Source organism: Pseudomonas sp. BIGb0164 (assembly GCF_024810135.1).
Lineage (GTDB): Bacteria > Pseudomonadota > Gammaproteobacteria > Pseudomonadales > Pseudomonadaceae > Aquipseudomonas.
On sequence record NZ_JANUEA010000004.1, the window covers coordinates 461,048 to 517,686 of the forward strand.

At 61.0% G+C, this 56,639-nt stretch carries 51 protein-coding genes and 1 pseudogene (1 of these 52 cut by a window edge); 31 read left to right on the forward strand and 21 right to left on the reverse strand.

Features of this window, described 5'->3' with window-relative positions; genetic code table 11:
• Window positions 1-211: 211 nt before the first annotated feature.
• Window positions 212-697, reverse strand: coding sequence for a hypothetical protein (locus tag M2394_RS13410; RefSeq protein WP_259172790.1), 486 nt, complete (start codon window positions 695-697; stop codon window positions 212-214).
• Window positions 698-818: 121 nt separating this feature from the next.
• On the opposite strand from M2394_RS13410, the gene M2394_RS13415 reads away from it, so the two are divergent.
• Window positions 819-1,727: an AraC family transcriptional regulator gene (locus M2394_RS13415; protein ID WP_259172791.1), complete on the forward strand. Its 909-nt coding sequence runs from the start codon at window positions 819-821 to the stop codon at window positions 1,725-1,727.
• On the opposite strand, the gene M2394_RS13420 is transcribed toward M2394_RS13415, so the two are convergent.
• Together M2394_RS13420 and M2394_RS13425 are read right to left on the reverse strand one after the other, a co-directional pair.
• Window positions 1,721-2,422, reverse strand: coding sequence for an SDR family NAD(P)-dependent oxidoreductase (locus tag M2394_RS13420; RefSeq protein ID WP_259172792.1), 702 nt, complete (start codon window positions 2,420-2,422; stop codon window positions 1,721-1,723). The genes M2394_RS13415 and M2394_RS13420 overlap by 7 nt on opposite strands.
• The gene (locus M2394_RS13425; protein WP_176997326.1) at window positions 2,419-2,640 is read right to left on the reverse strand and encodes a 4-oxalocrotonate tautomerase family protein; all 222 of its coding nucleotides are present in this window, start codon (window positions 2,638-2,640) and stop codon (window positions 2,419-2,421) included. The genes M2394_RS13420 and M2394_RS13425 overlap by 4 nt, the downstream gene beginning before the upstream one ends.
• Before the next feature lie 233 nt (window positions 2,641-2,873).
• Here M2394_RS13425 and M2394_RS13430 point away from each other — a divergent pair, with 233 nt between their 5' ends.
• Entirely contained in the window at window positions 2,874-3,077 is a 204-nt protein-coding gene (locus tag M2394_RS13430) for a hypothetical protein (RefSeq protein ID WP_176997040.1), read from the forward strand.
• Between the two features lie 164 nt (window positions 3,078-3,241).
• Here the strand turns inward: M2394_RS13430 and M2394_RS13435 are convergent, their stop codons facing one another.
• Window positions 3,242-4,537 (reverse strand): OprD family porin, encoded by a 1,296-nt coding sequence (locus M2394_RS13435; protein ID WP_259172793.1) that lies wholly within the window; start codon window positions 4,535-4,537, stop codon window positions 3,242-3,244.
• A 412-nt stretch (window positions 4,538-4,949) separates the two neighbouring features.
• Between M2394_RS13435 and M2394_RS13440 the strand changes: the two are divergent.
• A pseudogene (locus M2394_RS13440) lies at window positions 4,950-7,037 on the forward strand (TonB-dependent receptor).
• A gap of 62 nt (window positions 7,038-7,099) precedes the next feature.
• Here the strand turns inward: M2394_RS13440 and M2394_RS13445 are convergent.
• The 3 genes from M2394_RS13445 to M2394_RS13455 all read right to left on the reverse strand — a co-directional run bounded on the left by M2394_RS13445 (window position 7,100) and on the right by M2394_RS13455 (window position 11,681).
• On the reverse strand, window positions 7,100-7,315 hold the full coding sequence (locus tag M2394_RS13445; RefSeq protein ID WP_259172794.1) for a hypothetical protein: 216 nt from the start codon (window positions 7,313-7,315) through the stop codon (window positions 7,100-7,102).
• Between the two features lie 234 nt (window positions 7,316-7,549).
• Complete coding sequence (aguA, locus tag M2394_RS13450) at window positions 7,550-8,656, reverse strand: agmatine deiminase (RefSeq protein ID WP_178918512.1); 1,107 nt, start codon at window positions 8,654-8,656, stop codon at window positions 7,550-7,552.
• Between the two features lie 121 nt (window positions 8,657-8,777).
• Complete coding sequence (locus M2394_RS13455; protein WP_259172795.1) at window positions 8,778-11,681, reverse strand: aminotransferase; 2,904 nt, start codon at window positions 11,679-11,681, stop codon at window positions 8,778-8,780.
• A 152-nt stretch (window positions 11,682-11,833) separates the two neighbouring features.
• On the opposite strand from M2394_RS13455, the gene rfbB reads away from it, so the two are divergent.
• The 7 genes from rfbB to M2394_RS13490 are packed head-to-tail and all read left to right on the forward strand — an operon-like array spanning window position 11,834 to window position 18,903.
• The gene (rfbB, locus tag M2394_RS13460) at window positions 11,834-12,916 is read left to right on the forward strand and encodes a dTDP-glucose 4,6-dehydratase (protein ID WP_259172796.1); all 1,083 of its coding nucleotides are present in this window, start codon (window positions 11,834-11,836) and stop codon (window positions 12,914-12,916) included.
• The gene (gene rfbA / locus M2394_RS13465; RefSeq protein WP_259172798.1) at window positions 12,913-13,788 is read left to right on the forward strand and encodes a glucose-1-phosphate thymidylyltransferase RfbA; all 876 of its coding nucleotides are present in this window, start codon (window positions 12,913-12,915) and stop codon (window positions 13,786-13,788) included. The genes rfbB and rfbA overlap by 4 nt, the downstream gene beginning before the upstream one ends.
• The gene (rfbC, locus tag M2394_RS13470; protein WP_259172799.1) at window positions 13,785-14,330 is read left to right on the forward strand and encodes a dTDP-4-dehydrorhamnose 3,5-epimerase; all 546 of its coding nucleotides are present in this window, start codon (window positions 13,785-13,787) and stop codon (window positions 14,328-14,330) included. The genes rfbA and rfbC overlap by 4 nt, the downstream gene beginning before the upstream one ends.
• On the forward strand, window positions 14,327-15,196 hold the full coding sequence (rfbD, locus tag M2394_RS13475) for a dTDP-4-dehydrorhamnose reductase (RefSeq protein ID WP_259172800.1): 870 nt from the start codon (window positions 14,327-14,329) through the stop codon (window positions 15,194-15,196). The genes rfbC and rfbD overlap by 4 nt, the downstream gene beginning before the upstream one ends.
• Window positions 15,197-15,230: 34 nt before the next feature.
• A complete protein-coding gene (locus M2394_RS13480) occupies window positions 15,231-17,039 on the forward strand; it encodes an ATP-binding protein (protein ID WP_176997336.1) in 1,809 nt (602 codons plus the stop codon).
• Complete coding sequence (locus tag M2394_RS13485) at window positions 17,036-18,421, forward strand: sigma-54 dependent transcriptional regulator (RefSeq protein ID WP_178918506.1); 1,386 nt, start codon at window positions 17,036-17,038, stop codon at window positions 18,419-18,421. Before M2394_RS13480 ends, M2394_RS13485 begins: the two co-directional genes overlap by 4 nt.
• Window positions 18,422-18,447: 26 nt before the next feature.
• On the forward strand, window positions 18,448-18,903 hold the full coding sequence (locus M2394_RS13490; protein WP_259172801.1) for a thioesterase domain-containing protein: 456 nt from the start codon (window positions 18,448-18,450) through the stop codon (window positions 18,901-18,903).
• 144 nt (window positions 18,904-19,047) lie between these two features.
• Here the strand turns inward: M2394_RS13490 and cysQ are convergent, their stop codons facing one another.
• Window positions 19,048-19,884 carry a 3'(2'),5'-bisphosphate nucleotidase CysQ gene (cysQ, locus tag M2394_RS13495; protein WP_178918504.1) on the reverse strand — a complete coding sequence of 279 codons (837 nt, stop codon included), beginning with the start codon at window positions 19,882-19,884 and terminating at the stop codon, window positions 19,048-19,050.
• Window positions 19,881-20,447: an ADP compounds hydrolase NudE gene (gene nudE, locus M2394_RS13500; RefSeq protein ID WP_176997340.1), complete on the reverse strand. Its 567-nt coding sequence runs from the start codon at window positions 20,445-20,447 to the stop codon at window positions 19,881-19,883. The genes cysQ and nudE overlap by 4 nt, the downstream gene beginning before the upstream one ends.
• Before the next feature lie 87 nt (window positions 20,448-20,534).
• On the opposite strand from nudE, the gene yrfG reads away from it, so the two are divergent.
• Entirely contained in the window at window positions 20,535-21,197 is a 663-nt protein-coding gene (gene yrfG / locus M2394_RS13505; protein ID WP_259172802.1) for a GMP/IMP nucleotidase, read from the forward strand.
• A gap of 141 nt (window positions 21,198-21,338) precedes the next feature.
• Here yrfG and lysM read toward each other — a convergent pair whose 3' ends face one another.
• The gene (gene lysM, locus M2394_RS13510; RefSeq protein WP_176997342.1) at window positions 21,339-21,779 is read right to left on the reverse strand and encodes a peptidoglycan-binding protein LysM; all 441 of its coding nucleotides are present in this window, start codon (window positions 21,777-21,779) and stop codon (window positions 21,339-21,341) included.
• Between the two features lie 142 nt (window positions 21,780-21,921).
• On the opposite strand from lysM, the gene M2394_RS13515 reads away from it, so the two are divergent.
• From M2394_RS13515 to M2394_RS13530, 4 genes are all read left to right on the forward strand, one after another.
• The gene (locus tag M2394_RS13515; RefSeq protein WP_178918502.1) at window positions 21,922-22,809 is read left to right on the forward strand and encodes a LysR family transcriptional regulator; all 888 of its coding nucleotides are present in this window, start codon (window positions 21,922-21,924) and stop codon (window positions 22,807-22,809) included.
• Between the two features lie 97 nt (window positions 22,810-22,906).
• Complete coding sequence (gene fdhD, locus M2394_RS13520; protein WP_178918501.1) at window positions 22,907-23,746, forward strand: formate dehydrogenase accessory sulfurtransferase FdhD; 840 nt, start codon at window positions 22,907-22,909, stop codon at window positions 23,744-23,746.
• Window positions 23,743-26,091, forward strand: coding sequence for an FdhF/YdeP family oxidoreductase (locus M2394_RS13525; protein WP_259172803.1), 2,349 nt, complete (start codon window positions 23,743-23,745; stop codon window positions 26,089-26,091). Before fdhD ends, M2394_RS13525 begins: the two co-directional genes overlap by 4 nt.
• A gap of 338 nt (window positions 26,092-26,429) precedes the next feature.
• Window positions 26,430-26,909, forward strand: a complete 480-nt coding sequence (locus M2394_RS13530) for a YMGG-like glycine zipper-containing protein (RefSeq protein ID WP_178918499.1) — start codon at window positions 26,430-26,432, stop codon at window positions 26,907-26,909.
• Window positions 26,910-27,040: 131 nt separating this feature from the next.
• Here M2394_RS13530 and M2394_RS13535 read toward each other — a convergent pair whose 3' ends face one another.
• Window positions 27,041-27,475, reverse strand: coding sequence for a thioesterase family protein (locus M2394_RS13535; protein WP_259172804.1), 435 nt, complete (start codon window positions 27,473-27,475; stop codon window positions 27,041-27,043).
• A 24-nt stretch (window positions 27,476-27,499) separates the two neighbouring features.
• Window positions 27,500-29,437, reverse strand: coding sequence for an ATP-dependent DNA helicase RecQ (locus M2394_RS13540; protein WP_259172805.1), 1,938 nt, complete (start codon window positions 29,435-29,437; stop codon window positions 27,500-27,502).
• A gap of 164 nt (window positions 29,438-29,601) precedes the next feature.
• Between M2394_RS13540 and M2394_RS13545 the strand changes: the two genes are divergently transcribed.
• The gene (locus M2394_RS13545) at window positions 29,602-30,651 is read left to right on the forward strand and encodes a S8 family peptidase (protein WP_178918496.1); all 1,050 of its coding nucleotides are present in this window, start codon (window positions 29,602-29,604) and stop codon (window positions 30,649-30,651) included.
• A gap of 62 nt (window positions 30,652-30,713) precedes the next feature.
• Here M2394_RS13545 and M2394_RS13550 read toward each other — a convergent pair whose 3' ends face one another.
• Window positions 30,714-31,889, reverse strand: coding sequence for a tetratricopeptide repeat protein (locus M2394_RS13550; RefSeq protein WP_259172806.1), 1,176 nt, complete (start codon window positions 31,887-31,889; stop codon window positions 30,714-30,716).
• A gap of 747 nt (window positions 31,890-32,636) precedes the next feature.
• On the opposite strand from M2394_RS13550, the gene M2394_RS13555 reads away from it, so the two are divergent.
• Window positions 32,637-32,993, forward strand: coding sequence for a DUF1493 family protein (locus M2394_RS13555; protein ID WP_259172807.1), 357 nt, complete (start codon window positions 32,637-32,639; stop codon window positions 32,991-32,993).
• 88 nt (window positions 32,994-33,081) lie between these two features.
• Window positions 33,082-33,945, forward strand: a complete 864-nt coding sequence (locus M2394_RS13560; RefSeq protein WP_259172808.1) for a DMT family transporter — start codon at window positions 33,082-33,084, stop codon at window positions 33,943-33,945.
• A 56-nt stretch (window positions 33,946-34,001) separates the two neighbouring features.
• Here the strand turns inward: M2394_RS13560 and M2394_RS13565 are convergent, their stop codons facing one another.
• On the reverse strand, window positions 34,002-35,543 hold the full coding sequence (locus tag M2394_RS13565; RefSeq protein WP_259172809.1) for a phosphoenolpyruvate carboxykinase: 1,542 nt from the start codon (window positions 35,541-35,543) through the stop codon (window positions 34,002-34,004).
• Between the two features lie 179 nt (window positions 35,544-35,722).
• Entirely contained in the window at window positions 35,723-36,625 is a 903-nt protein-coding gene (gene hslO, locus M2394_RS13570; protein ID WP_178918911.1) for an Hsp33 family molecular chaperone HslO, read from the reverse strand.
• A gap of 105 nt (window positions 36,626-36,730) precedes the next feature.
• On the opposite strand from hslO, the gene M2394_RS13575 reads away from it, so the two are divergent.
• Entirely contained in the window at window positions 36,731-37,534 is an 804-nt protein-coding gene (locus tag M2394_RS13575) for a phosphatase PAP2 family protein (protein WP_259172810.1), read from the forward strand.
• Window positions 37,535-37,668: 134 nt separating this feature from the next.
• Here M2394_RS13575 and M2394_RS13580 read toward each other — a convergent pair whose 3' ends face one another.
• On the reverse strand, window positions 37,669-38,076 hold the full coding sequence (locus M2394_RS13580; RefSeq protein ID WP_178918914.1) for an RNA-binding S4 domain-containing protein: 408 nt from the start codon (window positions 38,074-38,076) through the stop codon (window positions 37,669-37,671).
• A 116-nt stretch (window positions 38,077-38,192) separates the two neighbouring features.
• Here M2394_RS13580 and M2394_RS13585 point away from each other — a divergent pair, with 116 nt between their 5' ends.
• From M2394_RS13585 to rimK, 3 genes are read left to right on the forward strand one after another with little or no spacing between them, the layout of a single operon-like run.
• Window positions 38,193-38,972 (forward strand): EAL domain-containing protein, encoded by a 780-nt coding sequence (locus M2394_RS13585; RefSeq protein WP_259172812.1) that lies wholly within the window; start codon window positions 38,193-38,195, stop codon window positions 38,970-38,972.
• Window positions 38,973-38,985: 13 nt separating this feature from the next.
• The gene (locus M2394_RS13590; protein ID WP_256732803.1) at window positions 38,986-39,468 is read left to right on the forward strand and encodes an ATP-dependent zinc protease; all 483 of its coding nucleotides are present in this window, start codon (window positions 38,986-38,988) and stop codon (window positions 39,466-39,468) included.
• A complete protein-coding gene (rimK, locus tag M2394_RS13595; RefSeq protein ID WP_003187674.1) occupies window positions 39,465-40,370 on the forward strand; it encodes a 30S ribosomal protein S6--L-glutamate ligase in 906 nt (301 codons plus the stop codon). The genes M2394_RS13590 and rimK overlap by 4 nt, the downstream gene beginning before the upstream one ends.
• 139 nt (window positions 40,371-40,509) lie before the next feature.
• Here rimK and M2394_RS13600 read toward each other — a convergent pair whose 3' ends face one another.
• Window positions 40,510-41,823: an ATP-binding protein gene (locus M2394_RS13600; protein WP_176997353.1), complete on the reverse strand. Its 1,314-nt coding sequence runs from the start codon at window positions 41,821-41,823 to the stop codon at window positions 40,510-40,512.
• A gap of 95 nt (window positions 41,824-41,918) precedes the next feature.
• The gene (gene ompR / locus M2394_RS13605) at window positions 41,919-42,659 is read right to left on the reverse strand and encodes a two-component system response regulator OmpR (RefSeq protein WP_015373500.1); all 741 of its coding nucleotides are present in this window, start codon (window positions 42,657-42,659) and stop codon (window positions 41,919-41,921) included.
• Between the two features lie 357 nt (window positions 42,660-43,016).
• Between ompR and M2394_RS13610 the strand changes: the two genes are divergently transcribed.
• From M2394_RS13610 to tauD, 7 genes are all read left to right on the forward strand, one after another.
• Window positions 43,017-45,341, forward strand: a complete 2,325-nt coding sequence (locus M2394_RS13610) for a Tex family protein (protein WP_178918917.1) — start codon at window positions 43,017-43,019, stop codon at window positions 45,339-45,341.
• Window positions 45,341-45,724: a PaaI family thioesterase gene (locus tag M2394_RS13615; RefSeq protein WP_178918919.1), complete on the forward strand. Its 384-nt coding sequence runs from the start codon at window positions 45,341-45,343 to the stop codon at window positions 45,722-45,724. The genes M2394_RS13610 and M2394_RS13615 overlap by 1 nt, the downstream gene beginning before the upstream one ends.
• A gap of 215 nt (window positions 45,725-45,939) precedes the next feature.
• Window positions 45,940-47,523: a glutamate--cysteine ligase gene (gene gshA, locus M2394_RS13620; protein WP_259172814.1), complete on the forward strand. Its 1,584-nt coding sequence runs from the start codon at window positions 45,940-45,942 to the stop codon at window positions 47,521-47,523.
• Window positions 47,524-47,797: 274 nt separating this feature from the next.
• Window positions 47,798-48,775 (forward strand): taurine ABC transporter substrate-binding protein, encoded by a 978-nt coding sequence (gene tauA / locus M2394_RS13625; RefSeq protein ID WP_176997357.1) that lies wholly within the window; start codon window positions 47,798-47,800, stop codon window positions 48,773-48,775.
• Window positions 48,776-48,791: 16 nt separating this feature from the next.
• Window positions 48,792-49,571, forward strand: coding sequence for a taurine ABC transporter ATP-binding subunit (tauB, locus tag M2394_RS13630; protein WP_259172815.1), 780 nt, complete (start codon window positions 48,792-48,794; stop codon window positions 49,569-49,571).
• A complete protein-coding gene (tauC, locus tag M2394_RS13635) occupies window positions 49,568-50,404 on the forward strand; it encodes a taurine ABC transporter permease TauC (protein WP_178918925.1) in 837 nt (278 codons plus the stop codon). Before tauB ends, tauC begins: the two co-directional genes overlap by 4 nt.
• An 11-nt stretch (window positions 50,405-50,415) precedes the next feature.
• On the forward strand, window positions 50,416-51,252 hold the full coding sequence (gene tauD, locus M2394_RS13640) for a taurine dioxygenase (protein WP_178918927.1): 837 nt from the start codon (window positions 50,416-50,418) through the stop codon (window positions 51,250-51,252).
• A gap of 129 nt (window positions 51,253-51,381) precedes the next feature.
• Here tauD and mgrA read toward each other — a convergent pair whose 3' ends face one another.
• From mgrA to M2394_RS13655, 3 genes are all read right to left on the reverse strand, one after another.
• Window positions 51,382-52,419 carry an L-glyceraldehyde 3-phosphate reductase gene (gene mgrA, locus M2394_RS13645; protein WP_178918929.1) on the reverse strand — a complete coding sequence of 346 codons (1,038 nt, stop codon included), beginning with the start codon at window positions 52,417-52,419 and terminating at the stop codon, window positions 51,382-51,384.
• Between the two features lie 109 nt (window positions 52,420-52,528).
• On the reverse strand, window positions 52,529-53,857 hold the full coding sequence (locus M2394_RS13650) for an OprD family outer membrane porin (RefSeq protein WP_178918946.1): 1,329 nt from the start codon (window positions 53,855-53,857) through the stop codon (window positions 52,529-52,531).
• A gap of 161 nt (window positions 53,858-54,018) precedes the next feature.
• Window positions 54,019-54,909, reverse strand: coding sequence for a LysR family transcriptional regulator (locus M2394_RS13655; protein WP_178918930.1), 891 nt, complete (start codon window positions 54,907-54,909; stop codon window positions 54,019-54,021).
• 120 nt (window positions 54,910-55,029) lie between these two features.
• On the opposite strand from M2394_RS13655, the gene M2394_RS13660 reads away from it, so the two are divergent.
• Together M2394_RS13660 and M2394_RS13665 are read left to right on the forward strand one after the other, a co-directional pair.
• Window positions 55,030-55,761, forward strand: coding sequence for an SDR family oxidoreductase (locus M2394_RS13660; RefSeq protein ID WP_178918932.1), 732 nt, complete (start codon window positions 55,030-55,032; stop codon window positions 55,759-55,761).
• Between the two features lie 20 nt (window positions 55,762-55,781).
• Window positions 55,782-56,639, forward strand: partial view of an SDR family oxidoreductase gene (locus M2394_RS13665; protein WP_259172817.1) — the 5' portion only. Its footprint extends 45 nt past the window's final position; only the first 858 of its 903 coding nucleotides appear in the window; the start codon lies at window positions 55,782-55,784; its stop codon lies off the right edge, out of view.

The following is a 56,639-nucleotide window of genomic DNA, read 5'->3' on the forward strand; positions in this document are numbered from 1 at the left end:
ACGGTCACGCATTTTATGGCGCTACACGCTTGGATTATTGGCAGGAGTTGGGCAGGGCCGTGCTTGACGATGTGGTGAAGGTATTGGAGTCGCCTGACATCGCCCTGTAATAGGCTGTTGATGCAGTGACTGAGCTGGCGCCATCGCGGGCAAGCCCGGCTCCCACAAAAAAGCGCCCCAGCCTGTGAAGGCTGGGGCGCTTTTTTGGGTATCAGGCAAACCGCCCACCTCGCCTGCGCAGGTAAACCATCTGCGTAGCCACCCCAACCACCAGCGCCAACGCAATCCCCCCCTGCGCCCCTATCAACACCGGCGACTGCAGATCCGTCACAAACGGATGCCCATCCGGCACTCTGCGCAACGTCTCCGAAACGGTCGGCACCATGAGGAAAAACGCGGTCAGGCTCAGGAAGATCGTTTCCAGATACGCCCGCGCCTTACCCAACCAGCTGACATATCCCACGCCATACCCCGCCAGCAGCAGCGCAATCGTGATGACGCCAATCGCGTTGCTGACCGGTTGCTTCGCGACCAAAAACACCGTGAAACCACCGATCAGCATGGATGCCAGGTAAAGCACGCCCGGTGTCGAGCGGGGGACGATGCGGCCGTGGCGGATGAACATGTAGGCGGCCAGTGGAATGGCCGGCAGGCTGCCGAGGGTGTGTAGCCAGCCGAGGGCGGAGATTCCGAACATGGTGGGGTTCTCGTTTAATTGGACGATAGGCATAAACGGCTGATGTTTGGCGGTTGCGTTTTGCTTGGCCCAGCGCGCTATGATCTTGGGTTCAGCTTAGTGAAGGCGCGGTGGAACCAACATGACGAATCCCCTCGAAAACTTGATCATTCATCCGGAAATGCAGTTAGAGGGGCTGGCCAAAGGGGATTTGCTGTCCCAAGTGCTGGCGCAGATTCGTCTGACGGGCGATCGGGTGTATTCCGCGGCACTAGTGGAAGCGCAGTACCTTGAACTGGATGAGAAGAGCGCGCACATCGGCGTGCTTCAGCAAGGTCGGTTGCTTCTGGAGGGCGCCGGTCAGCAGACAACGATGCTTGAGCAGGGCGATATCATTCTGCTGCCCCATGACCCCACGGGTATCACGATCACGGCGGTCGACGGGCCGGCGACGGTGGTGATCTGTCGGTTCTGGTTCGACGCGAGCAGTTTCCAGGCGATGCTGTTCGCCCTGCCCCGGCTGATCCTTCTTCGTCACGCCGACGCCGCGCCGTGGTCGGAAGGGATTTTGCATTTCATGTTGCTCGAAGCCCATGACACGCAGCCGGGCGGTGCGTTGATGATTTCGCGCCTGATCGATCTGGTGGTGATCCGCATTTTGCGCACCTGGGTGCATCAGGGCGCCGCGTCGGGATGGCTGGGTGGGTTGTCGGATGCGCGTATCGCCCGCGCACTGAGGGCTATTCATGCGACACCGGGGCAGCAGTGGCGTATTGATGCGCTGGCTGATCTGGCAGGCATGTCGCGCTCCAATTTCTGTGAGCGCTTCAGTTCATTGATCGGGCGTTCGCCGTTGCGCTATCAGAATGAGTGGCGGCTGACCCTGGCGAAAACCCTGTTGTCGCAGCACGACAGTCGAATCGGCGAGGTGGGTTTCGCGGTGGGCTATGAGTCGGAAGCGGCTTTCAGTCGGGCCTACAAAGCCTTCTTTGGCCGCTCGCCACGGGAGGACAACGCCCGGCCGAACCAGGCCGGGCGTGTGGATCAGTGACCGGCGCTTTGCCCGCCGTCCACGTGGAGGATCTCGCCGGTAACAAACGCTGCGTTCTCCAGGTAGAGGATGGCCTGGGCGATATCACTCACTTCACCCATATGCCCCACCGGGTGCAATTGCCCCAGCGCGGCGTGGGTTTCCTCGCCATGCATAGGCGTCTTGATGATGCCCGGGCTTACGGCATTCACGCGGATGCCGCGCTTGGCGTATTCAATCGCCAGTGATTTGGTTGCCGAGTTCAACCCGCCTTTGGTGAGGTTGGCGAGTACCGAAGGCACGCCGTCGATGGCGTGGTCGGCAAGGCTGGTGGTGACGTTGACCACATGGCCGGCGCGGTTCTTTTCCATCTCAGCGATGGCGAGCTGGGTGATATAGAAGAAGCCGTTGAGGTTCACCGCGAGGACGTTGGCGTAGTCCTCCGGGGTGTAGGCGGTAAACGGCTTGGCGATGAAGATGCCGGCGTTGTTGATCAGGCTGTCGATACGCCCGAAGGTGGCCAGGGCTTCGCGGACCACGCGCTGGGCGGTGGCGGGGTCAGCGATATCGCCGGCCACGGTAAGAATGTTCGGATCGGTGGACGGCTGGATCGACCGCGAGGTGGCGACCACCCGGTAATCGAGGGCGCGGTAGGCCTGGACCACAGCGGCGCCGATGCCTTGGGAGGCGCCGGTAATGATGACGACTTTGCTCATGATGCTTCTCCAGAAGAGGCTTGGGATTTGCGGTATTCGGTGGTGGTGATGCCGGCGTAGCCCCAGTTATCGGTGTCGACTTCTTCGATGACGATGTGAGTCAGGTCCGGGCGTTTGTGCAGGACGCGTTCGAGGGTTTCGGTGAACTCGGCGATGACCTGGGCTTTTTGCTCCGGGGTGACGCCATCACGGGTAATGCGCAGGCTGACAAAGGGCATGGCAGAGGCTCCAGTGGCCGGGCATCGGGATGATGGGCCGGCAGTGGGGCCAATTTAGGCTTGCGCCATTGAGGGATAAAGGTGGCGCGGAGTACTTCATTAGTGATGCGGTGTAACAAGTGTTCACGCCAGTTCCACAAGATTTCACACCCGCCCGCGATACTGGCTAAGTAGCATCGCCTAGTGTTCCCCTCAAACCCTCAACGCGCATCCTGACGATGCAAGGAGCTCCAATGTCGTGCGTTCCTCCTTCCTGCGGCGGCGGCAGCAAGCCACCGGCCACCAGCGGGACCGGCAGCACCAACAACGCCGATTCGGCGATTGCCAAGATGGAAGCCACGTTCAACATGGCGATCGAGAAGTCGGCAAAGATCACCGAAATCAGCACGGCCAAAAAAGCCGAGCTGGACGCCACCAAACAGCGTCCGCAAAACTGATGTGACGGGCGGGCAGCGCCTGGGCGCTGCTTGCTTCGCCTGCAGGTTCCCGCCTTTTTTGCGCCCTCGCCTGGCTGTTTTTCTGTGCAAAACCGCCAGGCATAAAAAAACCCCGAACCAGTCGGGGTTTTTATCGCCTTGAATCAGGCGTAACGCGCGATCAATCAGAACACGTTGATCGGGTAGTCGGCGAACAGACGCAGTTCGTTACCACCTACGTTGTAGTTGCTGGCGTTGTTGGAGACGCGCAACCACGACGCACGAGCACGCAGGCTCAGGTCTTTGGCCGGGCCGCTCTGAACGACGTATTTGAACTGGTTGAAGATTTCACGCTCGGTGCCACTGCCGCGGTTGGAACCGTCGTCAATGTTGGTGCCGCGCACGTAGGCGATGTTGTAGGTCAGGCCAGGCACGCCGAAGGCGCTGAAGTCCAGGCCGTAGCCGGCTTGCCAGGAGCGCTCGTCCTTGCCGTTGAAGTCAGACCAGTAGGAGTTGGCCAGCAGGATGGTGTTGCCACCGTCGCCGATGCCGCTGTCCCTGGTGTTGTTGCGGTAACCGCCGTACAGGTAACCGGTGTCACCGGTGCTGCGCTGGTGGGCCACGGTGAAGCTGTGCGGGCCGACAGCCCAGGTAGCGCCCAGGCTCCAGATCTTGTTGTCGCGGGCGTCAGCGTCACCTTGGGTCAGCTGGGCGAAGCTCTTGTCCAGCTTGGTTTTGTAGCCGTTGAAGTCAAAGGTCAACGATTGCTTCTCTGGCAGGGCCAGCACGTAGTTGACGTTGACGTATTGCTTCTTCAGCACGTCTTCCATGTCGGAAGCGTACAGGGCAGCCGACAGGCTTTCGGTGAATTTGTAGCTACCACCGATGTAGTCGATGCTTTTCAGGCGGCCGCTGTCGGTGCCTTCAGCCGCTTTCTGAGCTTCCTTGGTGAAGTGACCGGCGTCCAGCTGCAGGCCAGCGATCTCTTTGGAAACGATCGAAGTACCGGTGTAGGTTTCGGACAGCAGGCGGGAGTTGTCGTATTCCAGCACCGGCACGGCCGGGAACTGATCACCGTACTTGAGCACAGTGTTGGAGACGCGGAACTTCACGGCAGCGCCGCCTTTGGACAGGTCACGGGCGGCTTCGCCGCTGTCGCCCTGCTTGAAGAAGTTGATGCCGCCCGCGCCGCTGCGACCTTTGCCACCGTCCAGACGGATAGCGTATTGGCCGATGGCGTCCACACCCACACCAACGGTGCCTTGGGTGAAGCCGGACTCGAACTTGCCGATGAAACCCTGGCCCCATTCGGCTTTGTCTTGCTTGCCGTTCTTGTAGTCACGGCTGATGTAGGCATTGCGTGCTGCGATGTTCAGGTGGCTGTCTTCAACAAAACCCTTGGATTGCTCCTGGTCGTTGGCCATTGCCTGAGTAGCGCTCAAAATCCCCAGAGCGATCAGACCCATCCGTTGCTTCAACATTTTCTTGTATTCCTTATTACTGGTTGAGTACGCGCTGTGACACCAGGCTCCGTGTTGCTTTTCTGGTGTCGACTTTTTCCAGAAAAAAGAAGGCCCGCGGACGACTGAACTGCCGCGGGCCTTTTTTTATTGGATGAGTCATGGCGGTTAGCCACAGGCGTTGGGCGCAATCCTATGCGCGCGTTGAACTATGTGTCAATTTCGTGAATCGTCTGTATTTAGGCGAAATAATTCTAAGCAACGTCCTACGGCACTTCGCTGAAAGTCTGAAAATCCCTTCAATACCCCTAAAAAACACATGAAGTAACATATTTTCCAGGCGATACGTTTGGCAATGGATAACGCGCGCAAATGCAAAGCATTACCATTCGCGCGCATTTTTCCCTCCCAAACTTTCTGGATACATGCCTTCATGCCTGCCTATCGCCTGACGCCCATCACCCTGGGGCTTTCTGTTTTGCTGTCTGCCGGTTTTGCCTGTGCGACCACGGTCTTGCCTGAAACTTCAGTCAGCGCAGAAGCTGACGAAGACGACCCACGCGTCAGGGAAACCAGCACCGCCACCCGCACCGCCACTTCGGTACGGTATGTGCCCCAGGCGATCGATTCGGTGAAAACCGAAAGCCTGCGCTCCTACGGCACCAATGACCTGGGCCAGGCGTTGAGCGGCATCCCCAACGTGAGCAGCGGTGCCGACACCCGTTTCGACAGCCTGCGCATCCGCGGTTTTGACGCCAGCAATGACTTCTACCTCGACGGCATTCGTGACGACAGCCAGTACGTGCGCGACCTGCATAACATAGAGCGCATCGAAGTGCTCAAGGGGCCTGCCGCGGTGCTTTACGGGCGAGGCGGCCAGGGAGGGATCGTCAACCGCGTGAGCAAGCTGCCCCAGGCCGGGCACAAATCGAGTATTGAAGCCCAGGGCGGCAGCGATGATTTGCGCAGCCTGTACGCCGACCTCAGCACCGACCCCACCGAAACCATCAGCCTGCGCCTGAACATGGGCAACCAGGACAACAACAGCTTCCGCGATGGCGTCAGTGGTAACCGCCAGTTGTTCGCGCCGTCCATGAGTTGGCAGCTCACGCCCGACCTGAACTGGCTGGTGCAATACGAATACAGCCGCTACAACCGTACGCCCGACCGTGGCATTCCCGGGGTCAACGGCCGGCCGGCGGATGTGAGCCGCAGCACCACCTACTTCGACAACCACGACTACATCGACGACAAATCCCAGTCCCTACGCTCCAAGCTCGCCTACGAGCTGAACAGCAACTGGCAACTGCGCCATACCCTGGGCGTGTTCAAACTCAACAGCGACTTCGACAACACCTACCAGACCGGCTACACCGCCGCGACCAACCAGGTTACCCGCCAACACTGGCAGCAGGACCTGAACACCCGCAACGTGTTCAACAACCTTGAACTGGAAGGCGGCTTCGACACCTAGGGCCTGGAGCATCGCCTGCTCACCGGCCTTGAGCTGGGCAGCCAGCGCCGCGACCCGAAACTGTATACCGCCGCTACCAGCGGACCCGGTCGGCAGGCCGTGCCGAGCCTGGACCTCAACAACCCCAACCGCAACCTGCGCCATACCGGGCGCATGAGTGTTTCCAGCAACAACCACACCGAAGTCGAAAGCCGTGCGCTGTATGTGCAGGACCAGCTGCGCCTCAATGACCAATGGCAATTGCTGGGTGGCCTGCGTTACGACCACTTCGAAGTGGACACCACCAACAAGATTCTCAACACCCGGCAAGCTGTCGAAAGCCACAGCACCAGCCCGCGCGTCGGGGTGGTGTGGACGCCGGTAGAGCATCACTCGTTCTATGCCTCGTGGAGCAAGACCTTCTCGCCAGCAGGCGGCGGCTTGATCGGCATCACGCCGAACGCCGCCGGCAGCGTCAACGACCTGAGCCCCGAACTGACCAAGCAAAAGGAAATCGGGGTCAAGAGCGACTGGCTCGACGATCGCCTGAGCACCACCCTGGCGGTGTACGAACTGGAACTCTACAACCGTCGCACCAGTGACCCGCTGGACCGCACCATCACCCTGCTCAGCGGCCTGCAGCGCTCACGCGGCGTGGAGCTGACGGCCACCGGAAAGATCGTCGGCAACTGGTACATGCGCGGCGGCATCGGCCTGCAGGACGCCAAGGTCGAGAAGGACAACAACGGCTTTGAAGGCAAGCGCGTCAGCGATGTGGCCAAGCGCAATGGCAGCCTGTTCCTCACCTGGAAACCGGAGATGGGCTGGTACGCCGAAACCGGCCTGACCCTGGTGGGCGACCGTTATGCCGACAACCTCAACACTGTGGTGTTGCCGGGTTATGGCCGTTGGGATGCGTTGGTCGGCTTGCGCCAGAAGGAATGGGACGTGCGTGCGGCGCTCAACAACATTGCCGACAAAAACTACTACGCCTCGGCGACCAGCGTGGCGCAGATCCAGCCGGGTGAACCGCGCAGCCTAGTGGTGACAGGCACCTACAGCTTCTAAGCCGATAACAAAACGAAATGTGGGAGCAAGCCCGCTCCCACATTTTCAGATATCAGTGTTCTTCAGTCGTGCATCAATTCGCACAAGGCATGCACTTCATCTTCGCTGAACAACCCCGCCGGGTAACGTTCACTCATCACACTGCGCAGGTCGGGCTGCTGCCTGACCTGACGCGAACCATTTGCCTTCAACCAGAGCGCCAGCGCGTGGATAGCGTCACCGTTGACCCGCAGAGGGTGGAAGGTGCGCGTGTACATCAGGTTGATATCGGCATTCATTTCAGCGCTCTCTCCTACTGCGTGAGCGGCTAACTTACTCAAGGTTTGTGACAGAACTGCGCAGTCATCACCTTGGGTCACTGTCGCAACACCGATACAAGAGCTATGCCAATGTCCCGTGTTTATGGACATCCGGACACAAAAAAGCCCGCGACCTTGCTAGACCGCGGGCTTGCTGTGGGCGCTGAAACCGAGTAGCACCCGATCGTCGGCCAGACGTTGTTACAACTGCACTCAGTTTTTGTGCGGAGCTGGCTGCTGTTGGGTCAGGCAATGGATATTGCCGCCCCCCAGTAACAGTTCACGACCCGGCACCATCACCACCTCATGCTGGGGGAACAGGTTCTGCAGGATTTCCTTGGCTTGGCTGTCCAGCGGGTCGTCGAAGCTCGGGGCGATGATGCCGCCGTTGACGATCAGGAAGTTGACGTAGGAACCGGCCAGACGCACGGTCGGGTTGCGTTCCTGGCTGCCGTCCACCGGGTCCACGCCCGCACATTCCTCTTCGGTCGCATACAGCGGCCCCGGAATCGGCATCTTGTGCACTGTGAACGAGCGGCCCTTAGCGTCAGTGCTGCTTTGCAGCACGTCCATGGCGGCGTGGCAGCGGGCGTAGTTCGGGTCTTGCGGGTCATCGGTCCAGGCCAGCAACACTTCGCCCGGGCGCACGTAGCAGCAGAAGTTATCCACATGGCCGTCGGTTTCGTCGTTGAACAAGCCATCCGGCAACCAGATGACCTTATCCACCGCCAGGTTGTCGCTGAGCACCGCCTCGATTTCCCCACGGTTCAGGTGCGGGTTGCGGTTGTGGTTCAACAGGCACTCTTCGGTGGTGATCACCGTGCCTTCGCCGTCGACGTGAATCGAGCCACCTTCCAGCACGAAGCCTTCGGTACGGTAACGCGGTGCGCGCTCGATCTCGAGAATCTTGCCGCCCACCTGGGAATCGCGGTTCCACGGCGCATACAGACCGCCCTCAAAACCACCCCAGGCGTTGAAATCCCAGTTCACGCCGCGCACTTCGCCACTGTTGTTGATGACGAACGTCGGGCCGGTGTCGCGCACCCAGGCGTCATCGTTGGACATTTCCACCACGCGGATATTGGGCACATCCAGGCGAGCGCGAGCGTTTTCGTACTGACCGGCAGAAACCGCCACGGTCACCGGCTCAAAACGCGCAATGGCCTTGGCCACCGCCACATGAGCTGCCTGCGCCGGCTTGCCGCCCAGGCGCCAATTGTCCGGGCGCTCCGGCCAGATCATCCAGGTCTGGGTCTGTGGCGCCCACTCGGCAGGCATATGAAAGCCATCGGCGCGGGGCGTGCTGTGCAGGGTGGTCATGGCGATCAGGACTCCGAATGGGGTAAATGCCGACTTTATAGCGGATATAAATCGGCTTTAAAAGCAACAAAATACAATAGCGACGAAATATGATATTCATTAGCCGATAACAATCGACTATCTACAGCTGTTCATCCAGCACCTTCGAGAGCATGTCGACAAAGAAATCCACGCTGCGTTTGGTCGTGACCATCGGCGGCTTGATCTTGAGGATGTTCAGGTAGTCGCCCGTCGGTTGCATGAAAACCCCCAGCTCGCGCAAGCGGTCGCACAGCAGCGCGGTTTCTTCCGTCGCCGGCTCCAGGGTTTGTCGATTACGCACCAGCTCCAAGCCCAAGTAGAAGCCGGAACCGTGAACCGCCCCCACCAAGGGGTGACGGTCGATCAGTGCTTCCAAGCGCGCCTTGAAATGCCCGCCGACCTCTTGGGCGTTTTCCCACAGCTTTTCTTCTTCCATGACATCCAGTACCGCCATGCCGATCCGGCAACTGACCGGGCTGCCCCCCGACGACGAGAAGAAATACCCCTCGGCCTCCAAGGCCTCGGCGATTTCACGACGGGTGATCACCGCGCCCAATGGCTGGCCGTTGCCCATGCCTTTGGCCATGGTGATGATGTCGGGCACCACGCCCTGCTCCTCGAAGCCCCAGAAAAAGTGCCCCATGCGGCCGTAACCCACTTGCACCTCATCTGCAATGCACACACCGCCCTGAGCGCGCACCAACCCATACACTTGCTGCAAGTAACCGGGTGGCAAGGAGATGCCACCGGCATTGCCATACACCGGCTCGCAGATGAAACCGGCCAGCTGGCGTTTGCTCGCGGCGATTTTCGCCAGGTTGTGTTCCACGCTTCGCACGTAATCCGGGGCGCTGTCCTGCCCACGGAACTCACCACGATAGGTATTCGGCGCCGTCACCGGGTGCACCCAGTCCGGGCGACTGCTCAGGGCCTGGGGGTTGTCGGCAATGGAGGTGGACACCGCATCTGCCGCCACCGACCACCCGTGATACGCCTCCAGCACACTGAGCATGTCGCGACCGCCGCTGTAGGCCCAGGCCAGGCGGATCGCCAGGTCGTTGGCCTCGGTACCGCTGTTGACCAGGAACACCCGGTCCATGCCAGCCGGTGCCAGCGCCAGCAACCGTTCGGAGAACTCGGCAATCGCCGCATAGTGAAAACGCGAGTTGGTATTGAGCAGCGACCATTGCCGCGCCGCCACCGCCGCCATGCGCGGGTGGCCGTGCCCCAGCACCGCCACGTTGTTGAGCATGTCCAGATAGGAGCGGCCCTGCATGTCGATCAAGTGGTTGCGCCAGCCGCGCTCGATACGCGGCGGGTCGACGTAATAATGTTTCTGCGAGCGGGCGAAGCTGGCGTCGCGCCGTGCCAAGAGGGCCTCGGGGTCGAGTTCGGGCTCGGCATCACAGGCCAACCCCAGCAGCTCGGCCGGCGAGGGGCAAATCGCCTGCCACGCCTGGGCGCGAGACGGTGTGCAGAACAAGGGCGGTTCAAGGTCGCCACGGCACAACTGTACGACCAGCGGAGCCTGGACCTCGCCCAGTACCTGCCCCTTCACCAGCGTCGAACCCTGAGCCAGCGTCGTTTTTCCTCCCCACAGGCGCAGGCTCGTCTCAGCGCCGCGCAAGTACAGCAAACCGTCGGCCCCCAGGTGCAAAGTCCCGGCAAACGGCGCTTCCAACACCGTACCGTGGGGCAGGTGCAGTTCCACGTGCAGCGCCAGTGTCTGCGGCTCTTCGGCGCTGTCAGGGCGGGTACGCGACAAACGGTATTGCCCGTAACGGCTGGCGGCCAGCCCGTGCACCCTCGCGGCTTCATCCAATAAATGCCGGTCGATGCCCGGTTGCTCCCAGTTACCGGCCTCGAAGTGCGGGCTGAGCACGCCCAGGTCGATCAACGCGAACTCACGCCCGACCAGGCCAGGCAGCAACGGCGCGAAATCCTGGTTGGCCAGTGGTGGCAACGTCTCACCGACACAGCGCAGGATCGCGGCTTCCATCAACTCAAACGGCACCGACGTGGCAACTTGAAAGATTTCCCACTCGTGCTCGGCATTTTTCAACAGATAAGTGTTGTCCGGGTCCAGCCGTTGCTGCTGCTCGCTGCTCAACACCAGCACCGCCGCACGGGCGACGATCAACGGCCACAGCGCTTGCAGCTCTTCGCGCTGCAACGGGGTGACCGCGTGGCAGGCCTGGATCGCCGGCAAAATGGCAAACGGATCGCCCTCGGCATGGTGCAGCAGCGCCGCGCAGGTCACCGACAGGTCGGCAATACGCCAGGTGTGCACCAGGTCGCCAAAATCAATCACGCCCTGGACCTGCCAACGCCGCTGGGCGTCGCGTTGCCACACCACATTGTCGTCGGTGATATCCATGTGCACGGCTTGCCAAGGCAAATGTTGCGCCAGCGGCTTAATAGCGGCGTCCACCTGGTCGGCCACCTGCTCCAGCGCGGCACGATGGGGCAGGTCCTCCAGGGTCGCCAGCAGGTGGGTGATCAATTCCTGCGCGTGGCGCGGGTCCCATTGCAGGGTACGCTCCAGGCCGGGGTGGCTGAAATCGGCCAATGCCTGGCTCATCCGCCCGCACAGCTCGCCAAAGCCTGCGATCACGTCGCGGCCAAGGTGAGGCACGTGCGTCAGCGGTTCGCCGTCGATGTAGTCCAACAGCCGCAAATGAATGGTTTGCCCGTCCACGGCCACCGTCAGCAGCGACTCGCCTGTTCGCGCCGCAATAACGGTGGGCACGCGTACCTGGCCCTGCAGGTATTCAAGGGCCGCATGCTGGGCCTCAAGTTCCACGGCAGCGTAGTCGCCCCGGCAGATTTTCAGAACAAAGCGGCCTCGGGCGCTGTCGACCTTGTAATTGAGGTCCTGCTGGCTGCCCAGGGACTGCAACGTGCCAGCGAGGTCGTAGTGCTGCAACAGCAGCTGGGCTGCCTGATCAGGGCCCACTTGCGGGCAAGGCAAACTGGCGCGATGGATCAACGTGGCAAGCAACATTGTGACGACCTCTGTTTTTTTAGGCGTCTATATCGCCACTGTTATAGGGGGTTAGGCAACCCCCTGGCGTATATCGCGCTTGCACCGACCCGACTCACAACTCAAGCTATGCTTCATTCGCCAAGTGTCCGTCTAAGGAAAAGGCCCTCGACATGCGCATTCTCATCACCGGCGGCGCCGGCTTCATCGGCTCCGCCCTGATCCGCCACCTGATCCAACACACCGAGCACGAAGTGCTCAACCTGGACAAGCTCACCTACGCCGGCAACCTCGAGTCGCTGACAGGCATCGCGTCCAACAGCCGCTACGAGTTCGTGCAGGCCGACATCATTGACCAGCCAACCGTCAGCGCCGTACTGGCACGCTTTGAGCCCCACGCGATCATGCACCTGGCGGCCGAGTCCCATGTGGACCGCTCCATTGACGGTCCGTCGGCCTTCATCCAGACCAATATCGTCGGCACCTACAGCCTGCTGGAAGCCACCCGCGCCTATTGGCAGAAGCTCGATGAGCCGGCCAAGCGTGCGTTCCGCTTCCACCATATTTCCACCGACGAGGTGTACGGCGACCTGCATGGCGTGGACGACCTGTTCACCGAAACCACACCCTACGCCCCAAGTTCACCCTACTCGGCCAGCAAAGCGGCGTCCGACCACCTGGTCCGCGCCTGGCAACGCACCTACGGCTTGCCGGTGCTGTTGACCAACTGCTCGAACAATTACGGGCCGTTCCATTTCCCCGAAAAACTGATCCCGCTGGTGATCCTCAACGCCCTCGCGGGCAAGCCGTTGCCGGTGTATGGCGACGGTCTGCAGGTGCGCGACTGGCTGTTCGTCGAAGACCATGCGAGGGCATTGCTCAAGGTTGTCACGGAAGGCGTAGTGGGCGAGACCTACAACATCGGCGGCCATAACGAGCAAAAGAACATCGACGTGGTGCGTGGCATCTGCGGCCTGCTGGAAGAACTGGCGCCCCAGCGGCCGGCCGGCGTGGAAAAATTCACCGACCTGATCACCTTCGTCAAGGACCGCCCGGGCCACGACCAGCGCTATGCGATCGACGCCAGCAAGATCGAACGCGAGCTGGGCTGGGTCCCACAAGAGACCTTCGAAACCGGCCTGCGCAAGACCGTGCAGTGGTACCTCGATAATCTGGAATGGTGCCGCAGGGTCCAGGACGGCAGTTATCAGGGCGAACGTTTGGGCAACACCGACATGAAGGATCTGATTGCATGATGAAGGGAATCGTATTGGCCGGTGGCTCCGGCACCCGTCTGCACCCCATTACCCTGGGCGTGTCCAAGCAACTGTTGCCGGTGTACGACAAACCGATGATCTATTACCCGATCTCGGTGCTGATGTTGGCTGGCATCAAGGACATCCTAGTGATTTCCACCCCACTGGACCTGCCTCAGTACCGCAACCTGCTGGGCGATGGTAGCCAGTTCGGCGTGCGTTTCACCTACGCCGAGCAGCCGACGCCGGATGGCTTGGCCCAGGCCTTTCTGATCGGTGAGGAATTCATCGGCGACGACCCGGTATGCCTGATCCTCGGCGACAACATCTTCCACGGCCAGCATTTCGGCGATCAGTTGCGTACCGCCGCCGAACGCCCGTCCGGCGCCACCGTGTTCGGCTACTGGGTCAAGGACCCGGAACGCTTCGGCGTGATCGACTTCGACAAGGAAGGCCGTGCCCTGTCCATCGAAGAGAAACCGGCCAAGCCCAAGTCGCCGTACGCCGTCACCGGCCTGTACTTCTACGACAACGACGTGATCAAGATCGCCAAGGCGGTCAAGCCTTCGCCCCGTGGCGAGCTGGAGATCACCGACGTCAACAATGCCTACCTCAAGCGCGGCGATTTGCACGTAGAGCGCTTCGGCCGCGGCTTTGCCTGGCTGGACACCGGCACCCACGACAGCCTGCTCGAAGCGTCGACCTATGTGCAGACCATCGAGCACCGCCAGGGCTTGAAGGTCGCCTGCCTCGAAGAAATCGCCTACGAAAACGGCTGGATCGATCGTGACCACCTGCTGGAGCGTGCCAAGTACTTTGGCAAGACCGGTTATGGTCAATACCTGTTCACACTCGCAGGGGAAACCATATGAATGTGACCGCCACTGAGTTGCCCGGTGTACTGATCATCGAGCCGAAGGTTTTTGGCGATGAACGCGGCTTTTTCTATGAAAGCTTCAACGCCCGGGCGTTCGCGGAAGCTACCGGGCTGCAGCATCAATTCGTGCAGGACAATCACTCGCGCTCGCAAAAGGGCGTTCTGCGTGGCCTTCACTACCAGGTTGAACACGCTCAGGGAAAACTGGTGCGCGTAACCGCAGGCGAAGTCTTGGACGTGGCGGTGGATATTCGCCGCAGTTCGCCTCACTTCGGCCAATGGGCCAGCGTTAGACTGTCCGCCGACAACAATCGGCAACTGTGGATTCCACCGGGTTTTGCCCATGGGTTTGTAGTGCTCAGCGACTTCGCCGAATTCCTCTACAAGACTACCGATTACTACACACCGGCTGCCGAACGTTGCATTCGCTGGGACGACCCTGACCTCAATATCGATTGGCAGCTGACAGGCACACCGACCTTGTCCGCCAAGGACCAGAGCGGCAAAAGCCTGAAAGACGCCGACCTGTTCCCATGAAAATCCTCATTACCGGCCAGCACGGCCAAGTCTCCCGCGAGTTGCAACAGCGGCTCCAGGGCCTCGGTGAACTCATCGTGCTGGGGCGCGACCAGCTGGACCTGGCAGACGCCGAGCAGATCCGCCAGCACGTACGCGCCCAGCGCCCCGGCCTGATTATCAACGCTGCGGCCCACACCGCTGTGGACCTGGCCGAGAGCGAACCCGACGCCGCCTTTGCCATCAACGCCATCGCGCCCGGCGTGCTGGCCGAAGAAGCCAAGGCCCTGGGCATTCCGTTGATCCACTACTCCACCGACTACGTGTTCGACGGCAGCAAGCCCGCGCCCTACACCGAAGCCGACACGCCCAACCCCCTGGGCGTCTACGGCCAGAGCAAGCTGGCGGGCGAGCAGGCGATTGCGGCGGTGGGCGGCGAATACCTGATCCTGCGCACCAGCTGGGTGTACGCCAACCACGGCAAGAACTTCCTGCTGACCATGCAACGCCTGCTGCCAGAGAAGCCGCAGATGCGCATCGTGGCCGACCAGATCGGTGCGCCGACCTGGGCCGGTAGCATCGCCAACAGCACCCGCGCGTTGATCGAGCGCTGGCAGGCAGGCCAACCCGGCGACTGGGGCATCTACCATTTGACGGCCCAGGGTGAGACCTCCTGGTTTGGCTTTGCCCAAGCCATCGGCGAGCACCTGAAAGCCCAAGGCAAAGCCTGCGCCGAACTGGAGGCCATTCCGTCCAGCGCCTACCCGACGCCGGCCAAGCGTCCGCTTAACTCACGCCTCGATTGCAGCCGCCTGCAACAGCAATGGCAGGTCAGCCAGCCGCTATGGCAAGACGCATTGCGCGAGTGTCTTGCACAGCAGCACTAGGCATAATGCGCCTGTACCCACAGGCGCACGACTCATGACTCCATCCCTTCCGCGAAGACCCCGTTGGCGCAGCCTCGCGCTGTTGGCGCTGTGCCTGGCGCCGCTGCTGTGGCCGCTGGAGCACTTGGCCGAGCGCTATTACCGCAACGAACTGGCCGGGCAAAATCGTCAGACCCTCGACCTGTACGTCGCCAACTTGCTCGGCACCCTGCACCGCTATGAAGTGCTGCCGCAGATACTCGGCGACCTGCCCGCCCTGCGCACCGCGCTGGACGCACCCCAGGTGAGCACCAACCTGGTCAACGCCAACCTCCTGCTCAAGGACGTCGCCGCCCAGGCCGGCGTGGAAGTGATGTACCTGATGGACACCACCGGCAAGACCCTGGCCGCCTCCAACTGGGACAAGCAGGACAGTTTTGTCGGGCGCAATTTTTCCTTCCGGCCTTACTTCAGCGAAGCCATGGCCGGACGCCTGGGGCGGTTCTTCGGCCTGGGCACCACTTCAGCCAAGCGCGGTTACTTCTTCGCCGCCGCCGTACGCGACGGCGACACGATCATCGGCGTGCTGGTGGTCAAGGTTGACCTGGACCACACCGAAAGCCTGTGGGGCAACACCCCGGAACAACTGCTGGTGACCGACCACAACGGCGTGGTGATCCTCACGTCGCGCCCTCAATGGCGGTTCCGCGCCACCCGGCCGCTGACCACCGAAGAACGCCAGGCCATCATCGCGATCCAGCCCTACCCGACCCGCGACCCACAACCACTGGCCCTGAGCAACACCGCCTGGTTGCGTCAGTCCACGGCCATCGCCGAAACCGGCTGGAACGTCGAAATTCTCGCCCCTCGTTCGCTGATCAGCCGCCCGGTGCGCACGGTGGTTGCCGTCGGCGGCGCCACCTTGTTGGTGTTGATGTTGCTGCTGGGCCTGATGATGCAGCGCCGCCGGCACTACCTGGAGCGCATCGCCTTTGAAGCCAAGGCGCGTCGCGAGCTGGAAATGCGCGTGGTGGAGCGCACCAGCGACCTGGAGGGCCTCAACCGGCGCCTCAAACAGGAAGTGCTGGAGCGTGAACACGCGCAGCAGGAACTGGTGCGCGCTCAGGATGACCTGGTGCAGGCGGGCAAACTGTCGGCGCTGGGCACCATGTCGGCCAGTATCAGTCATGAGCTCAACCAGCCCCTGGCAGCGATCCGCAGCTATGCGGAAAACGCCGAAATCCTGCTCGACCACGAACGCACCAGCGACGCCCGGGGCAACCTCAAGCTGATCAGCGAGCTGACCGGGCGCATGGCTTCGATCATCGCCCACCTGCGTGCCTTCGCCCGCCGTGACCGCCATGCGCCCGAGAGCGTGGCGCTGCAACCGGCGCTGGACGATGCGCTGGCACTGCTGGCCAAACGGCGGCGGTCAATGGAAGTCGAGCTGATCCGCGACCTGCCCGAGGCAACCCTGTGGGTACAAGCCGGTGAAACCCGACTGCGCCAGGTATTGGGCAACCTGCTGGCCAATGCCCTCGACGCCCTCACCGAAAAAGGCCCGCCGCGCAAACTCTGGTTGAGTGCCCAAACCACCGAACAGGGCGTCAACCTGTACATCCGCGACAACGGTCCGGGTTTTTGCATGGAAGCATTGGGCCGCGCCAGCGAGCCGTTCTACACCACCAAGACCCGCACCCAGGGCCTGGGCTTGGGGCTGGCCATCTGCGACACCCTGATGCGCGCCTTCGGCGGCGAATTGTTGTTCGCCAACCACAAGGAAGGCGGCGCGCTGTTAACCTTGAAATTGCGTGCCGGTTCGCCGGGCGTCAGTCTGCAACCGTCCGAGGACCGCAGTGTATGAGTATCGATAACGGGATCCAGGTGGTGTTGATCGACGACGATCCACACCTGCGTCAGGCCCTGTGCCAGACCCTGGACCTGGCCGGGCTGAAAGTCCTGACCCTGGGCGAAGCCAGCGGCCTCACTGCGCGCCTGTCCCGCGATTGGCCGGGCGTGGTGGTCAGCGACATCCGCATGCCCGGCATGGACGGCCTGGAGCTGCTGGCCGAACTGCACGGCCAGGACCCGGAGCTGCCCGTGCTGCTGATTACCGGCCACGGTGATGTGCCGCTGGCGGTACAGGCCATGCGCGCCGGCGCGTATGACTTCCTGGAGAAACCGTTTGCCAGCGATGCCTTGCTCGACAGCGTGCGCCGCGCCCTGGCCCTGCGCCGCCTGGTGCTGGACAACCGCAGCCTGCGCCTGGCCCTCAGCGATCGCCAGCAACTGAGCACGCGCCTGGTGGGGCATTCCCCGCAGATGCTGCGCTTGCGCGAGCAGATTGGCGCGCTGGCGGCGACCAAGGCCGATGTGCTGATCCTTGGCGAAACCGGTGCTGGTAAAGAGGTGGTGGCGCGTGCGCTGCACGATCTATCGAGCCGACGCAGCGGGCCGTTTGTGGCGATCAACGCCGGCGCCCTGGCCGAGTCCGTGGTCGAAAGCGAACTGTTCGGCCATGAGCCTGGTGCCTTTACCGGCGCGCAAAAGCGCCGTATCGGCAAGTTCGAGTTTGCCAACGGCGGTACGCTGTTCCTGGATGAAATCGAAAGCATGAGCTTGGATGTGCAGGTCAAGCTGCTGCGCCTGTTGCAGGAGCGTGTGGTGGAGCGCCTGGGCGGCAACCAGTTGATCCCGCTGGACATCCGCATCATCGCCGCCACCAAGGAAGACCTGCGTCAGTCCGCCGACCAGGGCCGCTTTCGTGCCGACTTGTATTACCGTCTCAACGTTGCGCCGCTGCGCATTCCGCCGCTGCGCGAGCGGGGCGAAGATGCGTTGATGCTGTTCCAGCACTTTGCCGACGAAGCCAGCAGCCGCCATGGCCTGCCACTGCACGAGCTGCAGCCGGGCCAGCGCGCACTGCTGCTGCGCCACAGCTGGCCGGGCAATGTACGGGAACTGCAAAACGCCGCCGAACGGTTTGCCCTGGGCCTGGAGCTGGCCTTGGACGCGACACCGGACAACCCGTCTGCCGGCGTGTTGACCTCCACCAAAGGTGGCCTGAGCGAGCAAGTCGAGCAGTTCGAAAAAAGCCTGATCGCCGCCGAACTGACTCGCCCCCACAGCTCCCTGCGCAGCCTTGCCGAAGCCTTGGGGGTACCGCGCAAGACCCTGCACGACAAACTGCGCAAACACGGCCTGAACTTCGCCGACAGCGCCAACCATGGCGCCGACGACGAATGACCCACCCCACTCGCCACGAGGCCCCCATGAGCCGCGACAGCCGTTACCTGGAATCCATCCTTCACCACGACATCCCCCTCACCCGGGAAATGGGCCTCAAGGTGCTCGACTGGCAACACGGCCAATTGCAGCTGCACCTGCCCTTGCAAGCCAACATCAATCACAAGAGCACCATGTTTGGCGGCAGCCTCTATTGCGGTGCCGTGCTGGCGGGCTGGGGTTGGTTGCACCTGCAATTGCGTGAGGAAGGGATTGAAGACGGGCACATCGTGATTCAGGAGGGGCAGATCAGCTACCCGCTGCCGGTGACCCGGGACGCGACGGTGGTGTGCCAGGCACCGGAGGAGAAGGTGTGGAAGCGCTTTGTAGCGACCTACAAGCGCTATGGTCGTGCGCGGCTGACGCTGGAGACGTGGATTGTGAATGAAGGCAGTGAAGCGCATGCGGTGGCGTTTACCGGCCAGTACGTCCTGCACCGTTAACCGCCACAACACAAAATAACTGTGGGAACTGGCTTGTGTGGGAGCGGGCTTGCTCGCGAATGCGGTGTGTCAGTCACCAGATATCTGGCTGACACTCCGCTTTCGCGAGCAAGCCCGCTCCCACGTTTTTGATCTGCTGTGGCTTTAAGAACGGGCCAGGGTCAGCAACCGCTCACGCCAAGCCGCCTTGGCCGGCAACGCCAAAAAGAACGGGTTCAACAACGACGCCCGCGCCGGATAGCTGAACGGCTCGCCACTCAACTCCAGCACTTCGCCGCCCGCCCCTTCCAGCACGCCCTGGGCTGCCGCAGTGTCCCATTGCGACGTCGGCGCCAACCGTGGGTAGCAATCGGCACTGCCTTCGGCCAGCAGGCAGAATTTCAGCGAGCTGCCGATATTCGCCAGCTTGAGCTCACCCAGGCCTTCGCTCAAACCATCCAGCAAACGCTCCTGCTCGGGGCTGGTGTGCCGACGGCTGGCAACCACGGTAAAGGCCTCGCCGGCGGCTGGCGTCTGGCGCACCTGAATCTGCTTGGGCGCCTCATTTACATCGGAACGCCATGCCCCAAGACCGGCGCCGCCAAAGTAGCAACGGCCGCTGGTGGGCATCGACACCACGCCAAATACCACGCGGCCTTGCTCGATCAGGGCGACGTTGACGGTGAACTCTTCGCTGCCGGAAATGAATTCCTTGGTGCCATCCAGCGGGTCCACCAACCACCAACGCTGCCAACCGGCGCGCACGCTCTGGTCGATATCGGCGTCTTCTTCAGACAATACGGGAATACTCGGGTCCAGCGCGGTGAGCCCGGCGAGGATCAGATGGTGAGCGGCCAGGTCTGCCGCCGTCACCGGCGAGTCATCAGACTTGGACGTGACAGCCACGTCGGCCCGCCAATAAGGAAGGATCGCCTCACCCGCCTGACGCGCCAGCTCGATCACGGGGGCAATAAACGGGTGGCCTAAAAACAGTTCGCTCATGCGATAAACGCTCCACGCTGGGTCAACAGGTCTCGTACCAGGTACAGCGCGGCCAAGGCGCGGCCTTCGCTGAATTGCTCGTTTTGCGCCAGTTGCGACAACTCCCGCAGGTTGACGCGGTCAACCCGCATCGGCTCGGGCTCGTCACCCTCAAGGCGCTCTTCATAGAGGTCGGTGGCCAGCACCACCTGGATTTTCTGGCTCATGTAGCCTGGCGACAGCGAGAGCTCGGTGAGGTGTTCCAATTGGCGCGCGCCGTAGCCCGCCTCTTCCTTGAGTTCACGATTTGCCGCCGCCAGCACATCCTCGCCGGGCTCGATCAGTCCCTTGGGCAGGGACAACTCATATTCATCCGTGCCGCCGCAGTATTCTTCCACCAGCAAGGCGTGATCGGCGTCGATCATTGCCACGATCATCACTGCGCCATAACCGGCACCGCGGCCCACCAGGCGTTCGTAGGTTCGTTCAACGCCATTGGAAAAGCGCAATTGCACTTCCTCCACGCGGAACAAACGGCTACTGGCGACTATTTCGCGGGCGAGGACGGTGGGTTTCTGGCGCATAAGCGGCTCCTTGGCGTGATCGGGTTACTATACCGTGGCTTTTCCGATTGTCTGTGTCGGATATCTTTACTTACATGAGAACCGCCCATGCCCTCTCTGCCCTGGCACGCCATCGACACCGTCCTGCTGGACATGGACGGCACTTTGCTCGACCTGCATTTCGACAACCACTTCTGGATGGAGCACCTGCCACAACGGTACGCCGAGTTGCACGGTGTGAGCCGCGCCATGGCCGAGCTGGAGTTGCAACCTCTGTTCGAGCATAACGCTGGACAGTTGCAATGGTATTGCCTGGATTTCTGGACCACCGAACTGAAGATCCCGGTACGCGACCTCAAGCTGGAAACCGCCCACCTGATCGCCCTGCGCCCAGACGCCGACACCTTCCTGGCGGCGATCAAGCAGGCTGGCAAGCGGGTGATCCTGATCACCAACGCTCATCGCGATTCGCTGTCATTGAAGTTGGAACGCATCGAATTGGCGCCGTATTTCGAAAGGTTGATCAGCTCCCACGATTACGGTTTCGCCAAGGAAAACCCGCAGTTCTGGGATGCTCTGCAAACCGACATCGGCTTCGACCCGGCGCGCAGCCTGTTTATCGATGACACCTTGCCGATCCTGCGCAGCGCCCGGGACTTTGGTGTGGGGCATCTGCTGGCGGTAAGAGAACCGGACAGCAAAAAAGGGCCAAAGGACACTGCAGAGTTTGCAGCCGTCGAAGACTATCGAGACCTCATTGCCGGACTCTAAACCTATGTGACCCAATAACCATGCGGGAGCCGGGCTTACCCGCGATAGCAGAGTGTCAGGCAAGACCTCTCTACCTGATCCTCCGCTATCGCGGGCAAGCCCGGCTCCCACATAAGCCAGCACCCACCTCTCGTAGGCGTGTTACTCAGGAATACGCAACGTCTGCCCTGGGTAAATCTTGTCCGGGTGAGACAGTAACGGCTTGTTAGCCTCGAAGATCTTGTTGTACTGGTTGGCGTTGCCATACACCGCCAGGGAAATTGCGCTCAGTGTGTCGCCCTTTTTCACTACGACGAAACGGGCGGCGGCAACCGCCGGGCCGGAGACGGTAATCTGATCCTCGACACTGGCCACCCCGGCAATATTGCCTGCCGCCAGGATGATTTTTTCTTTCTCTTCCTGGCTGGCCACTTCACCGCTGATCGTCACCTTGTCACCGTCGACGGTGGCATGCACGTTCGGGTTGCCCAGCCCCACGTCCTCAATGTGCTTTTTAAGATCTTCGCTGGCGTTGGCGTTGCCTGGCGTCAACAGCTTGACCAGCTTTTCGCCGGCCTCTTTCACAAAGCTGAAAATACTCATGTTTGCTCTCCTTGGGGTTTAGGTTCCAGATGCCAAAGACTAGACCAGTCCTACAGAACCTGGTTCCAGCCCGACCAATGACCAGACGACTCCTACACGCGTTAGAATCCCCTCGCTATTGGAGCAAGCCCACGGAGCGAAGATGGACATCAAACAGCTGAAATTCCTCATCGCCCTCGACGAAACCCGTCACTTCGGCCAGGCGGCAGCGCGTTGCCATATCACCCAGCCGACCCTGTCGATGCGCCTGCGCAACCTGGAAGAGGAACTGGACCTTCCCCTGGTCAACCGGGGACAGCGCTTTGAAGGGTTTACCGCGCCGGGCGAACGGGTGCTGGCGTGGGCCCGCACCGTGCTCGCGGCCTATGATGGCTTGCAGGCAGAAGCCGCTGCCTGTCGCGGCAACCTGGTGGGCACATTGCGGTTGGGGGTGGTGCCGCTGTCGAGCTTCGACCCTTTGGCCCTGATGCAGCAGTTGCACAAAGAACACCCCAGCCTGCGTTTTGAGCTGTCGGCGCTGAGCTCCGAGCAGATCCTTGAGCAGCTGGCCAGCAATCGGCTGGACCTGGGCGTGTCCTACCTGGAACGCCTGGACAACGAGCGCTTCGACTCCTTGGCCTTGGGCGAAACCCGTATGGGCCTGCTGTATGACCAGCGGTTTTTCAGCTTCGGTGACACGCCGTTGAGCTGGGAAGCGCTGATCGAGCTGCCGCTGGGCATGCTCACCAGCGGCATGCACTTTCGCCAGTCCATCGACCACAACTTCCACAGCCGGGGGCTCAACCCACAACCGCTGCTGCAAACCGACGCCGTCCATCAGTTGTTACAAGCTGTGCACGGCGGGCTGTGCTGCGCGGTGATGCCGCTGGAAGGGGGGCTCGATGCGCTCACCGAACACCTGCGCCTGCAACCGATCGAAGACGCCCATACCCTGGCGCGCCTGGGGCTGATCATGCGTCGCAGTGCCCCACGCTCGGCGCTGGCCGAAGCCTGTTTCGCGCTGTTTCAGAAATCGCAAAACGAGTCTTGATCGACGTCATCTATCGGTAGATCAGTACTGGCAATTAGACGCGACGCTTTGTCGCGCCTAGTCTAAACACTGATCAATCCGTCGGTGGTACTGCCCCATGAACGCCAAGCGCCCAGTCTGCGCGGCGCCTGCCTCTGAGACGCCCGCGCCTGCCGCCAGCCAGAGCTACCAGTATTGCAATCTTGAACACACTGAAGTCGCCAGCACCGCGTTGGCTGAAGAAGTGGCGTTGGCGATTGCCTATAACGACATCAGCCAAGCGGTGATGCTGGTGACGCCGACGGACCTGGAAGACTTCATCGTCGGCTTCAGCATGGGCAGTGGCATTATCGCCGACGTTAGCGACATTTATGACCTGAAACTCAGTGGTTCGGGCTCGGCCCAATACGCCCAGGTCCAGATTTCCAGCCGTGCCTTCTGGAACCTCAAGCAGCAGCGCCGACAGTTGGCAGGCACCAGCGGCTGTGGCTTGTGCGGCGTGGAAGCCGTGGAACAGGCCCTGCCGGACCTCCAGGTGTTGCCGGGTGCCCCCTTGCCACCGGCCGCGTGGCTCGATGGGCTGCGCCAGCGCATCAGCGCCTTTCAGCCCCTGGGCCAGTACAGCGGCGCCGTGCATGCGGCGGTGTTCATGAACGGCCAGGGCGAATTGCTGCTGGGCCGTGAAGACATCGGCCGGCATAACGCCCTGGACAAATTGATCGGCGCGTTGATCCGCCAAAAGATTTCGACCGAAGGTGGCCTGGCAATTGTCACCAGCCGTTGCAGCCTGGAATTGATCCAGAAAGTCCTGCGCGCGGGCATCCAGACCCTGGTCAGCCTGTCGTCACCCACCGGCCTGGCCTTGCAATGGGCGCGCCGGCACAACCTCAACCTCATCCACCTGCCGCAGAAAAGCGCGCCGCGGGTCTATAGCCCAGCGATGGAGTACCAACCATGAGCATGCACCATCAAGCCGACCAAACCCCAACCCCGCGCTACAAGCCCTACAAAGGCCCGGCCGGTGGCTGGGGCGCACTGATCAGCGTGGCGCAGGCCTGGTTGACCAGCGACAACGCGCTGAAAAACCTGCGCATGATGCTCAAGACCAACCAGAACGGCGGTTTCGACTGCCCGGGCTGCGCATGGGGCGACTCGCCGGAAAGCGGCATGGTGAAGTTCTGCGAGAACGGCGCCAAGGCCGTGAACTGGGAAGCCACCAAGCGTCGCGTCGACGCGGCGTTCTTCGCCAAACACAGCGTCACTGCGCTGCTGGAGCAAAGCGACTACTGGCTGGAGTACCAAGGCCGCCTGACCGAACCGATGCGCTACGACGCCGAAACCGACCGCTACCAGCCCATCAGTTGGGAAGCCGCGTTCGACCTGGTAGGCAAGCACCTCAACGCCCTGCCCAGCCCGGACATGGCCGAGTTCTACACCTCGGGCCGCGCCAGCAACGAAGCGGCGTATTTGTACCAGCTGTTCGTGCGCGCCTACGGCACCAACAACTTCCCGGATTGCTCGAACATGTGCCACGAAGCCAGTGGCGTAGCCCTGGCGCAAAGCGTGGGCGTCGGCAAAGGCACCGTGACCTTCGATGATTTTGAACATGCCGATGCGATCTTCGTATGGGGCCAGAACCCGGGCACCAACCACCCGCGCATGCTCGAACCGCTGCGCGAAGCGGTGAAGCGTGGCGCCCAGGTGGTGTGCATCAACCCGCTGAAAGAGCGCGGCCTGGAACGTTTCCAGCACCCGCAGCACCCGCTGGAAATGCTCACCAACGGTGACAAGCCGACCAACACCGCCTACTTCCGCCCGGCACTCGGCGGCGACATGGCCATCCTGCGTGGCATGGCCAAGTTCCTGCTGCTGTGGGAACGCCAGGCCCAGGCCGAAGGCAAGGAAGCCGTGTTCGACCACGACTTCCTCAACGAGCACACCGCCAACGTGCTGGAGTACCTGGGCAAGATCGACGACACCTCCTGGGATGAAATCGTCGAGCAGTCCGGCCTGACGCTGGTGGAGATCGAGCAAGCGGCGCGCATGTACGCCAAAGGCAAGAACGTGATCATGTGCTGGGCCATGGGCATCACCCAGCATCGCCATTCGGTGCCGACCATCCAGGAAATCGCCAACCTGATGCTGCTGCGCGGCAATATCGGCCGCCCTGGCGCCGGCCTGTGCCCGGTGCGTGGCCACAGCAACGTGCAGGGTGACCGCACCATGGGTATCAACGAGCGCCCACCGGTGGCGTTCCTCGATTCCCTGGAGCGTCGCTTCCAGTTCCAGGTGCCGCGTGAGAACGGGCACAACGTGGTCGAAGCGATCCACGCCATGCTCGAAGGCCGTTCCAAAGTGTTCATCGGCTTGGGCGGCAACTTTGCCCAAGCCACCCCAGACAGCCCGCGCACCTTCCAGGCCCTGCGCAATTGCGACCTGACCGTGCAGATCAGCACCAAACTCAACCGCAGCCACCTGATGCACGGCAAAGACGCGCTGATCCTGCCGTGCCTGGGCCGTACTGACATCGACATCCAGGCCGACGGCCCGCAAGCGGTGACGGTGGAAGACTCGTTCAGCATGGTTCACGGCTCCAACGGCCAGTTGCAGCCGCTGTCGAAATTCATGAAGTCCGAGCCTGCCATCCTGGCCGGTATCGCCGCCGCCACCCTGGGCAGCAAACCGGTGGATTGGAATTGGCTGGTGGCCGACTACGGGCGCATTCGCGACCTGATTGCCGACACTATCCCGGGCTTCAAGAACTTCAACGAGAAGATCAAAAACCCAGGTGGGTTCTACCTGGGCAACGCGGCCGGCGCCCGCCGCTGGAACACCCCGTCGGGGCGCGCCAACTTCCGCCCGAACATCCTGCCCAAGGATTTGATCCACGAGCGCACCCACGCGACGGGCAAGGTGCCGGACCTGATCATGCAATCAATGCGCTCTCACGATCAGTACAACACCACCATCTATGGCCTGGACGATCGCTACCGTGGCGTGAAAGGCCAGCGTGACGTGCTGTTCGTCAATGAAGCCGACATCATCCGCCTGGGCTTCAAGCCAGGGCAGAAGGCCGACATCGTGTCGTTGTGGGAAGACGGCCGCGAGCGCCGCGTGAAAGGCTTTACCTTGCTGGCGTTCGATATTCCTGCGGGGCAGGCGGCGGCTTACTACCCGGAAGTGAACCCACTGGTGCCCCTGGAAAGCACCGGCGATGGCAGCCATACGCCAACGTCGAAATTCGTGGCGATTCGCCTGGAAGCAGCAAGCGACAACGGCTTGATTATGGCCCGCTCGGCCTGATCACCCTTACAACTGTAGGAGCCGGCTTGCCGGCGATGCGGCCATTAAGCCTTGCGTTGATTGCACCGACGCCATTGCCGGCAAGCCGGCTCCTGCAGTGAGTGCTCCCATGCAGGCAACGGGAACGATGCCGGGTCAAATTTCGGGCATAAAAAAGGCCGCTTTTGCATAAAAGCGGCCGTTCCGAAGTAGCTAAAGACCTGCAAAAATCACTTAAGTTCCCCATAAAAAACAGCAACTTAGTAAATTGTATACAACTGCTGCCACCGGTCGGATTTCGATTGTCAGCGTCTCGATACAACCTCAGGATCGCGCCGTCATCCTCTTGAGGTCTCCCTATGAAGTTCTCCTCGATTCTCTTGTTGTCCCTTGGCCTGGTCAGTGGCGCAGCCATGGCCGGTGGCACCACCGAAGCCGGTGTGGGCGGCGCATTGGGCGGGGTTTTGGGTTCGGTTGTCGGCCAGCAGATCGGCGGCAACACCGGTTCGGCCATCGGCGCAGCCTTGGGCGGCGCAGGCGGCAGTGCGGTCGGCGCTGACAAGCGCAGCCGTGGCGAAGCGGCCATTGGTGGCGCGTTGGGCGCAGCCGGTGGCAACGTGGTCGGCCGCAGCATGGGCGGCAGTACCGGCAGCCTGATCGGCGCAGCCGCGGGCGGCGGTGCAGGTGGCGCGCTGGGCAACTACATGGGCAACAAGAGCGATGACGACGACCGCCGCTATCGTGGGCGCGATAACCGCCGCTATGACCGTGATGACCACCATGGCCGCGGGCATGCCTATGGCCACCGCAAGAACAAGCACCACTACCGTCACCGGTAAGAGCTAAAGAACACGATCAATCCCTTGTAGGAGCTGGCTTGCCGGCGATGGCAGAGTGTCAGCTGATACTTAGTTGGCTGACCCACCGCCATCGCTGGCAAGCCAGCTCCTACAGTGGGTATTTGTTGTGTTCAATGAACCACCAAGCGCTGCAACGCTTCGCGCAACATTCCCGGAATCGTCACTGGCTGGTTCGTCCCCCGATCCACGAAGACGTGCACAAAGCGCCCCGCCGCACAGGCCTCTTCTTCGCCCTGCTTGAACACCGCCAATTCGTACTGCACTGAGCTGTTACCCAGCTTGCCCACCCGCAGGCCGATTTCGATGCGCTCGGGAAAGGCGATCGACGCGAAGTAATCGCACGCCGAACTCACCACAAACCCCACCACTTCACCGTCATGAATATCCAACCCACCCTGTTCGATCAGGTAGGTGTTCACCGCCGTGTCGAAGAAGCTGTAGTAGGTCACGTTATTCACATGGCCATACACATCGTTGTCGTGCCAACGCGTGATGATCGGCTGGAAGTGAGGGTAATCGGCACGTTGTGGCACGGAGTCTGGCATGGGCATATCTCGTGAAGGGGGGGTTCAAAGGTCGTTCAAATGGGCTTGGGCCCACTCGCGCACCTCGGCGTAGGGGTAGTCCTCAAGTGCGGCAAAACCCGGAATGCCCCGCGCTTTCAGCTTGGTGAAAAGCGGCACGCTGATACCGCCAAGGAAACGTGTCAGCCGTTCCGCGCCCGGCAATTGCCCCGTGTGCTCATGATGCCTGTGGATAAAATCACCGCACAGCCCCAGGAAGTTTTTATCCACAAGCGGCGGCAAGCCGGGTGGTGGCGGCAGATGTGCAACGTGGCCATGGCATACAGAGCAATGCCCACAACGCTGGGGCGCATTTTCATCGCCAAAATACTGAGCCAGGCGTTGCCCCAGGCAATGTTCGGTGGCGAACAGATCGAGCATCGCGTGAATTCGCGCTACCTCGCCCACCTCGTGCTGCTTGAAACCTGTGTATAACTCGGCGCTCAACACCTCTGGATCAAAATCGGTATCCAGCAAGCTGTAGACCTCGGTCATCTGCTTGCTTTCCAGCTCGATCAGGCCCTGCTCCTGGAAGTAATCCAAGGCCTTCACCACCCGGCCGCGCTCGGCATTGTGCTGTTGGTACAGCGCGTCGAAATCCACCGTCGCCCAGGTTTTCGCCCGCTTGCACACCTGGATAATCGCTGCGACAAACTGCTGCCGCTCGCCCGAAAAACGCGCCAGCAAGGCGTCAGGTTCAATCAAGTACTTAAAACGGTATTCGGCATAAAACGCATAGCGCGGCGCAATCACCCCTTTAAGCTCCAGTTGCACCAATAGCGTCTTCAACGGGAGCTCACGGATGTTGCTGTGGTCCGACAGCGACCTCAGCAAGAACTCCCACTGTCCATCGCCCCGCGCAGCCTGCAACTCCTCCAGTACACGTTGAATACCCTCCAGTTCGGGCGTGTCGCCGTACACGAAGTTTTCCAGCACGTTGAGGCTGTCACGATTGGCCAGCACCAGGCAGTCGGAGGGTTGCCCATCCCGCCCGGCCCGGCCGATTTCCTGGCTGTAGTTCTCGATGGACTTGGGCAGATCGAAGTGCACCACATTGCGGATGTCGCTCTTGTCGATGCCCATGCCGAACGCAATGGTGGCGACAATGCAATTGGAACGTCCGCCCATGAAGCGCTGCTGGATACCCTCGCGTTTATCGTGGGGCAAACCGGCATGATATGCCTCGGCCTGGATGCCGTTGCGGTTCAGGTGCTCGGCAATCTGCTCGGCGGTCTTTTGCAAGGTGACATAAACGATGCTTGGCTGATCAGCGCGTTCACTCATCCACTGCACCAGCCGACGACGCTTATCCGCGCCGCTGACCGGTTCCACCAACAGGTTGAGGTTGGGCCGATAGAAGCCCGTGGTCACCACATCGTCCGGTGCAATGGCGAACTTGGCCTGCATGTCGGCAATCACCTTGGGCGTGGCCGTAGCCGTCAGCAGCAGGGCTTGTGGGATATTGAACTGGCGCTGGTAGTCCGGCAGCTTCAAATAGTCCGGCCGGAAGTTGTGGCCCCACTCGGAAATACAGTGCGCCTCATCCACCACCAACAACGAGATCTGCACGCTTTGCAGGAAGTTGCGGAAGCGTTCGTTCTTCAAGCGTTCTACGGAGATCATCAGGATTTTCAGCTCGCCTGAACGCGCACGGGCCATCACGTCATTGGCCTCATCGCGGCTCTGGGCCGAATCGATACTGCCCGCCGAAATGCCGTGGCGCTGCAAGAAACCGAGCTGGTCCTGCATCAACGCCAACAGGGGTGAAACCACCAATGTCAGATGCGGCAGCAACACCGCCGACAGCTGGTAACACAGGGATTTGCCTGAGCCGGTTGGGAAAATCGCAGCTGCCGAACGACCGGCCAGTACCGCGCTGACGGTTTCTTCCTGGCCCAAACGAAACTGTGGATAACCAAAGACCTGCTGGAGGGTGTCGTGCATAGGCTGTCACTCCGTTGACCGCTGAAGGAGTCAAAAACATAGATCAGCGATCGAAAAAAGGTCATGGATAAACGCTACAAACTGATACAGAGAAAACCTGCAAGCCCGCGCAAAAACGAAGACAGTAGCACGCCAGATCACCTACCCCCGACATGGAGTCGTGAATGTCTCGATGCACACTGTTTTCACCGCAGCACCTCGTCATGTTCATGCTGTCGTTGTTACTGCTGGGCTGTGCAAACGCCCCCGCCCGAACGCCTGCCGAGGAGGACGCACAGCGTTTCGAAACGCCCGAATACCTCGCACAAAAAGCCCTGGTGATCGTTAAAGCCTCCTCTCTCTACGCGCGAGGCGGCACCGGCCAGGGCATCAACGTTGCGCTGATCGACTCAGGCCTCAACCAGGCGCTACCCGAGTTTGACGGGCGTGTAGGCGAACCGGGCTACGACTTCGTGAGACAGCAGCCAGGCACCCTCGACATCAAGGGCCACGGCACCCAGATGGCCGGTATTCTCGCCGCAAACAAGAATGACCAGGGCATCCACGGCATCGCCTTCAACGCCAAGTTGATACCCATGCGTTTCGGTGATGACCGGGAGCCGTTCTACTTCGACAATGAAATCGCCCAGGCCTGGAAGCTCGCCTCTACCCGAGGCGCACGCATTTTCAGTAACTCTTGGGCAAATCCCATTGAAGCCAACACCAACGAGGTTCCCGTCTATGAGCGCCTGATGGGTGACTCATTGGGCGTGGCAAGAAAGCTGGTGGCCGAAGGCGCAGTGTTCGTTTTCTCAACGGGCAACGAGGTCAAGCGTGAACCGCTCGCCGAACCAGGCCTTCCAGCGTTGGTGCCCGAACTGGAGAAAGGCTGGATTGCCGTCATGGCCCTTAAGAACGACGGCACGGCCATCAATCTCAAATCCAATTATTGTGGCCTCGCCGCACGCTGGTGCATCGCGGTGCCAGGGGGTGACGGTGGCGCAGGGTTGTTGACCACCTACAAGGATGGCAGCTACGGACCAACCGCCGGCACCTCGCCAGCCGCTGCGTTGGTCAGCGGTGCCTTGGCGGCATTGCAAAGCCGCTTTCCGGAAATGACGCCGCAACAAGTGCGTGAGCGCCTGCTCAGTACGGCGAATCGAACGGGTATCTATGCCAACAGCGAAGCCTATGGGCGAGGGTTGATGGACCTCGATGCAGCCTCACGTCAGTAGCCATTGCCCAAACAAACAACGCGCCACCGGGGCGCGTTGTCGGTAACGTGTGTCGCTATTGATCAGCGGTTCTGCACCCGCTCAATCGCGGTGTCGTACACCGGGTTGGCCTTTTGTTCCTTGGCCAACTGGTAGTGACGCAACGCATCGGCAAACTGCCCCGCCGCTTCATAGATCCGCGCAATGTTGTAATAAGCGCCAGCGCGCACCGTCGCAGCACTTGCACCGGTTGCCAGGGCGATGGCCTTGCGGTTGGCCCAGATCGATTCGGCCGTGTTGCCGGCTTTTTGATACGCCAGGCCCAGGTTGCCATAGGCCTTGCCGAAGCCATTGTCCAACTCGATCGCCTGACGGAACAGGTCGATGGCCTGGTCGAGGTTACCCGCCTGGTAGGCCGCTTCACCCTGGACGTTCAGACGTTTCGCATCGGTCTGTGCGGAAGAGCTGACCGCAACTGCGGTAACGGCCACGCTGTCATCCAGCAGCGGCTTGACTTCGTTCAGCACATTCGCGGCATTCACGGTCACGCCGCTGAAGGTATTGATGTCCTGGAAGTCGCCGCTGCCGGTCATGCGGAATACCGTCCACAGGTTGCCGCTGCGGTTTTTCGGCACGTAGTAAGTACGCACCAGGGATTGGCCCATGTACACGAACACCTTGGCCTCACTGTTGGACAGTTGACGCGAGCCTGGATTACCCCCGTTGGTGTAGTCATGTACGGCATACACGTAGCTTTCGCCGTAGTGCTTTTTCTGCAGGGTGATGGTTTCCGGGCCATAGCTGTCGGTGTCATCCACATCCAGCTCGGCATCGGTGCCGTTCTTGTTCTCGAAGTAGATGTTGTTGCCTGGGAAGATCATGTGGGAGTCAAGGTCTTCCGGGGTCTTGCCCCAGGTCAACACCACGCGCAGGCCGTCGAGGTTTTCCATCACCGGGCTGATGGCGTAGGTCATGCCCTTGCATGGGCATTTCACCACCAGGTTGGAATAGCCGGGCTTCTTGATAATCAGCAGGTTGGTGGAATCATCAGCGGCTTCACTGGTCAACGTGACCTGACCCTGGGCGTTGGTGCGACCCACCACGTTTTGTGCGCCATTGCGCTGCAGCAACACTTCGGCATCAGCGATTTTCTGGTCTTTCACCACCGCACTCAGCACTTCAATCGGCAATTGCTCGGCCTGGATGGAAAAAGCGACCGCACACAATGACATCGCCGACGCGACACGACGCAAACCCATGCTTAACTCCCTTTAAGTAGTGGACGGAATCGTCCTGCAAGATTTTGCGGAGAAACATACGCTGAATTCAGGCTGATGGAGGATTTTTTGTACAAAATGTGACGTAGTTTTTATCGCATCCAACACCCACTTCTGGCTCCTCCGGCTCTGAGTTGAAACGATCAATTTCACCCAGAGAATCCCCGTCAAACCAAAAATCGGCAGCCTCCGTAAGAAACCATCCAGTACCGCACCAGACGTTTCCCAAACTGCTTAAATCTCCCTGCGCCTACTCTACAAAATTCACCTTCGCCTAACCGAAACTAGCGGCTTTTCAATAACTCCGACAAAAATCTGTGAACATCGAAAGGACGCATATATCGGCCATTACGGCGTCATCTTCACAGTGATGCGCTTGATCATCTTGCCTGGCAATCGACATGCATTGGCAAGCCGTTGCCTCTTGGAAGCAGGGTGGCTAATGCGATGACCGAATACAGGTACTGGATCGGTCTGACACTCATCTTGACCATTTCCGCTTTAGTCGAAAAAACATTCAAGCGTCCCCGACCCAGAAAAAGATGGGGGCTGGTCCTTGTGATAACCGGTCCGACACTCTTATTCTGCGCCCCCACCTGGATAAAGGAATTACAGGTGGAGAGCCTGCCTATCATCGCTTTTGTAACGGGTATTGCGATGCTAGCCAGCCACAACAAATACCGCTTCCACCGCCCCCTTCCCCCTCACCCACTCCTGCGTGCCCCCACCATGAACCTCGCCCCCAACTTCCCCGAAGACGCCGCCATGCAGCAACTCCTGCAACTGCTGCACGAAGAAATCGGCCTGCCGAAACACAAGACCATCAGCCTGCAAACCTCGATCAACTTCGACTTGGGCTGCGACGGCAGTGAAGCCAAGCAATTGATGGAAGCGCTGGAGCAGGAATTTGCGCTCGACCTGGGGGACTTCGACACTTATCGTTACTTCAACCCGCCGGTGTTTGACGTATTTCTCAAACGCCGTGCCAAGGGTCGCGGCGAAAAAGTGCCGCTGACCATCGGCATGCTCTACCTGGCCATCAAGACCCACAGCTGGGACACGCAGACGCTGGAAAACCTGAGCTGACTGTAGGAGCCCGGCTTGCCGGCGATGGCGGTCCTAAGGGCTTCATTGGCGGCAAGCCGGGCTCCTACAGCATTCAAAAGGACCTTACATGGACGTAACAATGGGCCTGCTGGCCGCCCTGCTCTGGGGCGGCACGGATTTTCTCGTGGGCCTCAATGCCCGCGCCGTGGGCGTTAAACGCGCGGTGTATTTCGGCCAAGCCCTGGGCTTTCTGATCATGACCCTGCTGCTGGCCATTCTCCCAAGCTTCCTGTTCAAATCCCTCGACGCCCCGTCGAGCATCTGGCTCCTGGGCATCGCCGCCGCACTGCTCACCGTTTCCGGCGCCCTCGCGCTGTCCAAGGCCTTTGCACTCGGCAAAGCGGCTATCGTCGCGCCACTGGTGACGTCCTACGGCGTAGTGACCACCCTGCTGTCCTGGGCCACCGGTGAGCACATCAACCTGATGCAACTGGGCTGCATCGCCGTGTGCGTGATTGGCGTCGTCCTCTCCAGCATCCACAAGGACAACGGCGTTCCCCACAACAATCCACACCTGTCCATCGCCTACGCCGTGCTCGCCGCCTTGCTGTATGGCACCAGCTTCTGGCTGCAAGGCCGCTATACACTGCCGGCGCTGGGACCAATCACCATGCTGTGGCTGGGTTACCTGGTAGGGCTATGTGTATTGGTGCTGATGGTGATGAGGATCAAGGACGGCTTGAAACCCCCTCCGCTGAAGAACTGCGCGACGCTGACCGGGGCGAGCGTGATGAACCTCGGCGGCTTCTCGGCGTTTTCCTGGGGAGCGATGGCAGGGTCGGTGTCGGTGGTGACGGTGATCAGCACGTTGTCGGGCGGGATTGCGGCGATTCTGGGATATGTGTTTTTCAAGGAGCGGTTGTCGACGGTGCAGGTGTTGGGCGTTGTGCTGGTGCTGGCCGGTGCTGTTGTTTTGCACATGGTCGATTGACCTTTCGCGCACAAAAAAGCCGCCCCTGAGGGCGGCTTTTTCACAACAACCGAATCTTACAACTTAGGACCGGCTGCCTTGATCGCATCGCTCACTTCAAACTTCTTGAAGTTCTCGATGAACAGACCCGCCAGTGCCTTCGCCGCTTCGTCGTAGGCCGCTTTGTCAGCCCAGGTGTTACGTGGGTTCAACAGGCCAGTCTCAACGCCCTGTACGGCCAATGGCACGTCGAGGTTGATGGTGTCGAGGTGTTCGGTTTCAGCACCCACCAGCGCGCCGCTCTGGATCGCTGCGATGACGCCGCGAGTGGTCGGGATATTGAAGCGCTTGCCGACGCCGTAGCCGCCGCCAGTCCAGCCAGTGTTGACCAGGTAGACCTTGGAGCCGAAGCCGCGGATGCGCTTGATCAGCAACTCAGCGTATTCGCCAGCCGGGCGCGGGAAGAACGGGGCGCCGAAGCAGGTGGAGAAGGTCGACTTGATGCCGCCGCCGGAACCCATTTCGGTCGAGCCCACCAGTGCGGTGTAACCGGACAGGAAGTGGTAGGCCGCTTGTTCTTCGCTGAGGATGGACACCGGTGGCAGGACACCAGTCAGGTCGCAGGTCAGGAAAATCACTGCGTTCGGCTCGCCGCCCAGGTTCTTCTCGGAACGCTTGGCCACGTGCTCCAGCGGGTAGGCGGCACGGCTGTTCTGGGTCAGGCTGACGTTGGTGTAGTCGGCGTGCTTGGCATCGTCGATCACCACGTTTTCCAGCACGGCGCCGTGCTTGATGGCTTTCCAGATAACCGGCTCGTTCTTCTCGGACAGGTCGATGCACTTGGCATAGCAACCGCCTTCGATGTTGAACACCACGCCTTCGCCCCAGCCGTGTTCGTCGTCACCGATCAGGTAACGGCTTTCGTCGGCCGACAGGGTGGTTTTACCGGTGCCCGACAGACCGAAGAACAGGGTCACGTCGCCTGCTTCGCCGATGTTGGCGGCGCAGTGCATTGGCAGCACGTCGGAAGCCGGCAGCAGGAAGTTCTGCACCGAGAACATGGCTTTTTTCATCTCACCGGCGTAACGCATGCCGGCGATCAGCACTTTCTTCTGCGCGAAGTTGAGGATCACGCAACCGTCGGAGTTGGTGCCGTCACGCTCTGGCACGCACTCGAAGTTGGCCACGTTGAGCACTTGCCACTCTTCGCGACCGGCCGGGTTGTACTGGGCCGGGTTGATGAACAAGCAACGACCGAACAGGTTCTGCCAGGCAGTCTGGGTGGTCATTTTCACGGCCAGGTAGTGGTCGTGCGCAGCACCAACGTGAACGTGGGAAACGAAATGCTCTTGCGCGTTGTTGAAGGCCTCGACGCGAGCCCACAGGGCATCGAACTTGTCGGCCGGGAACTTGCGGTTGATCGGGCCCCAGGCGATAGCGTCCTGGGTGGTCGGCTCTTCAACGATGAAACGGTCGACTGGCGAACGACCGGTACGGTGACCGGTTTCTACGACCAGCGCGCCAGTATCGGCAAGCACGCCTTCACCGCGCTGCAGGGCTTCTTTGACCAGATCGTCAACACTCAGATCGGTGTATACGGCGTTATTGGCTTGCGTCATGAGGTTCCCCGTCGGCCTATGGCCGAGTGCTCCAAACGTTTTGTAGTAGAAAGTTGCGCACTACTACCGCGAAAAAAGTGGGCCGGATTATGCCAGAAAAGCCCAAAAAGAGTAGGGCCCTCCCGTCAGAACTGCGCTAATCCGGCGTTTGTCAGGTGATTTACCTGTGCTTAAACGTTTTAGTGGCGGGTGTCGGAAGGGGTGTCGATGCCTGCTCCGGCGAACAATTGGGCTACATCAGCCGCATCGAACAGGTAGCGCTGGTTGCAGAACTGGCAGTCGATCTCGATATTGCCACCGTGCTCCACCACCAGATTCTGCGCATCTTCCAGGCCCAGGCTGACCAAGGCATTGGCCGAACGCTCGCGCGAGCAGCTGCAATGGAAGCGCAGGCTCTGTGCGTCAAACAGTCGCACGGCCTCCTCGTGATACAGGCGGTGCAGGATGGTTTCGTTGTCCAGGCCCAACAGCTCTTCAGCGGTCAGGGTGCCGGCCAGGGCCGTCAGCTTGCGCCAGCTGTCGGTGCGCTCGTCTTCGTCCTTGATGCGGTCGGCCGGCAATTGCTGCAACAGCAGGCCACGGGCGCGCTTGCCATCGGCGTTGAGCCAGAACTTGGTGCCGACCTGCTGGGACATCACGAAATAGTTGGTGAAACAGTCCGACAGGGTTTCACCGTCCAGGTCGACGATGCCCTGGTAGCGCTGCCCCTCGGTCGGATCGACGGTGATTGCCAGCACACCGTTGGCCATCAGGTCGGACAACGTGGCGTCCGGGGAGATCTGGTCGGCTTCGTAGCGGGCCAGGCCGCGGATTTCGCGCTCGCTGGAGCATTCAATCATCAGCATCGGCACCGGGCCTTCGGAGCGCGCCTGCAGGATCAGCAAGCCGTCGAACTTCATCGTGCCCACCAGCAGCGCCGCCGCCGCCATCAGCTCACCGAGCAGTTGCGCGACCGGCTCCGGATAGGGGTGCTTGGCGAGGACTTCGGCATAGCTGCGCTCCAGCGACACCAGTTCGCCACGGGCGTCGGTCTCGTCGAAGATGAAGCGTTGGGTGAAGTCGGTATCCGGTAGATCAGTCATAGGTCTGGGTATCTGAATTGATGACAAATTGATTACGAGGTTTATAGAATTAAACGCTTTAGCACCATTTTGGTGCGGTTTTCTAGAGCCGTTGGAGGACAGTTTATGAACAATCCGAGTTTGTTCCAAGCCAAGTGGAACCTCGGGAGATGGGCCCTTTGCAATCTACTCGCTATCGGGCTGCTGTGTTTTTGGCTGTGGCCCACGGGCCAGATGCTGTGTGTGATTTTCGACGAATGGCTGTTTCATCTGCTCAATGACCCCCTGGCGAGCAACTCGGCCTGGCTGCATGTGTGGGCTGTCGCCAGCTTGCGACCGTTCGATGCGGTGGTCGGGGTCCTCCTGCTGACACTGTTGATTCGCGGCGATTGGGTATTCAAGGCCGTGCAGGTGCGTCAGGCACTGTTGGGTTTTATCGGCATTCTGCTGCTATTGCTGTTTATCCGCATGCTGTTTTCCAAACTCGTGGCACAGCTGGGCTGGCAACACAGCAGCCCGTCGATGGTGATCAGCGGGGCGATCCAGATGAGCGACTACTTCCCGGCATTGGAGAAAGCTTGGGAATTGAAGGACCGTTCGAGCCAGAGTTTTCCCGGTGATCACGCCTCGGTGCTGCTGATCTGGGGCATGTTCATGACGGTATTCGCCAAACGCATCGGCCAGACCCTGGTGATCTGGGGCCTGGCGCTGCTGTTCATGATGCCGCGGCTGGTGGCGGGAGCGCATTGGGGCCAGGACGACTATATCGGCGGCGTACTGCTGGCGTTGTTGGCGCTGGGGTGGGGGTACTACACGCCGTTTGCGGCAAAGGTATCGAGTGGGTTGTTGCGGGTGACGGCGCCGGTGTTTGAGTTGATGGGCAGGCTACCTCTGCTTGGACGATTGAGCGTCTTGCGCACAACCGCATAACACCGCTGGCGCATGTGGGAACTGGCGTGCCTGCGATAGCGCTGGGTCAGAGGCCTGGATGCCGACTGACCTGACACCGTAGCGGGCAAGCCGGCTCCCACACTTGATCTCCTTCGCACTGGAGATTTGCACAATCAGTCATCATTGCCGCTGCCGCGAAACTTGAACAGGTCGCGGCGTTGTTTCTTGCTCGGCTTGCCGTCGGTGCTCAAGCCCATGGCACCGGCCTTGCGCATCGCCGCCGCATTTTCGCGCTTGGCGATGCTGGCTTCGGTCTCGGCATACAGCGTCTGCGCTTCGGGCGCCCCACGGCGCACGATGGAAAGCGCCTGGACCACGATGGTCTTTTCATCAAAACCGGTGCGAATCTGGAATTCATCGCCGATGCGCGGTTCCTTGCCCGGCTTGCAGCGCTCACCACGATGGTGCACCTTGCCGCTCTCGATGGCGGCCTTGGCCAGGGCACGCGTCTTATAGAAACGCGCGGCCCACAACCACTTGTCCAGACGGACCTTTTCTTCCTCTTCCTGCTTTTGAGCCACTTGAATTCCTCGCTCTGAAAAATGTCGCAACTGTACCGTTGAAACCCTTCGACGCATAAACCCCACGGCTCACCTAAGATACGCCAGGTAGCCCCCTGTTTTCGCGAGGATACGCTGTGACCGATTTTCCAACTTCACTCACCTCGCCAGACCAGCGTTGCACGGGCTGCCAGCAAAGCGAGCCCTTGGGTTTCGATTTTGCCTTCGCTTATCAACCTATCGTAGACCTGCGCGACAAGTCGATTTTTGCCCACGAAGCATTGGTGCGCGGCACTCATGGCGAAGGCGCGTTGTCGGTGCTGGACAAGGTGAATGAAAGCAATCGCTACCGTTTCGATCAGCGCTGCCGTACACAGGCGATCGCCGGGGCCGCTGCATTGGGAATGCAAACCCACCTTTCGATCAACTTCATGCCCAACGCCGTGTACCGGCCAGAACTCTGCATCCGCAGTACGCTGGAAGCAGCCCGCGCGCATAATTTTCCGCTGGACAGGCTGATTTTCGAGACCCTCGAAAGCGAGCATGTAGATAACAATCGCCATTTGACCAATATTCTGCGTGAATACCGCGAATTCGGCTTCAAGACCGCCATCGACGACTTCGGTGCGGGCTATTCGGGGCTGAACCTGCTGGCCGATTTCCAACCTGACTTGATCAAACTCGACATGGCACTGATCCGCGATGTCGACCAGGATCGCGTCCGCCAAGTCATCGTTCAGGGGATTGTCACAATCTGTGAGCAGTTGGGCGTTACTGTCATCGCCGAAGGTATCGAAAGTGCCGGAGAGCGTGACTTCCTGTCTGACTGCGGAATATTTCTGATGCAGGGCTATTGGTTCGCCAAACCTGCATTCAATGCTCTGGTTGAGGTTTCCCCTCGCGCCTGGGCGAATTGATCGGTTACCCATATTGAAGACATTTGACCATTTGACCGTTGTGGGTCTGCGTGAGTGGGTGGCACTCCCCGATTTGGGAGTGGCGGGCCTGCGCGCGAAGATCGACACCGGCGCCAGCACCTCCAGCCTACATGCCACCGACATCGAGCCGTTTGAGCGCGACGGTGAGAAGTGGGTGCGCTTTACCGCGCACCTGGGCAGCGTGGTGCAACTGCGTCACCGCCGCTGCGAAGCGCCCCTGGTGACGATGAAAACCATCAAGAGCTCCAACGGCCACGCGCAGGTTCGCTATGTGATCAGCACCACCCTGGCGCTGGGCGACCGGGTGTGGCGGGTGGAGTTCACCCTGGCCTGCCGCAAGGCCATGCGCTACCGCCTGCTGCTGGGTTCCAAGGCGTTGATTGACGGCCAGTTGGTGGTCAATCCCGGCGTCAAATACGTTCAAGACAAGCCGGTGTTCCCGGTCTCTACCCTTTCTGCCCCAGGTGCTGCATGAAGATTGCTGTGCTGTCGCGAAATCCGCGTCTGTATTCCACCCGCCGCCTGGTTGAGGCCGGCACCGAACGTGGCCACGAAATGGTGGTGATCGACACGTTGCGTGCCTACATGAACATTGCCAGCCACAAGCCGCAGATCCACTACCGGGGCAAGCCGCTGGAAGGTTTCGATGCGGTGATCCCGCGTATCGGCGCCTCGGTGACGTTCTACGGCTGCGCGGTGCTGCGCCAGTTTGAAATGATGGGGGTGTTCCCCCTGAATGAGTCCGTAGCCATTGCGCGCTCGCGGGACAAGCTGCGTTCACTCCAACTGTTGTCACGCCGGGGGATCGGCCTGCCCGTCACCGGCTTTGCCCACTCCCCGGACGACATCCCCGACCTGATCGAGATGGTCAACGGCGCGCCGCTGGTGATCAAAGTGCTGGAAGGCACTCAGGGCATCGGCGTGGTGCTCTGTGAAACCGCCACCGCTGCAGAGTCGGTGATCGAGGCCTTCATGGGTCTCAAGCAGAACATCATGGTGCAGGAATACATCAAGGAGGCCGGTGGTGCCGACATCCGCTGCTTTGTGGTGGGCGACAAGGTGATTGCAGCGATGAAGCGCCAGGCCAAACCCGGTGAGTTCCGCTCCAATCTGCATCGTGGCGGCAGCGCCAGCCTGATCAAGATCACCCCGGAAGAGCGCATGACCGCATTGCGTGCAGCGAAGGTGATGGGGTTGAGCGTGGCGGGTGTGGATATCTTGCGTTCCAACCATGGGCCGCTGGTGATGGAAGTGAACTCATCACCGGGTCTGGAAGGGATTGAGACCACCACCGGCAAGGATGTGGCGGGGATCATCATTCAGCATCTTGAGAAGAATGGCGGCCCGAATATGACTCGGACCAAGGGCAAGGGCTGATAAAACACAGCTTTTGAAACACCACAAATTAATGTGGGAGCGGGCTTGCTCGCGAATGCAGGGTGTCAGTCAATACATACATAACTGATACACCGCATTCGCGAGCAAGCCCGCTCCCACATTTGATCTGAGTTGTTGCTTATACCGCGTCTCTTGGCAACATCAGCCCCAGCGGCAAGCGCACCCGCGCCTCCAGGCCACCTTCTTCACGGTTGCGCAGCTCAACGTTGCCACCATGCATCGAAGCAATTCGCCGCACGATCGCCAACCCCAGTCCGGTGCCCTTGCCACCCCGGGCACGGTCGCCACGGGTGAACGGGTTGAAAATGCCCTCCAGCTCAGCCGGGTCGATACCGGCGCCACGGTCCATCACGCTGAGCACCACGTAAGGTGCCGTGCTGTCGCCGGACACATACGCAGCCACCTCCACATCCGAGCCGGCATGGTGCAAGGCATTGCCGATCAGGTTGTTCAAAAGACGCTTCATCGATACACGGCGCAAGGCAAACGGCTGGATAGGCTCCAGGCGCATGCGCACCTGCTCGCCATTCTGGTTGTAAGGCGCGACCACTTCGCGCACCAGGTCCGTCAGGTCGACTTCTTCGACCACCTCGTCACGACCATCACGGATAAACGCCAGGAACTGGTCGAGAATCGCGTCCATGTCCTCGATATCGCGCACCATGTCGTCCGTCAGGTCGTTATGGTTGCCCATCAGCTCAAGTGAAAGCCGCAGGCGCGTCAGCGGCGTGCGCAAGTCATGGGACACCCCCGCGAGCATCAACTCGCGCTCACGCCCGGCCTGTTCGACGTCCTCCGCCATCTGGTTGAACGCGCTGTACACCTCGGTCATCTCGCTGGGCGTGTCGCTGACCGGCAATCGCACGCTTCGTCCCTGCCCCAATTGGCGAGCGGCAAACACCAGGCGCTTGAGCGGCTGGTTGAGTTGACGCACGAAAATCCACGCGGATGCAGTTGAAAGCAACCCGATCGCCAGGAACCAGCCCAGCACGTTCCAGATCTTCTGCCCACGCAGCGGATGCGGGTACAACGGTACTTTCAACCAGTCCTGGCCCAGGCTCGGGGCCCGCACCCAAAGGGCCGGGGACACGTGCATGCGCAGCCGTACCTCGGTGTCTTCACCCAGTTCGGCCTGCATCTGGCGCTGGTAGATTTCACTGTAGGGCCAGTGCTGCTCGCCCTCGGGTACACCGGCGCCCGCCACGCGCACGAGTGTGGCGGCCTTGGCGATCTTCTCGCGATTCTCGGGGTCGGCCGCCCAATAGGCGCGCAGGGTCAGGGCCACACCGTGGCTGTATTGTCGATCCACCAGCACGTCTTCGTTCATCAACAGATAAACCAGTGTCAGTGCCTTGGAAAACAGAACGACGATCAGCACCAGCCAAAGGGTGCGCGAGAAAAAACTTTGTGGGAACCACAACGGGGTTTTCATAGGAGACAGCTAGGCACCTTGCAGAAACGAGCGACGCTCGCAGAATTGCGGAGGCTGGGCACCCTACCGGGATGCCTGCCGCCGCAAATCATGGGTCACTTGGTCGCAGTGCCATCCGGCACAAACACGTAACCCACACCCCACACCGTCTGGATATACCGAGGTTTGGACGGATCCGGCTCGATCATCCGGCGCAGACGGGAGATCTGCACGTCGATGGAGCGTTCCAGCGCGTCCCACTCACGGCCGCGGGCCAGGTTCATCAGCTTGTCACGGGTCAGCGGTTGGCGAGCGTTCATCACCAGGGCCTTGAGCACCGCGAATTCGCCGGTGGTCAACATGTGCACTTCATCGCCACGCTTGAGTTCACGGGTGGCCAGCGACAGCTCGTAGTCGCCAAAGGTGACGCTTTCGTCTTCGCTGCCCGGTGCGCCTGGTACAGGAGGAGCCTGGCGGCGCAATACGGCCTTGACCCGTGCCATCAGCTCGTCAGGGTTGAACGGCTTGGCCAGGTAGTCATCGGCGCCCAGCTCGAGGCCCTTGATGCGGCTCAGCTCATCGCCCTTGGCGGTGAGCATGATGATGGGAATCTGATTGTTCGCGCCACGCAGGCGTTTGCAGGCGGTGAGGCCATCTTCGCCGGGCAGCATCAGGTCGAGCACGACCAGGTTGAACACCTCACGCCCCAACAGGCGGTCCATCTGTTCGGTGTTCGGCACCGCGCGGGCACGGTAACCCTTGGAGTTGAAGAAACGCTCCAGCAGGCTGCTCAGCCCCGGATCGTCATCAACGATGAGAATTTTTTCGCCTTCAGCAGTTTGTGCAGTGCTGCTCATTAGATGCTCCTCTTATCTCGGCGCGCATTATGGCGTAGCTGCCGTTATACGCACCGTGTGCATTGTTAGCAGATTTTTCCTCCACCGCCAGCGAACCCGCGCCCTACAACCACCGGCGCAGTACCCCCCAAGTGCAGAACGCTGGTTATAATGCGGCGCCTTCGTGCAGGGCAACGTCAGATCGTTACCGTTTACTGCCGGGCTTTTTTTCACCCGCTTGTCGTGATTTTTTCGATTTCGAGGGTCAATAGGCTGCCTCTTGACCCAGGCAGCGGCGCCAGTCGGGCCGCTCAACCAGCCTCCCAGGGCCTTGTTTTCCGGGCCTGCGAGCTGATTTTCAGAATTTCAGGTGGTTTTATGGACAGCATCAACAGCCGCATCGCCGAGGAACTCGGTGTACGCCCACAACAGGTCGAAGCGGCCGTCGCTCTACTGGATGAAGGCTCCACGGTGCCTTTCATCGCCCGTTACCGTAAAGAAGTGACCGGCAGCCTCGACGACACCCAACTGCGTCACCTGGAAGAGCGCCTGCGCTACCTGCGAGAACTCGACGAACGGCGCATCAGCATCCTCGCCAGCATCGAGGAGCAAGGCAAGTTGACCCCACAACTTGAGCGCGACATCAAGCTCGCCGACACCAAGACCCGCCTCGAAGACCTCTACCTGCCCTACAAGCAAAAGCGCCGCACCAAGGGCCAGATCGCCCTGGAAGCCGGCCTGGGCGAGCTGGCCGACGGCCTGTTCAACGACCCGTCGCTGACCCCGGAAACCGAAGCCGCACGCTTCATCGATGCCGAAAAAGGCGTCGCCGACACCAAGGCCGCCCTCGAAGGCGCCAAGTACATCCTCATGGAGCGCTTCGCCGAAGACGCCAGCCTGCTGGAAAAACTGCGCACTTACCTCAAGCAGGAAGCCACCCTCAGCGCCCGCGTCATCGCCGGCAAAGAGGAAGAGGGCGCCAAGTTCCGCGACTATTTCGAACACGACGAACCGCTGAAAAGCATGCCGTCCCACCGCGCACTCGCCATTTTCCGTGGCCGCAACGAAGGCATTCTCAGCTCCGCACTCAAAGTCGGCGACGAGCTGCCGGGCACCATGCACCCGTGCGAAGGCATGATCGGTCAACAATTCGGCATCCAGAATCAGAATCGTCCTGCGGACAAGTGGCTCGGTGAAGTTGTGCGCTGGACCTGGAAGGTCAAGCTCTACACCCACCTGGAAACCGACCTGTTGGGCGAGCTGCGCGACGGCGCCGAAACCGAGGCGATCAATGTGTTCGCCCACAACCTGCACGACCTGCTGCTGGCCGCTCCGGCTGGCCCGCGCGCTACCCTGGGCCTCGACCCGGGCCTGCGTACCGGCTGCAAGGTGGCGGTAGTCGACTCCACCGGCAAGCTGCTGGACCACGCCACCGTCTACCCGCACGTGCCGCACAACAAGTGGGACCAGACCCTCGCCATCCTGGCCGCCCTCTGCGCCAAGCACGCCGTGGACCTGATCGCCATCGGCAACGGCACCGCCAGCCGCGAGACCGACAAGCTGGCCGCCGAGCTGATCAAAAAATACCCCGCCATGAAGATGACCAAGGTCATGGTCTCCGAGGCCGGTGCTTCGGTGTACTCGGCGTCGGAGCTGGCGTCCAAGGAGTTCCCGGACCTGGACGTATCGATCCGTGGCGCGGTGTCCATCGCCCGTCGCCTGCAGGACCCGCTGGCCGAGCTGGTGAAAATCGACCCGAAATCCATCGGTGTCGGCCAGTACCAGCATGACGTGTCGCAGCTGAAACTGGCGCGCGGCCTGGACGCCGTGGTGGAAGACTGCGTGAACGCCGTGGGCGTGGACGTGAATACCGCCTCCGTGGCGCTGCTGGCCCGTATCTCCGGCCTCAATGCCACCCTGGCGCAGAACATCGTCACCCACCGCGATGAAAACGGTGCGTTCAAAACCCGCGCCGCGCTGAAAAAGGTTGCACGCCTGGGCGAAAAAACCTTCGAACAAGCTGCCGGCTTCCTGCGTGTGATGAACGGCGACAACCCGCTGGACGCCTCGGCGGTCCACCCGGAAGCCTACCCGCTGGTGCAACGCATCGCTGCCGAGACCGACCGCGACATCCGTTCGCTGATCGGCGACGCCGCGTTCCTCAAGCGCCTGGACCCGAAAAAGTACACCGACGAAACCTTCGGTGTGCCGACCATCACCGACATCCTGCAAGAGTTGGAGAAGCCTGGCCGCGACCCGCGCCCCGAGTTCAAGACTGCCGAGTTCCAGGATGGCGTCGAAGACCTCAAGGACCTGCAACTGGGCATGATCCTCGAAGGCGTGGTGACCAACGTGACCAACTTCGGTGCCTTTGTGGACATCGGCGTGCATCAGGACGGTTTGGTGCATATCTCCGCGCTTTCGGAGAAATTCATCAAAGACCCGCGCGAAGCGGTGAAGGCCGGTGACGTGGTCAAGGTCAAGGTCATGGAAGTCGACATTCCGCGTAAACGCGTCGGCCTGTCGATGCGCATGAGCGACACCCCGGGAGAGAAAATCGACGGTGCCCGTGGCGCACGCCCCGGTTCCACGCCGCGTCAGTCGCAGAACACTGCGCCGCGTAAGGAAACCACCGCCGCAGCGCCCAGCAACAACGCCATGGCCTCGCTGTTCGCCAACGCCAAACAGTTGAAGAAGCGCTGATGGAAATTCCGGCCGGTTTGACCCAGAGCGCGTTCAGCGAACTGATCGGCTGCCGCCTTCAACGCCTCGAACAAGGCGTTGCAGAGGTGGCCCTGACCCTGGAGCCGCACCTGCGCAACCGCGCGGGCAAGCTCCACGGCGGGGCGATTTTCAGCCTGGTGGACATCACGATGGGGCTGGCATGTTCCAGCTCCCATGGTTTTGACCAGCAGAGTGCGACAATCGAATGCAAAATCAACTACATCCGCGCCGTCGAAGAGGGCGACGTGCTGTGCACCAGCCGGGTGATTCATGCCGGCCGCCGCACGTTGGTGGTGGAAGCGGATGTGTACCAGGACGAAAAACTGGTCGCAAAAGCACAAGGCACCTTCGCTGTCCTATAGCTCCCCGCCCTCGATTTGAGTTAATTTCGGCGCTGCGAAAGCGGCGTCGGAAGTTTCTTCCTGCGCGATAGCCAGATTCAGGGACTGAAGTCGGCACTTTCAGGGCCAGTTAAATCGGCTCGAAAACCAGGCGATAACGCCAGTTTCAACTTCACCCTTGTAGACCGTCCTGCCCACCCCCATATTGGGGCGACTGACGCGTGAAGGAATCCAACTTGAGCGAACTTCTCAACCGCCGCCTGGCTCTGCTCGGCAAGCGCGAACACCTCTCCCTGCTAGAGCAGTGCTTGCACGGCATCGAGCGCGAATGCCTACGCGTCACCGGTGAAGGCCGCCTGGCGCAAACGCCGCACCCTGAAGCCCTGGGCGCCGCGTTGACCCACGAACAGATCACCACCGACTACTCGGAATCGCTGCTGGAGTTCATCACCCCAGCCCTGCCGAACCCGGCCGATACCCTGAGCAGCCTGGACAAGATCCATCGCTTTGCCTACACCAAGCTGGGCAGCGAATACCTGTGGAGCCCCTCGATGCCGTGCCCGTTGCCGGCCGAGGAAGACATTCCGATTGCCTACTACGGCACGTCCAATATCGGACAGCTCAAGTACGTGTATCGCAAAGGCCTGGCTCTGCGTTACGGCAAGACCATGCAGTGCATCGCCGGGATCCACTACAACTTCTCGTTGCCCGAGGCGCTGTGGCCGTTGCTCAAGGAAACCGAAGGGTTTGTCGGCACCGATCGCGACTACCAGTCCACCGCCTACATCGCGCTGATCCGCAACTTCCGCCGCTACAGCTGGCTGCTGATGTACCTGTTCGGTGCCTCGCCGGCCCTGGACGCCGGCTTCCTGCGTGGTCGCTCGCACCAGCTCGAAGTGCTGGACGCCGATACCCTGTACCTGCCGTACGCCACCAGCCTGCGCATGAGCGACCTGGGTTACCAGAGCAACGCCCAGGCCGGCCTCACGCCGTGCTACAACGATTTGAACAGCTACACCGACAGCCTGCGTGAAGCGGTGGCAACGCCCTACGCGCCGTACGTCGAAGTCGGCACCCACAAGGACGGTGAGTGGGTACAGCTCAACACCAACATCCTGCAGATCGAAAACGAGTACTACTCCAACATTCGCCCCAAGCGAGTGACCTACACCGGCGAGCGCCCGATCCAGGCGCTGATGGCCCGTGGCATCCAGTACATCGAAGTGCGTTGCCTGGATATCAACCCGTTCCTGCCGATGGGCATCGACCTGCCGGAGTCGCGTTTCCTCGACGCCTTCCTGCTGTATTGCGCGTTGAACGACAGCCCGCTGTTCGCCAACAACGAGTGCGGCAATGCCACGTCCAACTTCCTCAGCGTGGTCAAGGAAGGTCGCCGCCCAGGCCTGCAATTGCAGCGCGATGGCCAGCCAGTGGACATGAAGGAATGGGCCGCCGAGCTGTTGGAGAAAATCGCGCCGCTGGCTGCCCTGCTCGATGAAAGCCACGGTATCACCGAGCACAGCCAAGCGCTGGACGCCCAGTTGGCGAAGGTCAAGGACCCGTCCCTGACCCCATCGGCCCAGGTGTTGGCGGCGATGGCCGAGCGCAAGGAGAGTTTTGCGCAGTTCTCCCTGCACCAGAGCCAGCTGCACGCCGAGCATTTCCGCAAGGAATCGCTGCCGGCCGAAGAGCAGGCACGCTTCGAAGAGCTGGCACGCACGTCGCTGGCGCAACAGGCGGAGCTGGAGCAGAACGAAGTGGGCGATTTCGATGTGTTTGTCGGGTCGTACCAGGCGAGCATCCTGGCCATCAGCAACTAAAGCCTTACTCGCCGCATGCAGACTCTGTAGTGAGCGGGCTTGCCCCGCGCTGGGTGGCGAAGCCGCCCCAACAAGGCAACCGCATTGCTTCAGTTAACACGCGGCGCCAGGTTTTAGGGCGGCGTCGCCACCCAGCGCGGGGCAAGCCCGCTCACTACAGGGCAGCATTGTTCTTCTAATAAGCTAATTCGGAAATGTTATTTATTTTCGAATTCTTAGATCATTTAGTCTCCTCACACGCCGATCCTCGGCCGCCTGATTGAGGAGCTTCCCCTTGAAACTGTTAACCCCTCTGCGTCTCCTGGCCGCATTGTCCCTGGCCGGTGCCAGCCTGTTTGCCCAGGCGGCGGATGTGACCATCGCTTACCAGACCACCGTGGACCCGGCCAAAGTCGCCCAGGCCGACGGCGCGTATGAAAAAGCCACCAACGCCAAGATCAACTGGCGCAAATTCGACAATGGCGCCGACATCATCGCCGCCATTGCTTCCGGTGACGTGCAGATCGGCTACCTCGGTTCCAGCCCGCTGACCGCCGCCGTCACCCGCAAAGTGCCGGTGGAAACCTTCCTCGTCGCCACTCAGATCGGCGGTGCCGAAGCCTTGGTGGCGCGCAACGGATCGGGGATCAACAGCCCACAGGACCTGGTTGGCAAGAAAGTCGCCGTGCCGTTCGTGTCCACCGGCCACTACAGCCTGCTGGCCGCGCTGAAGCACTGGAACATCGACCCGTCGAAAGTCACCATCCTCAACCTCGCGCCACCGGCCATCATCGCCGCCTGGAAGCGCGGCGACATCGACGCGACCTACGTGTGGGACCCCGCCCTGGGCGTGGCCAAGGAGAACGGCAAAGTGCTGATCACCTCCGGCGAGCTGGCCAAGTTCGGTGCGCCGACCTTCGATGCATGGATCGTGCGTAAGGACTTTGCCGAGAAGCACCCGGAAATCGTCACAGCCTTCGCCAAAGTCACCCTGGACGCCTACGCCGCCTACCGCAAAGACCCACAAGCCTGGCTCGCTGACAAAGGCAACGTCGACAAGCTGGTGAAGCTCTCTGGCGCCAAGGCCAGCGACATCCCGTTGCTGCTGCAAGGCAACGTCTACCCGCTGGCCGCTGACCAGGTGACCCTGCTGGGCGCGCCGACCACCAAGGCCGTGACCGACACCGCCGCGTTCCTCAAGGAACAAGGCAAGGTCGACGCGGTACTGCCGGACTACGCCCCTTACGTCAGCGCCAAGTTCATTACCAACTGATCAGGAGTTCATCGCGATGGCCTTGCTACAACTGGAGCGCATCAGCGCACAGTACCCAGGCGCCACAGAACCGGTACTGTCTGACATCTCAATCGACCTGGGGCCCCAGCAATTGCTGGTGGCCCTCGGCCCGTCCGGCAGTGGCAAGACCTCGCTGTTGAACCTGATTGCCGGCTTTGTCGAACCGTCCGCCGGGCGCATTACCCTCGACGGCGTGCCGGTCAAGGGCCCCAGCGCCGAACGTGGCGTGGTGTTCCAGGACGACGCCCTGCTGCCCTGGCAGGACGTGCTGGCCAACGTCGCCTTCGGCTTGGAGCTGGCCGGCGTGCCCAAGGCGCAACGCGAAGTGCGCGCCCGGGAAATGCTGGCGCTGGTGGACCTGGCCGGTTTCGACAGCCGCCGCATCTGGCAACTCTCGGGCGGGCAGAAGCAACGCGTCGGCCTGGCCCGCGCGTTGGCCGCTGACCCGCGCGTCTTGTTGATGGACGAACCCTTTGGCGCCCTCGACGCCTTCACCCGCGAGCAGATGCAAGAGTTGCTGCTGCAGGTATGGCGACGCACGGCCAAACCGGTGTTCCTGATTACCCACGACATCGAAGAAGCGGTGTTCCTCGCCACTGACTTGATCCTGCTGGCGCCCAACCCGGGCCAGATCGTCGAACGCCTGAGCCTGGACTTCGGCCAGCGCTACGCGGCGGGCGAATCAGCACGGGCGATCAAATCCGACCCGCGTTTTATCGAAACCCGCGAACACGTGCTGGGCAAAGTGCTCTCTCAACGGCAGGTGTCCGCATGAGCAGCTATGAACTCCCCGCCACCGTCGCCAAGCCGGTGACACACGCGGTGATCCCGGTGCGCCGCAGCCTGAGCACCCGCTGGATCAGCGTACTGACCCTGGTCGCGCTGCTGGCCCTCTGGTGGGCCGTGACCGCCACCGGCTTGATTGAACCGTTGTTCCTGCCACCGCCGTCGGCCGTGCTGCAAAAAGGCTGGCTGCTGGCGACCACCGGCTACATGGATTCCACCTTGTGGCAGCACCTGGGCGCCAGCCTCAGCCGTATCGGCCTGGGCCTGGGCTTTGCCGTACTGACCGCCGTACCGGTGGGGATTGCCATCGGTTCCAACCGTATTGCCCGGGGCATTCTCGACCCGCTGATCGAGTTTTACCGTCCGATTCCGCCCTTGGCCTATCTGCCGCTGATCGTGATCTGGTGCGGCATTGGCGAGCTGTCCAAGGTGCTGCTGATTTACCTGGCAATCTTTGCGCCCATCGCCATCGCCACCGCGACCGGCGTGCGCACCGTCGACCCGGCCAAGCTGCGCGCGGCTCAGTCGTTAGGCGCCACACGCGCCCAGTTGATCCGCCACGTGATCTTGCCGAGCGCTCTGCCCGACATCCTGACTGGCGTGCGCATCGGCCTGGGCGTGGGCTGGTCGACACTGGTCGCCGCCGAATTGATCGCCGCCACCAGCGGCCTGGGTTTCATGGTGCAGTCGGCGGCGCAGTTCCTGGTCACCGACGTGGTGGTGCTGGGCATCCTCGTCATCGCCCTGATCGCCTTCGCCATGGAAATGGGCCTGCGCGCCCTGCAGCGTAAATTAGTGCCGTGGCATGGCCAGGCACATTGAGTGAGAACAGCATGAGCAGCCTGACCGTTACCCCCATCAGCACCGCATTGGGTGCCCTGATCAGTGGCGTCGACATCACCCAGCCGTTGAACATTGAAGAGCGCGATGCCATCGAACAGGCGTTGCTCAAGCACTCGGTGCTGTTCTTCCGTGATCAGCCGATCAACCCGCAACAGCAAGCGCGGTTCGCGGCGAATTTTGGTGACCTGCATATCCATCCGATCTACCCCAACGTGCCGGAACAGCCTGAAGTGCTGATCCTCGACACCGCCGTCACCGACGTGCGCGACAACGCCGTGTGGCACACCGACGTGACCTTCCTGCCGACACCCGCACTCGGTGCAGTGCTGAGCGCCAAACTGCTACCCGCGTTTGGTGGCGACACATTGTGGGCCAGTGGCATTGCGGCGTATGAGGCGTTGTCCGAGCCGTTGAAGCGTTTGCTCGACGGGCTGACGGCTACCCACGACTTCACCAAGTCCTTCCCGCTGGAGCGCTTTGGCAACACCGCCGAAGACCTGGCGCGCTGGGAAGAAACCCGTAAGAAAAACCCACCGCTGTCCCATCCGGTGGTGCGCACGCACCCGGTGAGTGGGCGTAAGTCACTGTTTGTCAGTGATGGGTTCACCACCAAGATCAACGAACTGGAACCGGCCGAAAGTGAGGCGATCCTGAAACTGTTGTTCGCCCACGCGACCCGTCCGGAATTCACCATTCGTTGGCGCTGGCAGGAAAATGACGTGGCGTTCTGGGACAACCGCGTGACCCAGCACTACGCGGTGGATGATTACCGGCCGCAGCGGCGGGTGATGCATCGGGCGACCATCTTGGGCGACGTACCTTTCTAACCCCCGGCGAAGATCAAATGTGGGAGCGGGCTTGCTCGCGAAGGCGGAGTGTCAGTCGATACATGTTTGACTGATACACCGCCTTCGCGAGCAAGCCCGCTCCCACATTTTTGACCGAGTGATGTCAGGTTATTCAGCGGAAGATGGCTTTTCCCACAAGTTGATCCCGCCTTCCTGGGCAAACCGATCGATCTCCGCCAGTTCTTCCGCACTGAAGCTCAGGTTCTTCAACGCACCGACGTTCTCGACAATCTGCTCCGGCCGGCTCGCACCGATCAGCGCGCTGGTCACCCGTGGATCTCGCAACGTCCAGGCCAACGCCAGTTGTGCCAGGCTCTGACCACGGCGCTTGGCAATTTCGTTCAGCGCACGCACGTGGGCAATGTTGGCATCCGACAAATGCTTGGCCTGCAATGAACCACCGCCCGGGCGGTTGACCCGTGCATCGGCCGGCACGCCATTGAGGTACTTGTCAGTCAGCAAACCCTGGGCCAGCGGCGTAAACGCAATCACCCCGGCGCCGAGTTCTTCGGTGGTGTCCAGCAGGTCTTTTTCTACCCAGCGGTTGAGCAGGTTGTAGGCCGGCTGGTGGATCAACAGCGGCACTTTCCACTCTTTGAGCAGGGCGGCGATTTCGCGGGTTTTCACGCCCGAATAGGAAGAGATGCCGATGTACAGCGCCTTGCCTTGTTGCACGGCAGTGGCGAGGGCGCTGGCGGTTTCTTCCAGCGGGGTATCGGCGTCAAAGCGGTGGGAGTAGAAGATGTCCACATAGTCGACGCCCAGGCGTTGCAGGCTCTGGTCCAGGCTCGCCAGTACGTATTTGCGCGAACCGCCGCCCTGGCCGTAAGGGCCGGGCCACATGTCCCAACCGGCCTTGCTGGAGATGATCAGTTCATCGCGGTAATGCTTGAAATCTTCGCGCAGCAAACGGCCGAAGTTGATCTCGGCGCTGCCGTACGGTGGGCCATAGTTGTTGGCCAGGTCGAAATGGTTGATCCCCAGGTCGAACGCCGTACGCAGCAGGGCGCGCTGGGTGTCGATCGGGGTACTGTCGCCAAAGTTGTGCCACAGGCCCAGGGACAGTGCCGGCAGCACCAACCCACTGCGGCCTACGCGGCGATACGGAATAGATTCATAGCGGTTTTCGGCAGCAATGTAAGTCATCGAATCCTCTCTTGAACTTGGGACTAATAAGGCCCGGGAATAACGCTATTCCCAGGCCTTTTAAGCAGCTGAATCGCTTAAGTCTGCCGTTCCGTTCTACAGCAATTTCCTACCAGAGGGGAACGACATAGCTGACATAGAAGCGGTTTTCATCCTGCACGGTGGCGCCGGTGATATCCGGGCTGGCATGCGCGTTTTTCCAGGTCACGCCCAGGCCTTTGAGGGTGCCGGTCGGTACTTGGTAAGCCACGGCAATGTTGCGTTCCCACTCGCTGGTGGTGCCTTGCACGGTGCGGATGTCATCACCGTGGGCGTAGGCCGCCGAGAACGACAGGCCCGTGAGGCCCAGCTTACCGAAGTCATACTTGTACTGCGCAAGCCACGTGCGCTCACCGGCGTGTTGAAATTTATTCAACTGCATGTTGGTCAGCGCCGGGGTGTCGGCGCCAGAGCCCGGGCCCTGGCGGTTATCGCCGCTGTTCAGGCCAGAATCGAGGTACGGGAAGTCGCTGTCGCCGCTGTTTTTCTGGATGCCCAGGCCGACGGTGTGGCCGTCCAGGCTGTAGCTTTCAAGCAAGCTGGCGGTGGTCTGGTTGATGCGGCCTTTGGAGCTGCCGTCGCCGTAGAGACCAGCCCCGGCAAAGTCCTTGTCACCGTCGGCGTTTTCGCCCACACCCAGGCTGCGGAATACGCGGATATCAGTGTCGATTGCACCGACCGACAACGCGTCATGACGCTTGGCGCCCAGGAAGAACTGCTGGTAGTAGTCCTCAAGGTTGGAGTACCAGAGGCTGACGGTGGTGTTCTGGATACCGGTGTAGTCCGCACCGCCAAACAGGAAGCGATCGCTCTCTTTGGTGCCCCCGGCGGTGATCATGCCCTGGTCGCCGGTTTCGTTGCGGATCTTGGTCTTGAAGATATCGCCGCCGGTGAACGTAAAGTCCGTGAGGTCCTTGGACACCAGTTGCACACCGGTGTTGGTCTGCTGGTACAGGCGGCCGTCAGTGTTGGCCAGCACCGGGTTGTTGCCGTAGAGCGTGCCGAGGCGCAACTCATCCTGGGCAAAACGCATCTTGAACGTAGGGCTCAACACACCGAACTGGTCGGCGGACTTGCCGTTGTCCAGCGGAAACATGCTGCCGGGGTAGCGGCCCTGGTGATCCTTGTCGTTGAGGTCGCCACCGGAATCCAATTTCAAGCCGTAGAAGGCTTGCAGGTCCAGGCCAAAACCGACCGGGCCTTCGGTGTAGCCCGACTTGAAGTTGAACTCGAAACCCTGGCCCCAATCACGCACGCTGTGCGCCTTGGCCGTGCTGTTCACCACATCACGCCCCTGCTGGTTGAGATAGCGATTGAGCAGGGTCACATCGGCGTGGCTGTCATCGATAAAATCGGCATGGGCGGACAGCATAAAGCTCGCCATGGCGGCACCCACCATGGGGCTTAATAACGTCTTCATTGTTACCGGTCTCCGTCACTGTTCTGAAATGAAAGCGTCAAACGCTTCACACAATTACGCAGTGGCCAGATGACAGTTCGGAGTCAAAACCGATAGTTCACGAATGAAATTAAATTTAAGCAACCCTTTAACTACGCGGGTTAGCGGGCATTTTCGAAGATTTCTGACAGCCAATCCACGAACACGCGCACCCTCGGCGACAGGTGTCGGTTATGCGGATACAGCACCGATACCGGCATGGGCGGCGGGGGCGTATCGGTGAGAATTTCACGCATCACACCCTGCTCGATCAGCTCGGCCATGCGGTAATGCGGGCACTGGATAATGCCCAATCCGGCCACCGCGCTGGCCGAATAAATCTCGGCGCCAAACACCGAAAGCGCACCCTCGATGCTCACCTCTTCAAGCTCGCCATCGACCATGAATTCGAACGGAAACAGCTTGGCCGTGGTGCGCGAAACGTAGTTCACCGCACGGTGTGTCGCGAGGTCCGCCAGGCACTTTGGCTCGCCGTATTTTCGCAAGTACGTGGGGCTGGCGCAGGTCACCTGGCGTAGGGTCGCCACGCGCCGGCCGATCAACGCAGAGTCCCCCAGGGTGCCCGCGCGCAATACGCAATCCACGCCCTCGGCGATGAGATCGACGAAGCGATCCGCCTCACTGATCGACAGCTCGATTTCCGGGTAGCGCGCCATGAACTGCGGCAGTGCCGGGATCACAAAATACTTGGCCAGGGTGCCATGCAAATCCACGCGCAAACGGCCCTTGGGCGCCACGCCGCGAAACGCCAGTTCAGCCTCTTCCAGCTCCGCCAGCAGTAGCACGCAACGTTGGTAGTAGGCCTCGCCATCGAGGGTGGGGCGCACGCGGCGGGTGCTGCGTTCGAGCAGGCGAGTGCCCAGCCAGGCCTCGAATTGATTGAGGGTGTGGGTCAGCGTGGCGCGCGGCAGGTTCAGGTCATCGGCGGCCAATGTGAAGCTTGAACGCTCGTAAATGCGCACAAACACCTTCATCGCTTTGACTTGATCCATGTGGCCTTCCCCGGACTTATTGTTGGCGATTATTGAACAGTCAAGGCAACTCTGGCGCATTTATCGGCCCTGGTAAACATGTGAATCTGCGTCCACACCCACTCCAGAGGACTTCGCACCATGACAACTCAAGTCGCAATCATCACCGGCGCTTCCCGTGGCATTGGCGCCGTGGTGGCCCGGCAACTCGCCGCCGACGGTTACGCCGTGGCGATCAACTACGCCAGCAGCGCCACCGAAGCGTCGAAGCTGGTGGTGGAACTGCGTCAGGCCGGCCACCAAGCCATAGCGATCCAGGGCGATGTCAGCAAGCCTGCCGATATCAAGCGCCTGTTCGATGAAACCGAAACCCAGCTGGGCAAGGTCGATGTGCTGGTCAACAACGCCGGCATCCTCAAGGCGTTGCCCCTGGCCCAGCACAGCGACGAACTCTACAACCAGAACTTCGACATCCACACCCGTGGCACCTTCAACGCCTTGCGCGAAGCGGCCACGCGCCTGAACGACGGCGGGCGCATCGTCAACTTCTCCAGCAGCACCGTCGGCCTCAACTTCCCCGGCTACGCGGTGTACATCGCCAGCAAGGCGGCGGTGGAGTCCCTGACCCACGTGTTCGCCAAGGAAATGCGCGGGCGTGGCATCACCGTCAACGCGGTCGCACCCGGCCCGGTCGCCACCGACCTGTTCCTGCACGGCAAGAGCGAAGAGCAGATCCAGGGCATGGCCAAGATGGCGCCCCTGGAACGCCTGGGCCAACCGGAAGATGTTGCCCGCGTAGTGTCGTTCCTGGTCAGCCCGGCCGCTGGCTGGATCAATGGGCAAACCCTGCGCACCAACGGCGGGCTGGTCTGAACGCAATCGAGGGCAATCACATGAAATCGATCATCCTGATTACCGGCGCCTCCAGTGGGTTTGGCGCCCTCACCGCCCGCGCCCTGGCCGATGCCGGCCACACGGTCTACGCCAGCATGCGCGAAACCCTGGGGCGCAATGCGCCGCAGGTGGCCGAGGTGCAGCGCTATGCCGACGAACACCAGGTGGACCTGCGCAGCGTGGAGCTGGACGTGGCTTCGAGCGAATCGGTAGACGCTGGCGTCGCCAGGATCGTCGCCGACTGCGGGCGCCTGGATGTGATCATCCACAACGCCGGGCACATGTCGTTCGGCCCGGCCGAAGCCTTCACGCCGGAGCAGTTCGCCCAGCTGTACGACATCAACGTGCTGAGCACCCAGCGCGTCAACCGTGCGGCGCTGCCGTACCTGCGCAAGCAGGGCAAAGGGTTGGTGGTGTGGGTGTCGTCCAGCAGCGCTCGCGGGGGTACGCCGCCGTTTCTGGCGCCGTACTTTGCGGCGAAGGCGGCGATGGACTCCCTGGCGGTGTCCTACGCCAGCGAGCTGAGTCGTTGGGGCATCGAGACGTCGATCATCGTGCCTGGCGCGTTTACCAAGGGCACCAACCACTTTGCCCACTCCGGCAAGCCCAGCGATCAGGCGCGTGTCGATCTGTACAACGACGGCCCGTATGCGGGTGTTGCGGACGCTGCACTGCAAGGTTTAGCGGCGCTGGAACCTGCGGATGCGGATGTGGGCGAGGTGGCCAAGGCCATTGTCGAGATCGTCGGCTTGCCGTTCGGCACACGTCCGTTCCGCCGGCATATCGACCCTTCCGAGGATGGCTGCGAGGTCGTCAATGGCGTGGCGGATCGGGTGCGGGCAGAACTGTTCTGGAAG

What these genes read in the sequence shown, in the direction of transcription:
- M2394_RS13410 (WP_259172790.1), bottom strand. Translation starts at nt 697, where the DNA reads ATGTTCGGAATCTCCGCCCTCGGCTGGCTACACACCCTCGGCAGCCTG.
- M2394_RS13415 (WP_259172791.1), top strand. Translation starts at nt 819, where the DNA reads ATGACGAATCCCCTCGAAAACTTGATCATTCATCCGGAAATGCAGTTA.
- M2394_RS13420 (WP_259172792.1), bottom strand. Translation starts at nt 2,422, where the DNA reads ATGAGCAAAGTCGTCATCATTACCGGCGCCTCCCAAGGCATCGGCGCC.
- M2394_RS13425 (WP_176997326.1), bottom strand. Translation starts at nt 2,640, where the DNA reads ATGCCCTTTGTCAGCCTGCGCATTACCCGTGATGGCGTCACCCCGGAG.
- M2394_RS13430 (WP_176997040.1), top strand. Translation starts at nt 2,874, where the DNA reads ATGTCGTGCGTTCCTCCTTCCTGCGGCGGCGGCAGCAAGCCACCGGCC.
- M2394_RS13435 (WP_259172793.1), bottom strand. Translation starts at nt 4,537, where the DNA reads ATGTTGAAGCAACGGATGGGTCTGATCGCTCTGGGGATTTTGAGCGCT.
- M2394_RS13445 (WP_259172794.1), bottom strand. Translation starts at nt 7,315, where the DNA reads ATGAATGCCGATATCAACCTGATGTACACGCGCACCTTCCACCCTCTG.
- aguA (WP_178918512.1), bottom strand. Translation starts at nt 8,656, where the DNA reads ATGACCACCCTGCACAGCACGCCCCGCGCCGATGGCTTTCATATGCCT.
- M2394_RS13455 (WP_259172795.1), bottom strand. Translation starts at nt 11,681, where the DNA reads ATGTTGCTTGCCACGTTGATCCATCGCGCCAGTTTGCCTTGCCCGCAA.
- rfbB (WP_259172796.1), top strand. Translation starts at nt 11,834, where the DNA reads ATGCGCATTCTCATCACCGGCGGCGCCGGCTTCATCGGCTCCGCCCTG.
- rfbA (WP_259172798.1), top strand. Translation starts at nt 12,913, where the DNA reads ATGATGAAGGGAATCGTATTGGCCGGTGGCTCCGGCACCCGTCTGCAC.
- rfbC (WP_259172799.1), top strand. Translation starts at nt 13,785, where the DNA reads ATGAATGTGACCGCCACTGAGTTGCCCGGTGTACTGATCATCGAGCCG.
- rfbD (WP_259172800.1), top strand. Translation starts at nt 14,327, where the DNA reads ATGAAAATCCTCATTACCGGCCAGCACGGCCAAGTCTCCCGCGAGTTG.
- M2394_RS13480 (WP_176997336.1), top strand. Translation starts at nt 15,231, where the DNA reads ATGACTCCATCCCTTCCGCGAAGACCCCGTTGGCGCAGCCTCGCGCTG.
- M2394_RS13485 (WP_178918506.1), top strand. Translation starts at nt 17,036, where the DNA reads ATGAGTATCGATAACGGGATCCAGGTGGTGTTGATCGACGACGATCCA.
- M2394_RS13490 (WP_259172801.1), top strand. Translation starts at nt 18,448, where the DNA reads ATGAGCCGCGACAGCCGTTACCTGGAATCCATCCTTCACCACGACATC.
- cysQ (WP_178918504.1), bottom strand. Translation starts at nt 19,884, where the DNA reads ATGAGCGAACTGTTTTTAGGCCACCCGTTTATTGCCCCCGTGATCGAG.
- nudE (WP_176997340.1), bottom strand. Translation starts at nt 20,447, where the DNA reads ATGCGCCAGAAACCCACCGTCCTCGCCCGCGAAATAGTCGCCAGTAGC.
- yrfG (WP_259172802.1), top strand. Translation starts at nt 20,535, where the DNA reads ATGCCCTCTCTGCCCTGGCACGCCATCGACACCGTCCTGCTGGACATG.
- lysM (WP_176997342.1), bottom strand. Translation starts at nt 21,779, where the DNA reads ATGAGTATTTTCAGCTTTGTGAAAGAGGCCGGCGAAAAGCTGGTCAAG.
- M2394_RS13515 (WP_178918502.1), top strand. Translation starts at nt 21,922, where the DNA reads ATGGACATCAAACAGCTGAAATTCCTCATCGCCCTCGACGAAACCCGT.
- fdhD (WP_178918501.1), top strand. Translation starts at nt 22,907, where the DNA reads ATGAACGCCAAGCGCCCAGTCTGCGCGGCGCCTGCCTCTGAGACGCCC.
- M2394_RS13525 (WP_259172803.1), top strand. Translation starts at nt 23,743, where the DNA reads ATGAGCATGCACCATCAAGCCGACCAAACCCCAACCCCGCGCTACAAG.
- M2394_RS13530 (WP_178918499.1), top strand. Translation starts at nt 26,430, where the DNA reads ATGAAGTTCTCCTCGATTCTCTTGTTGTCCCTTGGCCTGGTCAGTGGC.
- M2394_RS13535 (WP_259172804.1), bottom strand. Translation starts at nt 27,475, where the DNA reads ATGCCAGACTCCGTGCCACAACGTGCCGATTACCCTCACTTCCAGCCG.
- M2394_RS13540 (WP_259172805.1), bottom strand. Translation starts at nt 29,437, where the DNA reads ATGCACGACACCCTCCAGCAGGTCTTTGGTTATCCACAGTTTCGTTTG.
- M2394_RS13545 (WP_178918496.1), top strand. Translation starts at nt 29,602, where the DNA reads ATGTCTCGATGCACACTGTTTTCACCGCAGCACCTCGTCATGTTCATG.
- M2394_RS13550 (WP_259172806.1), bottom strand. Translation starts at nt 31,889, where the DNA reads ATGGGTTTGCGTCGTGTCGCGTCGGCGATGTCATTGTGTGCGGTCGCT.
- M2394_RS13555 (WP_259172807.1), top strand. Translation starts at nt 32,637, where the DNA reads ATGAACCTCGCCCCCAACTTCCCCGAAGACGCCGCCATGCAGCAACTC.
- M2394_RS13560 (WP_259172808.1), top strand. Translation starts at nt 33,082, where the DNA reads ATGGACGTAACAATGGGCCTGCTGGCCGCCCTGCTCTGGGGCGGCACG.
- M2394_RS13565 (WP_259172809.1), bottom strand. Translation starts at nt 35,543, where the DNA reads ATGACGCAAGCCAATAACGCCGTATACACCGATCTGAGTGTTGACGAT.
- hslO (WP_178918911.1), bottom strand. Translation starts at nt 36,625, where the DNA reads ATGACTGATCTACCGGATACCGACTTCACCCAACGCTTCATCTTCGAC.
- M2394_RS13575 (WP_259172810.1), top strand. Translation starts at nt 36,731, where the DNA reads ATGAACAATCCGAGTTTGTTCCAAGCCAAGTGGAACCTCGGGAGATGG.
- rimK (WP_003187674.1), top strand. Translation starts at nt 39,465, where the DNA reads ATGAAGATTGCTGTGCTGTCGCGAAATCCGCGTCTGTATTCCACCCGC.
- M2394_RS13600 (WP_176997353.1), bottom strand. Translation starts at nt 41,823, where the DNA reads ATGAAAACCCCGTTGTGGTTCCCACAAAGTTTTTTCTCGCGCACCCTT.
- ompR (WP_015373500.1), bottom strand. Translation starts at nt 42,659, where the DNA reads ATGAGCAGCACTGCACAAACTGCTGAAGGCGAAAAAATTCTCATCGTT.
- M2394_RS13610 (WP_178918917.1), top strand. Translation starts at nt 43,017, where the DNA reads ATGGACAGCATCAACAGCCGCATCGCCGAGGAACTCGGTGTACGCCCA.
- M2394_RS13615 (WP_178918919.1), top strand. Translation starts at nt 45,341, where the DNA reads ATGGAAATTCCGGCCGGTTTGACCCAGAGCGCGTTCAGCGAACTGATC.
- tauB (WP_259172815.1), top strand. Translation starts at nt 48,792, where the DNA reads ATGGCCTTGCTACAACTGGAGCGCATCAGCGCACAGTACCCAGGCGCC.
- tauC (WP_178918925.1), top strand. Translation starts at nt 49,568, where the DNA reads ATGAGCAGCTATGAACTCCCCGCCACCGTCGCCAAGCCGGTGACACAC.
- tauD (WP_178918927.1), top strand. Translation starts at nt 50,416, where the DNA reads ATGAGCAGCCTGACCGTTACCCCCATCAGCACCGCATTGGGTGCCCTG.
- mgrA (WP_178918929.1), bottom strand. Translation starts at nt 52,419, where the DNA reads ATGACTTACATTGCTGCCGAAAACCGCTATGAATCTATTCCGTATCGC.
- M2394_RS13650 (WP_178918946.1), bottom strand. Translation starts at nt 53,857, where the DNA reads ATGGTGGGTGCCGCCATGGCGAGCTTTATGCTGTCCGCCCATGCCGAT.
- M2394_RS13655 (WP_178918930.1), bottom strand. Translation starts at nt 54,909, where the DNA reads ATGGATCAAGTCAAAGCGATGAAGGTGTTTGTGCGCATTTACGAGCGT.
- M2394_RS13660 (WP_178918932.1), top strand. Translation starts at nt 55,030, where the DNA reads ATGACAACTCAAGTCGCAATCATCACCGGCGCTTCCCGTGGCATTGGC.